At 67.1% G+C, this 57671-nt stretch carries 50 protein-coding genes, 1 tRNA gene, 1 pseudogene and 1 riboswitch (2 of these 53 cut by a window edge); of the genes and pseudogenes, 36 read left to right on the top strand and 16 right to left on the bottom strand.

The genetic code is table 11. From position 1 onward, the window contains the following. The 9 genes from J2X52_RS08665 to J2X52_RS08625 all read left to right on the top strand — a co-directional run. On the top strand, positions 1-787 hold the 3' portion of the coding sequence (locus J2X52_RS08665; RefSeq protein ID WP_310151643.1) for a TrbI/VirB10 family protein. It extends 371 nt beyond the left edge of the window; the window shows 787 of its 1158 coding nt (coding positions 372-1158); the start codon falls outside the window, past its left edge; the stop codon is at positions 785-787. A 7-nt stretch (positions 788-794) separates the two neighbouring features. Further along, positions 795-1832 (top strand): P-type DNA transfer ATPase VirB11, encoded by a 1038-nt coding sequence (gene virB11, locus J2X52_RS08660; RefSeq protein WP_310151640.1) that lies wholly within the window; start codon positions 795-797, stop codon positions 1830-1832. A gap of 67 nt (positions 1833-1899) precedes the next feature. Then, positions 1900-2724, top strand: a complete 825-nt coding sequence (locus J2X52_RS08655) for a lytic transglycosylase domain-containing protein (protein WP_310151637.1) — start codon at positions 1900-1902, stop codon at positions 2722-2724. A 48-nt stretch (positions 2725-2772) separates the two neighbouring features. Continuing rightward, a complete protein-coding gene (locus tag J2X52_RS08650) occupies positions 2773-3150 on the top strand; it encodes a TrbC/VirB2 family protein (protein ID WP_310151634.1) in 378 nt (125 codons plus the stop codon). Then, entirely contained in the window at positions 3143-3460 is a 318-nt protein-coding gene (locus J2X52_RS08645; RefSeq protein ID WP_310151631.1) for a VirB3 family type IV secretion system protein, read from the top strand. Before J2X52_RS08650 ends, J2X52_RS08645 begins: the two co-directional genes overlap by 8 nt. A 2-nt stretch (positions 3461-3462) precedes the next feature. Beyond that, positions 3463-5946, top strand: coding sequence for a VirB4 family type IV secretion/conjugal transfer ATPase (locus J2X52_RS08640; protein WP_310151628.1), 2484 nt, complete (start codon positions 3463-3465; stop codon positions 5944-5946). 34 nt (positions 5947-5980) lie between these two features. After that, positions 5981-6736 carry a hypothetical protein gene (locus J2X52_RS08635; RefSeq protein WP_310151625.1) on the top strand — a complete coding sequence of 252 codons (756 nt, stop codon included), beginning with the start codon at positions 5981-5983 and terminating at the stop codon, positions 6734-6736. Positions 6737-6753: 17 nt separating this feature from the next. After that, positions 6754-7782 (top strand): type IV secretion system protein, encoded by a 1029-nt coding sequence (locus tag J2X52_RS08630; RefSeq protein WP_310151623.1) that lies wholly within the window; start codon positions 6754-6756, stop codon positions 7780-7782. Then, positions 7751-8335 carry a DUF4189 domain-containing protein gene (locus J2X52_RS08625; RefSeq protein ID WP_310151621.1) on the top strand — a complete coding sequence of 195 codons (585 nt, stop codon included), beginning with the start codon at positions 7751-7753 and terminating at the stop codon, positions 8333-8335. Before J2X52_RS08630 ends, J2X52_RS08625 begins: the two co-directional genes overlap by 32 nt. Positions 8336-9360: 1025 nt before the next feature. Here J2X52_RS08625 and J2X52_RS08620 read toward each other — a convergent pair. Together J2X52_RS08620 and J2X52_RS08615 are read right to left on the bottom strand one after the other, a co-directional pair. Further along, entirely contained in the window at positions 9361-9540 is a 180-nt protein-coding gene (locus tag J2X52_RS08620) for a hypothetical protein (RefSeq protein ID WP_310151619.1), read from the bottom strand. 1371 nt (positions 9541-10911) lie between these two features. After that, complete coding sequence (locus J2X52_RS08615) at positions 10912-11529, bottom strand: OmpW family outer membrane protein (protein WP_310151616.1); 618 nt, start codon at positions 11527-11529, stop codon at positions 10912-10914. 217 nt (positions 11530-11746) lie between these two features. On the opposite strand from J2X52_RS08615, the gene gap reads away from it, so the two are divergent. The 10 genes from gap to J2X52_RS08565 all read left to right on the top strand — a co-directional run bounded on the left by gap (position 11747) and on the right by J2X52_RS08565 (position 23321). Beyond that, positions 11747-12751 carry a type I glyceraldehyde-3-phosphate dehydrogenase gene (gap, locus tag J2X52_RS08610; RefSeq protein ID WP_310151612.1) on the top strand — a complete coding sequence of 335 codons (1005 nt, stop codon included), beginning with the start codon at positions 11747-11749 and terminating at the stop codon, positions 12749-12751. A gap of 112 nt (positions 12752-12863) precedes the next feature. Further along, entirely contained in the window at positions 12864-15575 is a 2712-nt protein-coding gene (locus J2X52_RS08605; protein WP_310151609.1) for a DUF2339 domain-containing protein, read from the top strand. Continuing rightward, positions 15572-16936 (top strand): DUF3999 family protein, encoded by a 1365-nt coding sequence (locus tag J2X52_RS08600; RefSeq protein WP_310151606.1) that lies wholly within the window; start codon positions 15572-15574, stop codon positions 16934-16936. The genes J2X52_RS08605 and J2X52_RS08600 overlap by 4 nt, the downstream gene beginning before the upstream one ends. 213 nt (positions 16937-17149) lie before the next feature. Continuing rightward, on the top strand, positions 17150-18325 hold the full coding sequence (locus J2X52_RS08595; RefSeq protein WP_310151603.1) for a phosphoglycerate kinase: 1176 nt from the start codon (positions 17150-17152) through the stop codon (positions 18323-18325). Continuing rightward, the gene (locus J2X52_RS08590) at positions 18322-18963 is read left to right on the top strand and encodes an HAD hydrolase-like protein (protein ID WP_310151599.1); all 642 of its coding nucleotides are present in this window, start codon (positions 18322-18324) and stop codon (positions 18961-18963) included. The genes J2X52_RS08595 and J2X52_RS08590 overlap by 4 nt, the downstream gene beginning before the upstream one ends. Before the next feature lie 173 nt (positions 18964-19136). Continuing rightward, positions 19137-19310 carry a hypothetical protein gene (locus tag J2X52_RS08585; RefSeq protein ID WP_310151596.1) on the top strand — a complete coding sequence of 58 codons (174 nt, stop codon included), beginning with the start codon at positions 19137-19139 and terminating at the stop codon, positions 19308-19310. Positions 19311-19400: 90 nt separating this feature from the next. After that, positions 19401-20891: a pyruvate kinase gene (gene pyk, locus J2X52_RS08580; RefSeq protein WP_310151593.1), complete on the top strand. Its 1491-nt coding sequence runs from the start codon at positions 19401-19403 to the stop codon at positions 20889-20891. Positions 20892-21016: 125 nt separating this feature from the next. Beyond that, complete coding sequence (locus J2X52_RS08575; RefSeq protein ID WP_310151590.1) at positions 21017-22021, top strand: class I fructose-bisphosphate aldolase; 1005 nt, start codon at positions 21017-21019, stop codon at positions 22019-22021. Between the two features lie 64 nt (positions 22022-22085). Next, on the top strand, positions 22086-22757 hold the full coding sequence (locus J2X52_RS08570) for a hypothetical protein (protein WP_310151588.1): 672 nt from the start codon (positions 22086-22088) through the stop codon (positions 22755-22757). 81 nt (positions 22758-22838) lie between these two features. Then, a complete protein-coding gene (locus tag J2X52_RS08565) occupies positions 22839-23321 on the top strand; it encodes a hypothetical protein (protein ID WP_310151585.1) in 483 nt (160 codons plus the stop codon). A 121-nt stretch (positions 23322-23442) separates the two neighbouring features. Here J2X52_RS08565 and cysK read toward each other — a convergent pair whose 3' ends face one another. After that, the gene (gene cysK / locus J2X52_RS08560; RefSeq protein WP_310151582.1) at positions 23443-24402 is read right to left on the bottom strand and encodes a cysteine synthase A; all 960 of its coding nucleotides are present in this window, start codon (positions 24400-24402) and stop codon (positions 23443-23445) included. 221 nt (positions 24403-24623) lie between these two features. Between cysK and J2X52_RS08555 the strand changes: the two genes are divergently transcribed. From J2X52_RS08555 to J2X52_RS08535, 5 genes and pseudogenes are all read left to right on the top strand, one after another. Then, positions 24624-25706: an efflux RND transporter periplasmic adaptor subunit gene (locus J2X52_RS08555; RefSeq protein ID WP_310151578.1), complete on the top strand. Its 1083-nt coding sequence runs from the start codon at positions 24624-24626 to the stop codon at positions 25704-25706. Continuing rightward, positions 25703-28837, top strand: coding sequence for an efflux RND transporter permease subunit (locus tag J2X52_RS08550; RefSeq protein WP_310151575.1), 3135 nt, complete (start codon positions 25703-25705; stop codon positions 28835-28837). The genes J2X52_RS08555 and J2X52_RS08550 overlap by 4 nt, the downstream gene beginning before the upstream one ends. Next, positions 28830-29375 (top strand): GNAT family protein, encoded by a 546-nt coding sequence (locus J2X52_RS08545; RefSeq protein ID WP_310151572.1) that lies wholly within the window; start codon positions 28830-28832, stop codon positions 29373-29375. The genes J2X52_RS08550 and J2X52_RS08545 overlap by 8 nt, the downstream gene beginning before the upstream one ends. 95 nt (positions 29376-29470) lie before the next feature. Then, a complete protein-coding gene (locus J2X52_RS08540) occupies positions 29471-30940 on the top strand; it encodes an alanine/glycine:cation symporter family protein (RefSeq protein WP_310151570.1) in 1470 nt (489 codons plus the stop codon). 134 nt (positions 30941-31074) lie between these two features. After that, positions 31075-31806: pseudogene (locus J2X52_RS08535) on the top strand (TrmH family RNA methyltransferase); the annotation flags it as partial. 51 nt (positions 31807-31857) lie between these two features. Here J2X52_RS08535 and J2X52_RS08530 read toward each other — a convergent pair. From J2X52_RS08530 to J2X52_RS08515, 4 genes are all read right to left on the bottom strand, one after another. Then, positions 31858-33282: a M20/M25/M40 family metallo-hydrolase gene (locus J2X52_RS08530; protein WP_310151863.1), complete on the bottom strand. Its 1425-nt coding sequence runs from the start codon at positions 33280-33282 to the stop codon at positions 31858-31860. 117 nt (positions 33283-33399) lie between these two features. Next, entirely contained in the window at positions 33400-33828 is a 429-nt protein-coding gene (mscL, locus tag J2X52_RS08525) for a large-conductance mechanosensitive channel protein MscL (protein WP_310151567.1), read from the bottom strand. Positions 33829-33865: 37 nt separating this feature from the next. Next, a complete protein-coding gene (locus J2X52_RS08520; protein ID WP_310151565.1) occupies positions 33866-34591 on the bottom strand; it encodes a fumarylacetoacetate hydrolase family protein in 726 nt (241 codons plus the stop codon). Between the two features lie 79 nt (positions 34592-34670). Beyond that, entirely contained in the window at positions 34671-34964 is a 294-nt protein-coding gene (locus J2X52_RS08515) for a hypothetical protein (RefSeq protein WP_310151563.1), read from the bottom strand. A 77-nt stretch (positions 34965-35041) separates the two neighbouring features. On the opposite strand from J2X52_RS08515, the gene J2X52_RS08510 reads away from it, so the two are divergent. Further along, complete coding sequence (locus J2X52_RS08510) at positions 35042-35395, top strand: Rieske (2Fe-2S) protein (RefSeq protein ID WP_310151561.1); 354 nt, start codon at positions 35042-35044, stop codon at positions 35393-35395. Between the two features lie 13 nt (positions 35396-35408). On the opposite strand, the gene J2X52_RS08505 is transcribed toward J2X52_RS08510, so the two are convergent. The 4 genes from J2X52_RS08505 to thiS form a co-directional block, all read right to left on the bottom strand. Next, positions 35409-37256 carry an SLC13 family permease gene (locus J2X52_RS08505; RefSeq protein ID WP_310151557.1) on the bottom strand — a complete coding sequence of 616 codons (1848 nt, stop codon included), beginning with the start codon at positions 37254-37256 and terminating at the stop codon, positions 35409-35411. A gap of 129 nt (positions 37257-37385) precedes the next feature. Continuing rightward, positions 37386-38141: a tRNA (guanosine(46)-N7)-methyltransferase TrmB gene (gene trmB / locus J2X52_RS08500; RefSeq protein WP_310151555.1), complete on the bottom strand. Its 756-nt coding sequence runs from the start codon at positions 38139-38141 to the stop codon at positions 37386-37388. Between the two features lie 10 nt (positions 38142-38151). Further along, complete coding sequence (locus J2X52_RS08495; RefSeq protein WP_310151552.1) at positions 38152-38949, bottom strand: thiazole synthase; 798 nt, start codon at positions 38947-38949, stop codon at positions 38152-38154. Between the two features lie 282 nt (positions 38950-39231). Further along, positions 39232-39432, bottom strand: a complete 201-nt coding sequence (thiS, locus tag J2X52_RS08490; protein ID WP_310151550.1) for a sulfur carrier protein ThiS — start codon at positions 39430-39432, stop codon at positions 39232-39234. Positions 39433-39594: 162 nt separating this feature from the next. Here thiS and J2X52_RS08485 point away from each other — a divergent pair, with 162 nt between their 5' ends. From J2X52_RS08485 to J2X52_RS08465, 5 genes are all read left to right on the top strand, one after another. Continuing rightward, positions 39595-41448: an autotransporter domain-containing protein gene (locus J2X52_RS08485; RefSeq protein ID WP_310151545.1), complete on the top strand. Its 1854-nt coding sequence runs from the start codon at positions 39595-39597 to the stop codon at positions 41446-41448. A 79-nt stretch (positions 41449-41527) separates the two neighbouring features. Continuing rightward, positions 41528-41601 (top strand) — tRNA-Gly (locus J2X52_RS08480). Between the two features lie 99 nt (positions 41602-41700). After that, the gene (gene rimK, locus J2X52_RS08475) at positions 41701-42624 is read left to right on the top strand and encodes a 30S ribosomal protein S6--L-glutamate ligase (RefSeq protein ID WP_310151543.1); all 924 of its coding nucleotides are present in this window, start codon (positions 41701-41703) and stop codon (positions 42622-42624) included. Between the two features lie 328 nt (positions 42625-42952). Beyond that, the gene (locus J2X52_RS08470; protein ID WP_310151539.1) at positions 42953-43636 is read left to right on the top strand and encodes a response regulator transcription factor; all 684 of its coding nucleotides are present in this window, start codon (positions 42953-42955) and stop codon (positions 43634-43636) included. Then, positions 43623-44990 (top strand): HAMP domain-containing sensor histidine kinase, encoded by a 1368-nt coding sequence (locus J2X52_RS08465; protein ID WP_310151536.1) that lies wholly within the window; start codon positions 43623-43625, stop codon positions 44988-44990. Before J2X52_RS08470 ends, J2X52_RS08465 begins: the two co-directional genes overlap by 14 nt. 43 nt (positions 44991-45033) lie before the next feature. On the opposite strand, the gene J2X52_RS08460 is transcribed toward J2X52_RS08465, so the two are convergent. Together J2X52_RS08460 and metF are read right to left on the bottom strand one after the other, a co-directional pair. Next, the gene (locus tag J2X52_RS08460; protein WP_310151532.1) at positions 45034-45615 is read right to left on the bottom strand and encodes a hypothetical protein; all 582 of its coding nucleotides are present in this window, start codon (positions 45613-45615) and stop codon (positions 45034-45036) included. A gap of 55 nt (positions 45616-45670) precedes the next feature. Then, positions 45671-46495, bottom strand: coding sequence for a methylenetetrahydrofolate reductase [NAD(P)H] (gene metF, locus J2X52_RS08455; protein WP_310151527.1), 825 nt, complete (start codon positions 46493-46495; stop codon positions 45671-45673). A gap of 209 nt (positions 46496-46704) precedes the next feature. On the opposite strand from metF, the gene mqo reads away from it, so the two are divergent. The 3 genes from mqo (at position 46705) to J2X52_RS08440 (ending at position 50246) form a co-directional block, all read left to right on the top strand. Then, a complete protein-coding gene (mqo, locus tag J2X52_RS08450) occupies positions 46705-48408 on the top strand; it encodes a malate dehydrogenase (quinone) (protein ID WP_310151524.1) in 1704 nt (567 codons plus the stop codon). 127 nt (positions 48409-48535) lie between these two features. After that, a complete protein-coding gene (locus J2X52_RS08445) occupies positions 48536-49657 on the top strand; it encodes a GGDEF domain-containing protein (protein ID WP_310151518.1) in 1122 nt (373 codons plus the stop codon). Positions 49658-49688: 31 nt separating this feature from the next. Continuing rightward, positions 49689-50246 carry a DUF3228 family protein gene (locus J2X52_RS08440; RefSeq protein ID WP_310151514.1) on the top strand — a complete coding sequence of 186 codons (558 nt, stop codon included), beginning with the start codon at positions 49689-49691 and terminating at the stop codon, positions 50244-50246. A gap of 122 nt (positions 50247-50368) precedes the next feature. Here J2X52_RS08440 and J2X52_RS08435 read toward each other — a convergent pair whose 3' ends face one another. Together J2X52_RS08435 and J2X52_RS08430 are read right to left on the bottom strand one after the other, a co-directional pair. Then, complete coding sequence (locus J2X52_RS08435) at positions 50369-50938, bottom strand: hypothetical protein (protein ID WP_310151511.1); 570 nt, start codon at positions 50936-50938, stop codon at positions 50369-50371. Further along, positions 50935-51432, bottom strand: a complete 498-nt coding sequence (locus tag J2X52_RS08430) for an RNA polymerase sigma factor (RefSeq protein WP_310151506.1) — start codon at positions 51430-51432, stop codon at positions 50935-50937. Before J2X52_RS08430 ends, J2X52_RS08435 begins: the two co-directional genes overlap by 4 nt. Before the next feature lie 142 nt (positions 51433-51574). Here J2X52_RS08430 and J2X52_RS08425 point away from each other — a divergent pair, with 142 nt between their 5' ends. Together J2X52_RS08425 and J2X52_RS08420 are read left to right on the top strand one after the other, a co-directional pair. Continuing rightward, positions 51575-53014, top strand: coding sequence for an amidohydrolase family protein (locus tag J2X52_RS08425; protein WP_310151504.1), 1440 nt, complete (start codon positions 51575-51577; stop codon positions 53012-53014). Next, positions 53011-53271 carry a hypothetical protein gene (locus J2X52_RS08420; RefSeq protein ID WP_310151502.1) on the top strand — a complete coding sequence of 87 codons (261 nt, stop codon included), beginning with the start codon at positions 53011-53013 and terminating at the stop codon, positions 53269-53271. The genes J2X52_RS08425 and J2X52_RS08420 overlap by 4 nt, the downstream gene beginning before the upstream one ends. A 63-nt stretch (positions 53272-53334) precedes the next feature. Here J2X52_RS08420 and ahcY read toward each other — a convergent pair whose 3' ends face one another. After that, a complete protein-coding gene (gene ahcY, locus J2X52_RS08415; protein ID WP_310151499.1) occupies positions 53335-54783 on the bottom strand; it encodes an adenosylhomocysteinase in 1449 nt (482 codons plus the stop codon). A gap of 35 nt (positions 54784-54818) precedes the next feature. Further along, positions 54819-54892: riboswitch (S-adenosyl-L-homocysteine riboswitch) on the bottom strand. A 367-nt stretch (positions 54893-55259) separates the two neighbouring features. Between ahcY and J2X52_RS08410 the strand changes: the two genes are divergently transcribed. After that, positions 55260-57671, top strand: the 5' portion of a protein-coding gene (locus J2X52_RS08410; protein ID WP_310151497.1) for a prolyl oligopeptidase family serine peptidase. It continues 84 nt past the right edge of the window; the window shows 2412 of its 2496 coding nt (coding positions 1-2412); its start codon is at positions 55260-55262; the stop codon falls past the right edge of the window.

Below are 57671 nucleotides of genomic sequence, written 5' to 3'. Positions count from 1 at the left end.
CGCGTTCTCCGGCAGCCAGTTGCCGTCGCTCCTCGAACGGCGGATGCAGGATGTCGCCGGGAACACCGGGAGCGCCGGCATGTCGGCCATGGCTGGAGGGACGGAGGGCATGCCGGGCGCGCCTGGGGGCTTTGGCGGGGCGGAACCGGCGTCCGTCATGCAGGCGCCGGCCGACGGGCCCACCAGCGCGCGTCCGCTCTACAGCCCTGACACGCTGCTGCTCCGCGGCACCTACATCCGGTGCGTTCTGCAGTCACGTGTGATCAGCGATTTTCCGGGCTACACCTCCTGCGTCGTCACCGAGCCGGTGTATTCGGTCAACGGCCGGCGCCTGCTGCTTCCACGCGGTTCGAAGGTCATGGGCTTCTACAACGCGGACAGCGTGATCGGCGATCGCGCGGGCATCATCTGGGATCGGATCACGACGCCGACCGGCCTCGACGTGAACATGCGCAGCCCCGGTGTCGACGGGCTTGGCGCTGCCGGCAATGCGGGCCATTACACGGCGCACTGGGGGCAGCGGCTCGCGTCGGCCCTGCTGATCAGCACGCTCAGCGACGCCTTCAAGTACGCGGCCGCCGAACACGGCCGGCCGCAGACGACGTTCGGCAACGGCTTCGTGGTGCAGAACCCGTACGAGAGCAACACCGCCAGCACGCTCGAGCGGATGGCCAACATGGCGCTGGAACGCAATATGGCGCGCCCGCCGACGGTCACGATCAACCAGGGCACGGTCGTCAATGTCTATGTCGCCCGCGACGTCGATTTCTCGGCAGTGGTGCGCTGAGCGGCCCATGGATCTTCAGCCCGCCAACGTCGCGCAACTGTCCAGCCGCTTCCTCGAGTACCAGTACGAGGTGCTCGGAATCGGTGCGCACATGCAGTCCACGGATGTCACCGAGATCTGCATCAACCGGCCGGGCGAGCTGTATCTGGAGTCACGGGACGGGTGGCGCCGCACCGAGGTGCCCTCACTGACGTTCGAACGCGCGCGCCAGTTCTGTACCTCGATCGTCAACGAGAGCAACACCGGCCAGCGCATCACCGATGTCGATCCGATGGTGTCGCTGACGTTTCCCACCGGTCAGCGCGCGCAGTTCGTGATTCCGCCTGCGTGCGATGCCGGACGGGTGTCGATCACGATCCGCCTGCCTTCGCGCTATGCAAGAACGCTCGACGAGTACGAACGCGATGGCTTTTTCGCCGAGATTCCGGAGGCCTCCACGACGATCAGCGACCAGGACCGCGAACTGCTCGAACTGCGTCGTGCGCGCGACTACGCGCAGTTCTTCCGTCAGGCGGTGCGTTACCACAAGAACATCGTCGTCGCCGGCGCGACCGGCAGCGGCAAGACGACCTTCATGAAATCCCTGGTCGACCACATTCCCGAACAGGAAAGGCTCGTCACCATCGAGGACGCCCGCGAGCTGTTCCTGCGTCAACCCAACGTGGTGCACTTGCTGTACTCCAAGGGCGGCCAGAGCGCGAGCAACGTCACCGCCAAGAGCTGCATGGAAGCCTGCCTGCGCATGAAGCCGGACCGGATCATCCTCGCCGAGCTGCGCGGCGACGAATCGTTCTATTTCATCCGCAACTGCGCCTCGGGGCATCCGGGGTCGATCACCAGCTGCCACGCGGGCAGCACCGAGCAGACCTGGGACCAGCTCGCTCTGATGGTGAAAGCCTCCGCCGAGGGGGCCGGCCTGGAGTTCGACGTGATCAAACGCCTGTTGCGCATGACCATCGAGATCGTCGTGCACATCAAGGCGCATGCGGGCCGTCGCTTCATTACCGGGATCGACTTCGATCCCGAACGTGCGCTGGCGGCATGAGCCGGGCGCGCACATCCGCGTGCTGGGGCCGTGGCTTCTCCCGCGCGGTGACAGGGAGGGTTTGCTGATGTTGCCGGGACTGGAACTGATGGGCTGCTCCGGGTTGGCGGTGCCGGCCGAGGTGATGCATCACGTGGTGCGCGTGGAGTCTTCGTACAACCCCTACGCGATCGGCGTTGTCGGCGGGCGGCTGGCGCGCCAGCCGCGAAGCCTGGAAGAGGCGCTTTCGACCAGCCGCATGCTCGAGCGCGAGGGCTACAACTTCTCGCTGGGCCTGGCCCAGGTGAACCGCCACAACCTGCAGCACTACGGGCTCGACACCCACGAGAAGGCCTTCGATATCTGTCCCAATCTGCGAGCCGGCGCGCAGATTCTCGCCGAATGCCATACACGCGCCGGTGGCGACTGGGGCAAGGCATTCAGCTGTTACTACTCGGGCAACTTCGTCACCGGCTATCAGCACGGCTACGTCCAGAAGGTGCTCGCTTCCTGGCGCGCCGTCGCGCCTGCCCAGTCGATCCCGGTCATTCGCAACGCAACCGCGGCAGCGCCGCGCGGGCAAGACCTCGCCGCGGAATCGTCCAGGGTCGCAAGCCGCGTGCAGGAGGCCGCGCGCGGTAACCGGCCTGCGGCCACTGAACTGGGCCTCGACGCATCGAGGGCTGCAGCCGAAGCGCCTGCGGTCGAAGCGGAGATCCGGCGGATGTCCGCAATTCCGCCTGCGGCTTCGCTGCATTCGGCGTCCGGCCCGGCGCAGCGGCAGGCCGACGCCGACGCGCCCGTCACGGTGCAGCTCACATCCGCGCCGCTGCGACAGACCGCGCCCCCTGCGAGCCCGTCTGCGCAGTCCGCGTCCGCGGGCCAGGCCGGGGATACGGCCTTCGTCTTCTGAGCGCACCCCGGTTCCCGACTCCTTCTCCGCCAACGCAAGGACAGCACCATGCAGAACTTCATCCCTTCGGACCGCTCCCGTCGCACCCCTGGTGCAACGCTGTCGATACTCGCGTCGGGCTTGCTCATCCTGCTCCCGGTCGCCGCCTGGGCCCAGGACGTCGCAGGCGCGACGACCCGCGTGCAGAGCTTCTTCGGCAACATCAACGCGCTGTTGAATGTCGCATCGATTGCGGTCGTCACCATCGCCATCATCTTTGCCGGCTACCAGATTGCGTTCAACCACAAGCGGATCGGCGACGTCGCGCCCGTGCTCATCGGCGGGTTCCTGATCGGCGCCGCGGCGCAGATCGCCAAGATGCTCCTGCCCGACGATGTCACCTCGACCGCCATCGCCGTGGTCCAGCTGCTGCCGGGCTATGCGTAAGGACATCCTGTTCCGCGGCTGCACGCGCCCGCCGATGTTCATGGGTGTGCCGTACCTGCCGTTCGCGGTGGGGGCGGGGGCGTGCCTGCTGCTGACGTTCTATATCGACATGTTCTTTCTGGCCCTGCTGCCGTTCGTGATCATGGTCATGCGGCAGATGGCCCGGCGCGACGAAATGATTTTCCGGCTGCTCGGTCTTCGGTGGATGTTCCGACTTCGCGCCCGCCAGGTCAGACGCCACGCGGGGGTCTGGATCTTCACGCCCAATACGTACCGCTCCGAGATCCATGAAGGCCGAAGGATCCCCTGACCATGCGCGCGCCTGCCACGTCCATTGCCGAGTTCGTGCCGCTGTCGGCCCATGTCTCCCCGCACGTGGTCAAGACCACCGGCGGCGACTACCTGCTGACGTGGCGCCTGGGCGGTCTGCCGTTCGTCGGGCGCGAGACCTGGGAACTGGAGCACCGCCACGCGACCTTCAACCGCATGCTGCAGACGCTGCGCGCGCCCGATTTCGTCAACGTCGCCTTCTGGGTCCACGATGTCCGCAGGCGCGGCCGCATCGACATGCGTGCCGATTTCACGCAGCCGTTCAACCAGGCGTTGTCCGACCAGTACTTCGAAGCGCTCTCCGCGCAGAAGATCATGCAGAACGAGCTCTACCTGACGATGATCTTCAGGCCGGTCGTCAGCGGAAAGAAGCTCGTGGAAAAGTCGTCCGACCTGGCGCGACTGCAGGCCGAGCAGGACCAGGCGGTCGCCAAGCTGCTCGAACTGGCGGGCAATGCCGAGGCGGTGCTCAGGGACTACGCCCCCGTGCGGCTGGGCATGTATGCACGAAGCAACGGGGTTGTATTTTCCGAAACCCTGGAGCTGTTCGCATACCTGCTCAACCGCATCGATGCGCCCGTGCCGGTGCTGCAAGCGCCGGTCTGTGATTACCTGGCGGTCAGTGGACATACCTTCTCCGCGCGCACCGGGGATTTCGTGGTCACCGCCCCGGGCGGCGGCAACCACTACGGGGCGATCCTCAACATCAAGGAGTACACGGACTCGACCTGGCCGGGGATTCTCAACGCCCTCAAATACCTGGACTTCGAGTACGTCATCACGCATTCCTTCAGTCCGATGGGGCGTCAGGACGCCTTGAAGGTGCTCGACCGTACCAAGGGGATGATGATCTCCTCGGGCGACAAGGCGGTCAGCCAGATCGCGGAACTCGACCATGCGATGGACGAGATCGCGTCGGGCAATTTCGTGCTCGGCGAATACCACTTCATCATGGCGCTGTACGCCCCAGACCAGCCGGCGCTGGCGCAGCAGATCGCCACCACGCGCGCAGAGCTGTCCAACGCGGGCTTCGTGTCGGTGAAGGAGGACCTCGCGGTCTGTGCCTCCTTCTACTCACAGCTGCCGGCGAACTGGAAGTTCCGCACCCGGCTCGCCAACGTCAGTTCACTGAACTTCCTCGGCCTCTCGCCGCTACATAACTTCGCCACCGGCAAGCGCGCCGGGAACCCGTGGGGCGACGCGGTCACCGCGCTGCAGACCACCAACGGCCAGCCCTACTATTTCAATTTCCATGCCACGCATGCGGCCGAGAATTCGGCAGGGGAAAAAGCGATCGCCAATACGATGGTGATCGGCAAGTCGGGCACCGGCAAGACGGCCCTGATCAATTTCCTGCTCAGCCAGGTGCAGAAGTTCGAACCCGCGCCGACGATCTTCTTTTTCGACAAGGACCGCGGCGCCGAGATCTTCGTGCGGGCCTGCGGCGGCGCGTACCTGTCGCTGGAGAACGGCGCGCCCACCGGCTTCAATCCCTTCCAGTGCGCGCGCACCGAAGCCAACGTGCAATTCCTCGCCGGGCTGATCAAGGTGCTCGCCGGAAAATCCCATTACACCGCGCGCGAGGACGAGGACATCCATCGCGCGGTGGACAGCATCCTCGACATGCCACCGCCACTGCGGTCGATGGGGAACTTCCAGAAGAGCCTGCCCAACATGGGCGATGACGGCCTGTACGCACGGCTGCGCAAGTGGACGGCCGGCAACGCACTGGGCTGGGTGTTCGACAACCCGCTCGACGTCATCGACCTGGAGCGCGCCAGCATCATCGGCTTCGACTACACCGAGGTCATCGACAATCCAGAAGTGCGGGTGCCGGTCGTCAACTACCTGCTGCATCGGCTCGAAGCGCTCATCGACGGCCGTCGCCTGATCTACGTGATGGACGAGTTCTGGAAGATTCTCGACGGCGGTGGCGCGCTCAAGGAGTTCGCCAAGAACAAGCAGAAGACGATCCGCAAGCAGAACGGGCTCGGCATCTTCGCCACGCAAAGTCCGGAAGACGCATTGGCAAGCGACATCTCCGCGGCCCTGATCGAACAGACGGCGACGCTGATCCTGCTTCCCAACCCGAATGCATCGCGGAAGGACTACGTCGAGGGCCTGAAGCTGACCGACGCCGAGTTCGAGGTCGTCCGCTCGCTCGACGAGCGCTCGCGCAGCTTCCTGGTCAAACAGGGGCATGCATCGGCCGTCTGCCAGTTGAACCTGCGCGGCATGGACGACGCCCTGGCCGTCATTTCGGCGAGCACCGACAACATCGAGATCATGCATCGCATCGTCGCCGAACGGGCCGCGTCGCTTGATGCCGCGCCTGCGGATCTCGACCCGGCCCAGTGGCTGCCGCTGTTCTATGAGCAGCGCAAAGGGTCGGGTCGCGCATTGCCCGCGCAGGCGAGTGCCGGGACAGGGGTGCGTCACGAGGCCGCTACCGTGGCGGCACGCTAGAGATGGAAACCCGCAAGGACACAGGAGGTGCTGTATGAGATCCCCGAGCCTGCACCAGGCGCCCATGGACCGCCTCGCGAGCGGCGTGCGGCGTACGTTCGGAATCGAACTCGGCTGGCCCCGCTTGAGCCGCCGGTTCGTGATCGCCATTGCAATCGCCGCCGCGCTGGCCACTGGTGCGGCGGCCGCTGCGTGGCAGGTCCACGATCGTGAGACCTACCGGCAGGTCCATGAAATACGGGATCGAATCGGCGGCAGCAGCAGCACTACCGTCGTCGGCGAACTGCAGAAGGTGAACACGCGATTGCGGCTCGACCACAAGCCGTCGGCCGAGGCGGCCGGACTGGTCGCCGAACCAGGTGGCACCGCCAAGCTCGACCGGGACGTACCCTCAGCCGCAGCCCTGACCATCGGCAGGCTGTGCCCGTCGGGCGTGTCGAGTGGCCTCGGGCAGCGACAGCGCACATTGTGCCGCGAGATGGTGCAGACCGAACTTGCGCAATATGCATTCGCGATGCGCATGTTCGAACGCGCCGCCGAGCATCACGCGCGCCTCGAGGCGATCGAAAAACGGCGTCGCGCCCTGGGGCCCGAAGACTACGCGGATCTGCAGGCCAACTCGAACGAACTGTTGGCCCTGACCGCGTTGATGGACAACGACCGCGACCGCTATCAAACCTATATGCGCGCCTACGAGGCCCGCGTGGCACATATCCGCACCACGCAGATCGCGCTGTCGCGGAACCTGTTCAAGGGTCGGGGCGGCGTGGACCTGCCGGCTTCGCTGTAATCAATTCGGAGTTCGAGATGGACATTCTGGCCGACTTCGCACAATGGGCGTTCTTCGCGCTGATCTTCGAGTTCTTGAACACGCAGATCGCGTCCTTCCAGACCGGCCTCATCGCGCGTGGAACCCAGTTCGTCAGCGGCCTCGCGCTCACGCTGTGCACGCTCTGGGTGTTGATGCAGGGCTTCATGATCGTGACCGGACGCAGCCGGGAATCGATGATGGGCTTGGTCGTCGGGTCGCTGCGGGTGTTCCTGATCGTGTCGGCGGCCACTGCGATGTCGTTTGCCGGCACCAACCTGACCAGCTTCCTCGCCGATGGGTTGCCCAGGTCGATCAACACCATCGTCACGGGGACGGATGAAAAGCCCGAGAAGTCGATCGACAAGAATCTCAAGATCATGGGGTTGATCTTTGTGCTGGTCGACCGGATCGGCTCGGGCAACGACGACGCGGAGACCAAGGCCAGCCAGGACCGGACGATCACCTTGATGGGAATCGGCATCGCGGGACCGTCGGTGGTGGGCGGTGCGATGCTGCTGCTCTACAAGATCGCGTTGGTGCTCTTCGTCGGCTTCGGTCCGTTATTCATCCTGTGCCTGATGTTCGACCAGACGAAGGAGCTGTTCAAACGCTGGCTGCTGTATGGAATAGGCACGATGTTCAGCCTGGCGGTCCTGTCTTTCATGGTGTCGGTATCGACCAAGCTGGTCGCCATCACCGCGGCGGCATTGCTGCTGCAATACACCCTGCTGACCCAGGAGACACTCGACTTACCCGGAGTCATGCCATCGGGCGGCTTAAACGCCGCCGCGATGCAACAGGGCGGCATCGGCCTGTTGATGTCGGTGCTGATGGTGATGGCACCGCCGATGGCGGCCATGTTCTTCAGCGGGACGCTTGGCCAGTTCGCTGCGAGCTCTAGCTTTGGTACGCTCGGCCGTAATAGCAGCGGTCAGACTGCCGACACCACGATGCCTACTCAGAAAGTTGGAGCTAGGCGGAAGGACGACGAAGATGAGCACCATATTCACGATGGCCCACGTTGACAGCGGAATGTTTGGTCAAGAGAAGCGCACAGTGAAAGATAGAAATCGTCTTTCTGGTCGCTCGTTCGCGCTGGTGCTCTTGGCTTCCAGCGCCGCGATTTTTGCTCCCATAAGCGCGAGTTCGATGGAGTTGGCGCAAGCGCAGGTCCCGGAGAGTAATCCTGCATCCGCTTATTACCACTCACGCTATCTCCCTGCGCTTGGGGTAGCGAATACGCCGCAGCAAATTCTCGAAGATCGATTTGGAGCGTTCGCGATGAGTCCAAGCTCTTCTTGGTCGGGTTGGGTTTTGGGTGACAGATCAAAGGCCGGGGCTGAAAAGGCTGCTATTGATCAGTGCAGTGCCCGCGGCGGCGGGGTTAAGGACTGCGAAATTGTTCTGTCATTCCAGAATCAATGTGCAACTGTGGCATCGACCCGCAATCATTCTGGCTTTGGACGAGCAGGAACGATCGAAAGAGCTCGTGCGTTGGCGATGCGTCAGTGTGAATCGATAGGTCCGGGGTGTGAAGTTTTTCGTGAGGGGTGTAGCTATCCAGAGCCGGCCGAGTAGGTTTCTCATCCGTTAGATGATGATTAGACTTCTCGTCGCGATGGCTTGATGTCCCGCTTAAAAGTTAAATACGTAGACAGCGCCGTACACCAGCGGATCAATCCGCGCGGTCCCCAGCTTCACGCCGTCCAGTCGCACGTCGCTCTCGATATCCATCCACCGTGCATCCAGCCGCAGCTTGCCCGGTCCGGCTTTGATGTCGATGCCGGCATGCAGCGCCAGGCCCCATGAATCGCCGTGTGAGCTTCGTGCCCACCAGGGCGTCGGCGAGTCTCTTCTTCGAAGACGTAGCTGAAGTCGACGCCGATGAATGGCGCCACGTGCGCCTGAGGCATGAAGTGGTACGCCAGAATCAGCTTAGGCGATAGGTGCTTTGTGCCGCAATAGTTCGGAGCAGGCTGCTGATACAACGGTGCCGACGCGAGGAGAGGCTGAGGAAAAACCAAAAGTAATGTGCAGAAAACTTCGGGGCCGCAGTAAGGGTTGAATCCATGGCCATTGTGTCGACGAGAATACGCAAAAAATATCGGCGGATCGGTTTGCTCCTTGTGATGCTGGCGATTGGGTCAGCGCAGGGACGAACGTTCGCCCAGCAGCAACAGCTTCCTGAAAGTAATCCAAATTCTGCGCACTATCACACGCGATACCTGCCGTCGCTTGGCGCTTCGCAGGTGTCACGAGGACAGGCATATGATCGTTTTGGTGCTTTCGCAATGAGTGAGGGTTCGGGCTGGTCGGGCTGGTCCATAGATGGGGAAACTAAAGTTATTGCTGAGCAACACGCCCTGGCGCAGTGCCGAGATCGAAGTGGTGGCGCAGACGATTGCGAGGTGGTCATCTCTTTTCAAAATCAGTGTGGTTCTGTTGTCGGGAGTTCTGACCATTCTGGATTTGGTACGGCTGATACCTTAAGGCGTGCACGCCAACTTGCGAGGCAAGCCTGCGAGGAGCTGGGGCCTGGTTGCAAGGTCTTCTGGGAAGGGTGCAGCTACCCAGCGCCTGCGGAATGAGAACTCGACGCTTGCTCAGGAGTCATGGACATAGGCAGCGCTATACACCAGTGGATCAATCCGCTCGGCCCCCGACTTCACGCCGTCCAGTCGCAAGTCGCTATCGATATACATCCACCGCGCATCCGGCCGCGGCTTTCCGAGGCCGGGCTGTGCATCAGGCAGTGCCAAGGACGAGAAGTCGCCGGTTTTCATCTTTGCGCCCTTCAGGGCGCCGTGGATTTTTTCTCGACGAAAATCGTGTGGTTGCCGCTCGTGTCTCCGTCTGTCGTTCCGCCGACGGCGCCCACTCAACCTCCCCGACGGAGATTGCAAGGGCGATTCAGTAAATAATTCCACGCATGGAAAAGGGTGTGAAGTGAATTTATTTCGTTCTTTATCCGTCCCAGTTCTCGTCATTGCCAGCAGCATTTGCTGGGCTCAGCAGCCTGGAACCGTCGAATACAACACCAAATTTCTTCCCGCGCACGGCGCCGGCGATACGCGCACGCCGAATATCCAGCAGTCTTGGGGAGCTTTCTCCATAGCAACGCTTGATGAGGGCGATGTCGCAATGACGGGGTGGGCGATTAATCATGAAAGCGAGGCGAGTGCTGTCCAAGCCTCACTTGAGATGTGCTCCCGCCGCGGAGGAATTGGGTGTGAAATCAACTTGGTTTTCAGGGATCAGTGCGCGGCGGTGACGACTTCCCCCACTGGTACCTACGCATCGAGAGATCGGACATTGAAGCGCGCCCGGGATGCATCCAGCAAACCATGTCAATCGGATTGCCGGATCCTCTATGAAGGGTGCTCCCACCCGAGGTAGAGCGCATGGTCTTACGGTGCTTTGAGTGCCCGCCGGTCAAAGGCATCTGTCTCCATGTGGCATCGTCCTGTTGATTTCTGTGTTGATGGTGATGGCGCCCCCGATGGTAGCTATGTTCTTCAGCGGGACGCTTGGCCAATTCGCTGCAGATTCAAGTTTTGTTGCGCTTGGTCGGAATATATCCGGTCAACGAACCGACTACGAGCAGCGGGTCGCTGAGGAGTCTAATAAGCAAGCCACGGGTTCCGGCTGATCGTTTGTTTATCTTCTCTAAAAGGATTTGTATGAGCAGGGATCTGTTGTTCTTTGTTCTTGTATTTAATCTTTGCGCCGTTGTGGCCCAGAATGCGCGCGCGCAAGATCCGAATTCGCAGCACTACAGAGACACGGTTGTGCTCCCGGCGTTGGGTATGGGCGATACGGTTTCGGGCAATCGATCCTCTCAAGGCGGGGGCTGGGGCGCCCTTGCTATCAGTCGCCCGTACGAAATTTACGGCATTGCACTTGAGCAGTACGACGAGGCGAGTGCGGAACGTCAGGCAGTGCAGATCTGCGAAGCACGCGAAGGCCAAGGCTGTGAAGCAAGGTTGACGTTTCGGAATACCTGCTTTGCGCTGGCGAGCGGCGGTGGCCGCTGGGGAGGCGCTGCGCGAAGTCGTCAGCGGAATGCCGATCGGGCTGCCTTGAAGGGCTGCCGGAAAGTCGGCGGGGGCTCCGAATGCGCAGTGATCGAACGGACCTGTCGATAGAGCGTCGCGTCAGAAAGAAATCACATAAGCCGCGCCGTATACCAGCGGATCAATCCGCGCCGCCCCCAGCTTCACGCCGTCCAGTCGCACATCGCTCTCGATATCCATCCACCGTGCATCCAGCCGCAGCTTGCCCGGTCCGGCTTTGATGTCGATGCCGGCATGCAGCGCCAGGCCCCATGAATCGCCGAGTGCGAGCTTCGCGCCCGCCAATGCGCCGCGGGTCTCTTCTTCGAAGAAGGTCGTGTAGTTGAGGCCGGCGCCGATGAACGGCACCACGCGCGCCTGCGGCATGAAGTGGTACTGCAGGCTCAGCGTCGGCGGCAGGTGCTTGGTGCTGCCGATCTGGCCGAGGCCGGCGATGTCCAGATCGTGGCGGAACGGGGTGGCGGCGAGCAGTTCGATACCGACGCGGTCGCGCACGAAGTACTCGACTGCAATCGTGGGCCGGGTACTGCCGCCGATCGACAGCGGCAGGGTGCCGCCGGCGAGACTGCCGTTGTCGGATTTCGGATTCACGTGATGCGCGCCGAGGGCGACGGTCCAGTCGCCGGCCGACTGGGCGGCGGCGGGCAGGGCGGGTGCCAGGCAGGCGAGGGCGATCAGGGCGAGGGGCAGCGTACGCATCGGAAGATCCAGTCGTCGTGGGATGCGGACAGTGTTGGTGCCGCGCCTGCGCTGCGCCTTGATCGCAATCATTGCGCGCGGCGCGCAGGGCTGGCAGGGGTCTCGTGGCAGTGTGGCTGGTAGACTGTGCAGCGCTGTCCGGGCTGGCGCACACGCGCCGCGCGGCCACGTCTTTCCCACTTTTGCCGCGTGCGCGCGGCTGCAGGAGTCCGGATTCATGGCGATCAAGGTTGGCATCAACGGTTTCGGCCGCATCGGCCGCAACGTGCTGCGCTCGGCAGTGGAAAACTTCGACGGCGACATCGAGATCGTCGCGATCAACGATCTGCTGGAGCCCGACTACCTGGCCTACATGCTGTCGTACGACTCGGTGCACGGCCGCTTCAAGGGCACGGTGTCGGTCGAGGGCAACACGCTGCTGGTCAACGGCAAGAAGATCCGCCTGACCCAGGAACGCGACCCGGCCAATCTGAAGTGGGACGAAGTGGGCGCCGATGTCGTCATCGAATCGACCGGCCTGTTCCTGACCAAGGACACCGCGCAGAAGCATATCGATGCGGGCGCGAAGAAGGTCATCCTGTCGGCACCGTCGAAGGACGACACGCCGATGTTCGTGTTCGGCGTCAACGACAAGACCTACGCCGGCGAGGCGATCATCTCCAATGCCTCGTGCACCACCAACTGCCTGGCGCCGATCGCCAAGGTCATGCACGACAAGTGGGGCATTAAGCGTGGGCTGATGACCACCGTGCACGCGGCGACCGCCACCCAGAAGACCGTGGATGGCCCGAGCAACAAGGACTGGCGCGGCGGCCGCGGCATTCTGGAGAACATCATTCCGTCCAGCACCGGCGCGGCCAAGGCCGTCGGTGTGGTGATTCCGGAACTCAACAAGAAGCTGACCGGCATGAGCTTCCGCGTTCCGACGTCCGACGTGTCGGTGGTCGATCTGGTGGTCGAACTCGACAAGCCGGCCAGCTACGAGGAGATCTGCGCCGAAATGAAGGCGCAGAGCGAAGGCGCGCTGAAGGGCATCCTGGGCTACACCGAGGACAAGGTCGTCGCCACCGATTTCCGCGGTGAGACCTGTACCTCGGTGTTCGATGCCGAAGCCGGCATCGCGCTGGACCCGACCTTCGTCAAGCTGGTCAGCTGGTACGACAACGAGTGGGGCTACTCCAACAAGTGTCTGGAGATGGTCCGCGTGGTCGCGGCGAAGTAACTGCCGCGTCGATCATTGCGTTATCCGGAGCCCCGCACACGCGGGGCTTCTTGTTTTCGGCAGATCGCCGCGTAAGGTGGCCGGGCGCGCCCTCTGGCGCACTGGGGACTTCATGGAAGGATTCGTCGTACTGATCGGAATTGCGCTGCTGGCGGTGCCGGTCCTGCTGATCGTCTGCCTGGTCATGCTGTCCGGCCTGCGCGGGCGCGTGGCCGATCTCGAAAACCTGAGCGAACGCCTGCGCGCGGAGATCGCCCGTCGGGCGATACCGCCAGCGCCTGTCGAAACTGCGGCCCCGCGCGACGTACCCGCGGCCCCAGTGTCGACGCGCGTCGAAGAACTGTCCGCGCCAGTGCCGCCCGCCGCGACCGCGCCGCCCCCGGCGTCAGCGGCCCCGCCTGCGTCCGTGTCCGCGCCACCGCCATTGCCGCCGGCCCCACCGCGCGAGGTCCGGCACTACCCGGCGCCTGCGCGTCCCGCACAGCCCGCGGCCCCGGCTGCGCCGGCGGGCCCCGACGTGTTCGAACGCGGCCTGCGTCTGGTCCGCCATTGGTTCACCTCCGGCAACGTGCCGGTGAAGATCGGCATGCTGGTGCTGTTCGCCGGTGTTGCGGCGCTGCTCAAGTACGCCAGCGACGAGGGCCTGTTGCAGGTGCCGGTATCGGTGCGCCTGGCCGCCGTGTCGGTGGCGGCGGTGGCCGGTCTGGTGTTCGGCTGGATGCGACGGACGAGCCATCGCACGTTTGCGCTGAGCCTGCAGGGCGGCATGATCGGCATCCTGCTGCTGGTGGTGTTCGCCGCGTCGCGGATGTTCGGGCTGGTGCCGATGGAGTTCGCGTTCGCCGCGAGCGTGGCGCTGGTGTTCGGTGCCGGTGCGCTGGCGGTGCTGCAGGGCGCGATGGCGCTGGCGGTGTTCGCCGTGCTGGCCGGGTTTCTCGCGCCGATCTGGCTGTCGACCGGCGGCGGCAATCATGTCGCGCTGTTCGGTTACTACGCGGTGCTCAATGCGGCGATCGTCGCCATCGCCTGGTTCCGTGCGTGGCGGCTGCTCAATCTGCTGGGGTTCGTCTTCACCTTCGGCATCGGCGCGTTCTGGGGTGTGCTGGATTACCAGGCTGCCGACTACGCGTCCGCGCAGACGTTCCTCGCGCTGTTCTTTGCGATCTATCTGGCTGTGCCGCTGCTGCATGCGCGGCGCAGGCCAATGTGGCGCCGGGATCTGATCGACGGCTGCCTGGTGTTCGGCACGCCGCTGATCGCGTTCTCGCTGCAGTCGGGTCTGATGCGCGACGCCACGACCACGCTGGCGCTGTGCGCGCTCGGGCTCGCGGCGGTGTATGCGGGCCTGTCGTGGTGGCTGCGTCGCGGTGGTCGCTTTGAGGTGCTGCAGCAGTCGTACGCGCTGCTGGCCGCAGGCTTCGCGACGCTGGCCGTGCCGCTGGCGCTGTCGGCGCAGGCGACTGCCAGCGTGTTCGCGCTCGAAGGTGCGGCGCTGGTGTGGCTGGGCCTGCGTCAGCAGCGGCGTCTGCCGCGCTGGTCGGGCATCGCGCTGCAGGTCGCGGCGGTGGTCGCGTATGTGTTCGCTGCAGGCAATACGACGGTGGGTGATACGCCGTTCGTGCATGGCCTGTTCGTCGGCGCGTTGCTCTTCGTCGCCTCGGGGCTCGCGATCGCGTGGGCGTATTCGCGCGCAGGCGCCGTTGCGCCCGCACGCATCGCCTATCTCTGGGCGATGGCCTGGTGGCTCGGCGCGTGGACGTTTGAACTGCAGCGTGTGTTGCCGGGGCGCGACTTCCCCGATGCGCTGCTGGTGCTGGCAGCGGTCACCGGCTGGCTGGCGGCCGAGCGCAATCGACGCGTGTTCGATCCGTTACTGGCCGGCACCGCCTGCCTTGCGCTGGTAGCGGCGCTGCCGCTGGCGCTGCTGCAGACCGAAGCGCATCAGCAGCCCTTCGCCGGTAACGGCCTCTGGGCGTGGCTGGTCTTTGCAGCACTCGGCGTGCGCAGCCTGTTGTGCCTGCGTGTCGGCGACAGCGGATTCGCTCGCGCCGCGCAGTTCGTGTGGTGGCTGCTGTGGCCGTTCGCGGTATCGCTGCTGCTGGTGCAGCTGTCCGGGCGGATCGGTGGCGGCGATGGCTGGTGGCTGGTCGCGGCGGTCGCGCCGTGGCTGGCGATCACCGCGGTGGCGCTGTTGCGCTGGCCGTGGCTCACGCATCCGCTGGGCGCGAGCTTCGACCCGATGCGCGCGGCATTCCGCACTGTGTGTTGCGCGCTGCTGATCATCTGGTGGTTGCTGGCGCTGGGCAATGCGGGTGATCCCGCGCCGCTGCCGTGGATCGCCCTGGTCAATCCACTCGATCTCGCACAGATCGCGGTGCTGCTGCTGATCGCGCACTGGCTGTGGCGTGGCGAGGCGACGATCGGTGAACGTGCGCGCATACCGCTGCTGTCGGCCGGCGCGTTCCTGCTGGTCACCGTCATCACCCTGCGCGGCGCGCATCACTGGGGCGGCGTGCCGTGGAGCGACGCGCTCGCGGACAGCAGCCTGGCGCAGACCAGTCTGACCATCGTTTGGAGCGTGCTCGGCGTGCTCGGCTGGGTGATCGGGTCGCGCCGCGGCCAACGTGTGCTGTGGCTGGCGGGCGCGGCGCTGATGGCGATCGTGCTGGCCAAGCTGGTGCTGGTGGACCGCAGCCATCTCGGCAATCTGTGGGGCATCGGCTCGTTTATCGCCTATGGCCTGCTGTGCACGGTCGTCGGCTTCTTCGCGCCCGCGCCGCCGCGTGCCGCGACCCCGGAAACGGCACAGGAGGCCGACGCATGAACCGACGTCTGACATGCATGGCCGGTCTTGCCGGCGCCGCGATCTGCAGCGTGGCGATCGCTGCGGGAGGCGACGAGGCCTTCGTCGCGCAATGGCCGCTGACCTTGCCCTCACCGGATGCCGGTGCCTACCAGGTCGGGCTCGACGACGCGGTCTATGCGACCACGGTGTCGCCGGCGCTGCGCGATCTGGTGGTGGTCAATGGTGATGGACGCCAGGTGCCGGCGTTGTTGCAGGCCGCCCCCACGCCGCCGGCACGCCTTACGACGCAACCGCTGGCCTGGTTCCCGCTGCCGGCGACCGCCGCGCGCGCAGGCAGCGACATCGCTGCGATCAGCGAACTCGATCCCGACGGCCGCCTGCGTCGCATCCAGTGGCAGCCCGCGCCCGGGGATGCGCCGCCGGCCGCTTTGCTGGTGGATGCCGGCACATCCGAAGTGCCGCTGCAGGCGCTGATGCTGGACTGGGGCGTCGCCGAAGTCGCCTTCGAACGCACGATGCGGGTGGAAGGCTCGGAAGACCTGCGCGAGTGGAATCCGTTGGCCGCCGGCGGGCGTCTGCTCGATTTGCGCCGCGGCGAAGCACGCCTGGTCGAGCAGCGGATCGTGTTCGATACGCCGGTGCGCGCGCGCTACCTGCGGCTCAGCCCCGGGGCCGGTGCCGGCACGATGCCGGCAATCGTGTCGGTCACCGGCGAATCGACGGCCGTCGCCGATGCGCCCGAACTGGCGTGGCGCGCGCTGGAACCCGTCGGCCCGGCCGACGGAGAAGGCGGCTTCGTGTTCCGGCTCGATGCGCGGCTGCCGGTGACGCACGTCGACATCGGCCTGGACGGCAATGCGACCGCGCGCTGGACGCTGTCGGTGCGCGAAGACGACAGCGCGCCGTGGCGCACGATCACGAGTGACTGGCTGGTCTACCGGGTCGGCGCGGACGATGCCTCCCGCACGCCACCGCGCGCGCTCGATACGACGCTGCGCGCGCGCCAGTGGCGACTGGTGCCGGATGCGCCGTCTGCCGGCGCAGCGCCCGTGCTGCGACTCGGCTACCGCGCGGAGCGGCTGGTGTTCGTCGCCGAAGGCGCGGCGCCGTTCTCGCTGCGCGCGGGCAGTGGACGTGCCGTGCGCGTCGATGCATCGGTGGCGCCGCTGCTGGCCGATCTGCGCGCGCGCGATGGCGGGCGCTGGCAGCCGGCAGTCGCGACGCTGGGCGCGCGCACGGAACTGGCCGGCGCTGCCGCGCTGGATGACACGCCGCCGCGCGACTGGGGCACGTGGCTGCTGTGGGGTGTGCTGTTGCTGGGCGTTCTTCTGATCGGCGGTTTTGCATTGAGTCTGCTCAGGGCGCCGAAGCCCGCTTGAGATCGTCATGTAGGAGCGCGCTTGTGCGCGATCCGGCTTGCCTGGGAAAGCCAATCGCGCGCGAGCGCGCTCCTACAGGGTTGGTTTGGCGCCGGTTTGCCTGGTTGCGGGCACACCGCGGACAATGGGCGGCTGACGCAACCGCGTTCTCCATGCCACGCCATGGATCGCATGGCGCACATCATTCCGATCATTCAAGAGAGTCCAGAGCCCATGACCATTGTCCGCATGACCGATCTCGAGCTGTCCGGCAAGCGCGTGCTGATCCGGCAGGACCTCAACGTCCCCGTCGACGGCGGCAAGGTCACCTCCGACCAGCGCATCACCGCATCGCTGCCGACGTTGAAATACGCGCTGGAGAAGGGCGCGGCGGTCATGGTGACCTCGCATCTGGGCCGACCGAAGGAAGGCAGCTGGAGCGAAGCCGATTCGTTGGCGCCGGTCGCCGCGCGGCTGTCCGAGCTGCTCGGCATCGACGTGCCGCTGGTGCGCGACTGGGTCGACGGTGTCGAGGTCGCGCCGGGTCAGCTGGTGCTGCTCGAGAATTGCCGCATGAATGTCGGCGAGAAGGATGACGACGAGGCGCTGTCGAAGAAGTACGCGGCGCTCTGCGACGTGTTCGTCATGGACGCCTTCGGCACCGCGCATCGCGCCCAGGCCTCGACGCACGGCTTGATCCGCCATGCTGCGATTGCTGCCGGTGGCCCGTTGCTGATGGCTGAACTCGACGCGCTGGCCAAGGCACTTGACGCGCCCGCGCGGCCGCTGCTGGCGATCGTCGCCGGCAGCAAGGTCTCGACCAAACTCGAACTGCTGTCGTCGCTGGTCGGCAAGGTCGACCAGTTGATCGTCGGCGGCGGCATCGCCAACACCTTCATCGCCGCGCTGGGCCACGGCGTCGGCAAGTCGCTGGTCGAGACCGACTTGCTCGATACCGCGAAGCAGATCATGGCCGACGCCACGGCGCGCGGTGCCGAGATTCCGGTGCCGACCGACGTGGTCGTCGCGCCCGCGTTCGCGGCCGATGCACCGGCCACGGTCAAGGCCGTTGATGCAGTGGACGCCGACGACATGATCCTCGACATCGGCCCGGACACCGCGAAGCGCTACGCCGCGATGATCGCCGACGCCGGTACCGTGGTCTGGAACGGCCCGGTCGGCGTGTTCGAGTTCGATGCGTTCGGCAAGGGCACCGAAGCACTTGCGCGCGCGATCGCAACGTCGAAGGCGTTCTCGATCGCCGGCGGCGGCGACACGCTGGCCGCGGTCGACAAGTACGGCGTCGCCGACGACGTGTCCTACATCTCCACCGGCGGCGGCGCGTTCCTCGAATTCCTCGAAGGCAAGACGCTGCCGGCGGTCGCGGCGCTCGACGCCCGCGGCGCATGACGCAGGCGCTGTTCTTCGATCTCGACGGCACGCTGATCGATTCGGAACCGGGCATCCTCGGCGGCATCGCGCACACGCTCGACGCGATGGGGCATCCGCCGCTGTCGCGCGAGGTGCTGCTGCCGTGGATCGGCCCGCCGCTACGCGACAGCTTTGATGCGCTGTTCGAAGGCGACCGTGCGCGCGCCGAGCGGGCCGTCGCGCTGTATCGCGAGCGTTACGACGCAAGCGGGTGGCGCGAGCATTCGGTGTACGCCGACATTCCCGAGACGATCGCCACGCTGCAGGCCGCCGGTCACCGACTGGCCGTGGTGACCTCCAAGAATGAAGGCTTCGCGCGGCGCATCCTCGAGTCTCTGCCGTTCGGCGCGGCATTCGAGACGGTGGTCGGCGCCAGCGACGACGGCACGCGTCGTTACAAGCGCGAACTGATCGCCGAAGCGCTGTCACGGCTCGCGCTGACCGCGGCGGACGCCACGATGATCGGCGACCGGCGCTACGACATGGAGGGCGCATCCCAGCACGGCATGCGCGGCATCGGCGTGCTGTGGGGCTTCGGCGATGCCGACGAACTCCGCGCTGCGGGCGCGGATGTCGTCGTCGACTCGCCGGCCGCGCTCGTGGGTGCGCTGGGCTGAGCGACGGCGCCTTGCGTGTCGCGTCAGATGCGTGGTCCGACGCCGTCACGCCTGCTGTAACGCGCCGCCGATTAACCAAGGAAGGTCTGAATCACTGCCGTGAGGTTGCTGGCGATCCTCGCGCACGGAACGCAGCAGCGTCATGACGAGAAACGCCCCCGGCGGGTCTCGGGATGTTCGCCATCTGGCTGCGGGCCGGGTCGAACGGATTTCCCGCCGCCGAGATGTATGACGACGATGCCGGCGTGCAGATCGTCGAGGCGACGTTCGGCCGCGTGTCGAAGGAGGCTTCGGGCGAGATGCGCGACAACGTGGTGGTCCACGCCGACTGCGAGATTTCACAGTAAGCTCCGAACACGGCGCGCCGGCATGGAGCGCCATTTTCATGTTGCCGTGCAACGTGCGGCTGACCACCGGTGGACATTAGACTGGGCGCCATGACTACGACCGATCTGCTTCCTGTTCCGGCGCACCGTCGCCGCACCCGTATCCTCGCCACGCTGGGTCCCGCGACCGATGAGCCCGGCGTCCTCGATGCGCTCATCGCCGCCGGCGTCAACGCGGTCCGCCTCAATTTCTCCCACGGCGATCCGGACTCCCAGCGCGTACGCGCAGAGGCGGTTCGCGCCGCCGCCGATCGCGCCGGCGTCGAGATCGGCATCCTCGCCGACCTGCCAGGCCCGAAGATTCGCATCGAAAAATTCGCCGAGGGCAAGGTCCACCTCCGTGCTGGCGCGCGCTTCGATCTGGTCGCCGATCCCTCGGCCCCGCCGGGCACCGTCGATGAAGTCGGCGTCAGCTACCTGGGCCTGCCGGGCGACGTGGAAGCAGGCGATGTGCTGCTGCTCGACGACGGCCTGATGCAGCTGCAGGTCACCGCCGTCGAGGGCGCGCGCATCGTCACCACCGTGCTCAACGACGGCCCGCTGTCGAATCGCAAGGGCCTCAACAAGCAAGGCGGTGGCCTGTCGCTCGGCGCGCTGACCGATCACGACCGCCAGCTGATCAAGGTGGCCGCCGACATCGGCGTCGATTTCATCGCGGTCTCGTTTTGCCGCAATGCCGCCGACATGGAAGAGGCGCGTTCGATCGCACGCTCGCACGGCTGCGATGCTGCGCTGGTGTCGAAGATCGAGCGCACCGAGGCGATCGAGAACCTGGCCGAGATCATCGACGCCAGCGACGTGGTGATGGTCGCGCGCGGCGACCTGGGCGTGGAGATCGGCGATGCCGAACTGCCCGGTCTGCAAAAGAAGATCATCCGCGAGTCGCTGGCACGCAACAAAGTGGTGATCACCGCCACGCAGATGCTGCAGTCGATGGTCGAAAGCCCGATGCCGACGCGCGCCGAAGTGCTGGACGTGGCCAACTCGGTCATCGACGGCACCGATGCAGTGATGCTGTCGGCCGAGACCGCGGCCGGCGCGTATCCGGTACGCGCGGTCGAAGCCATGGCGCGCATCTGCGTCGGCGCCGAACGCCAGTTCGCCCACGACACCGATTTCGAGAAGGCGCAGCGCAATCTGGAACGCGCCGACCATGCGATCGCGATGGCGGCGATGTTCCTGTCCGAGCACGTGGGCGTCGGCGCGATCGTCGCGATGACCGAATCCGGCGGCACCGCGCGCTACCTGTCGCGTTTCCGCGGCGGCGCGTCGATCTATGCCTTCGCCCGCCACGACGGCGCGCGCCGGCGCATGTCGCTGATGCGCGACGTGTTTCCGTTCAACTACGACAGTCGCGGCCAGACCCCGCGCGAAGCCGCGCGCGGCAGCGTGCGCCTGCTGGTCGAAGCCGGCCTGCTCGGTCCTGGCCAGCGCGTGGTGTTCACCAGTGGCGAACACATGGAAACCCACGGCGCCACCAACACCCTGCGTTTGCTGCAGGTGGGCGCCGATGGCCGCGCCGAGGGCCTGGGCGAGCTGTAACACCTGCGCGTGCGGTCGCGGCCGGCGGAAGAAGCCCGCGTCCGCGACCTAGTGCCTCCGAAAGCCCGGCCGGTGCGCCGGGCTATAATCGCGGCCCTTTCCCGTCGCGATCCCGGAACCCCGTCATGAGCATCGAACAGCTTGCCGAAACCGCCCAGGCCATGGTGGCGAAGGGCAAGGGCATCATCGCCATCGACGAGTCGACGGGCACGATCGGCAAGCGCTTCGCGCAGGTCGGCATTCCGAACAACGAAGAGAACCGTCGCGCCTATCGCGAGCTGCTGCTGACCACGCCGAAGCTCTCGGAGTACATCAGCGGCGCGATCCTGTTCGACGAGACCCTGCGCCAGTCGACCAAGGCCGGCCTGCCGTTCGCGAAGTACCTCACCCAGAACGGGATCATTCCAGGCATCAAGGTCGACAAGGGCACGCACGCGTTGGCGGGCTTCCCTGGCGAGCTGGTGACCGAAGGCCTCGACGGCCTGCGTGCACGGCTCGAGGAGTACTACAAGCTCGGTGCGCGGTTCGCCAAGTGGCGCGCGGTCATCACCATCGGCGAGGACATGCCCTCGGGCACCTGCATCGACGTCAACGCGCATGCGCTCGCGCGCTACGCCGCGCTGTGCCAGGAACAGGGGCTCGTGCCGATGGTCGAGCCGGAAGTGCTGCTCGATGGCGACCACGACATCCAGACCTCTTACGAAGTGACCGAGGTCGTGCTGCGCGGTCTGTTCGATGCGCTCTACAGCCAGAACGTCATGCTCGAAGGCACGATCCTCAAGGCCTCGATGGTGCTGCCGGGCAAGGACAGCGACGAAGAGGCGGACGTCGAAGAAGTCGCTGAAGCGACGCTGATGTGCCTGAAGTCGTCGGTGCCGGCGATCCTGCCGGGCATCGTGTTCCTGTCGGGCGGACAGTCCGACGAACTGGCCACCGCGCATCTCGATGCGATGAACCGCCTCGGCCCGAACCCGTGGCCGCTGTCGTTCTCCTACGGCCGCGCGATGCAGCAGGCGGCCCTGGAACTGTGGTCGCAGGATCTCGTGAACAACGTCGCCAAGGCCCAGTCCACGGTCCATGCGCGTGCCAGGGCGAACGGCCTGGCGGCGCTGGGCAAGTGGGAAGGCTGAGCGTCCCGCGCGCATCGCGACGACCATGCGCGCTGCCGGCCGCGGTCAGGCTGGGACACGGCGGGTGACGCGTCTCGCGGTGATTCTGATCTGCGCTTCGCTGTCGGCCTGCACCACGCTGCGGATCGACGGGCTGGATGCGGCAACGGTGAAAGCCGCCTTCGATGCCGAACACGCGCATCCCGGCGCGACCCGTGCCGTCTGCCCACAACTCGCGGGTGACGTGGCGACCCGCGGCGTGCGCGAGGCCGCCCGCGGTGAGTGGATCGTAGACTTCGCGGATCTCGCCGCTGTGCTGCGATGGCAGGGATGGACGATTCCGCCGGCACTGGCCGACGGTGCCCCGCGCGTGCGGCTGCGCGATGTCGCGGAGGATGCCGAAGCGGCTGCCAACCCATCGCTTCATCTGCAGGCGATGTCGGCATCGGGCGCCCCGATCGGAGACGCGGTCGCGCTGGGCGAATCCTGGCCCTTGCCGGGTATGCGGGCACATGCCTGCATCGACGGCCGGCGCTTGCTGCGTACCGATCGCGACTGGTGGAACGGAGGCGAGACCCGCATGCGCGACGTCGTCACCGTGGTGATGCAGCCGGTGCCTGCAGGGCTGGTGCTCTCGGTGGATCACCGGCGGACCGTGCGCGGCGGGCTGTTGTTTCCCATCACCACTCGCAGTCGCGCCAGCGGCCGCGTCCTCTTCGAAATGGTCGGGTCGTCACCGGCGCAGTCGCTGGACTGAGATCCGGTATCGGGCTTCGGCGACCCGACCGTCACCGCGCCTCGCCTAGGCTGTCTGGCGATGTCCATTGGAGGATCGACGATGGCCGCTTCCCAGACCGGCAGCCGCTTGCACGTGCCCTTGCCGGTGCACGACGCCCTGCGCCGTGGGCGCCCGGCCGAGGCCGTGAAGGCCTTGCGCGACGCCAATCCCGGACTGGGGCAGCATGACGCGCGCGATGCGATCGCACGCCTGTCGCGAGATCCGGGGTCGACGCTTGAGGATGACGATCCGTATCGGCGGGATCCGGCGGCGGAACCAGTGGGCGCCGAAACCCTGCCCAGTGAGGTGGCGGCCAAGATCGCGACCGGCAATACCCTCGATGCCGCGCGTCGCCTGCGTGACGCCAAGCCCGGCCTCAGCGAAGAGGAAGCCCGCGACGCGGTGGCCCGCCATTGTTCGCCCCTGCTGCGCGAAGCGCGTGAGGAAACCGTGGTGTACGGCGACAGCGGCCGCTACGGCTGGCTGGGCTGGGTGCTCGCGCTGGTGATCGTCGGCGGTGGACTGGCGATCTGGCTCGGCTGAGTGCTCGGCCCGCAAGAGCGCAACCGTGTAGGAGCGCGCTTGCGCGCGAGGGGCTTCAGAGGCCATTCGCATCGCGCGCGAGCGCGCTCCTACAGGAGGGTCCACGCTGGTGGTCAGCTGGTCACGGCAGACCGGCCAACCAGTCGTCGTCGGAGCCTTCGTTGATGTCGGCGAACAGCGGCGTGGAGAAGTAACGCTCACCGGTATCGGGCAGCATCGCCAGGATCACGTCGCCGTCGCGCGCGGTCTTCGCGACTTCGAGCGCCGCGGCCACCGTGCCGCCGGCGGAAATACCCACGAAGATGCCTTCTTCAGCTGCGAGCCGGCGCGCGGTCTCTATCGAGACGGCATCGTCGATCGAGAGTACCTGTGCGGCGATCTCCCGGTTCAACACGCCGGGCACGAAGTCCGGCGTCCAGCCCTGCACCTTGTGCGGCGCCCATTCCCCGCCCTGCAGCAGCGCTGCGCCGGCCGGCTCGCAGGCGGTGATCTTCACTTCGGGGCGCGCGACCTTGAGCACCTCGCCCACGCCGGTCAGCGTGCCGCCCGTGCCCCAGCCGGTGACGAAATGGTCGAGCCGGCGTCCGGCGAAATCGCGCAGGATCTCGGCCGCCGTGGTCTGCCGGTGGTAGGCGGGATTGGCGGGGTTCTCGAACTGGCTGGCCCAGAACCAGCCGTGCTCCTCGGCCAGCGCCTTCGCGCGTTTCACCATGCCGCTGCCGCGCTCGGCCGCGGGGGTGAGGATCACCTTGGCGCCGTAGGCGCGCATCAGCTTGCGGCGTTCGATCGAGAAGGTCTCGACCATCGTGGCGACGAACTTGTAGCCGCGCGCCGCGCAGACCATCGCCAGCGCCACGCCGGTATTGCCCGAGGTCGCTTCGACGACGGTGTCGCCGGGTTTGAGCAGCCCGCGCTGTTCGGCATCTAGGATGATCGCCAGGGCCAGCCGGTCCTTGACCGAACCGCCGGGATTGAACGACTCGACCTTGGCGTAGAGCTCGACGTTGGTGGGCGCGAGCCGATGCAGGCGGACGACGGGCGTACCGCCGATGGTGTCGAGAATGCTGTCGTACAGGGCCATGGGGGAACCCTCGCAAAAGCGCTGAGCGCGGGGCTCCACCTTGGGCCATAACGCGTGACGGTGCCAGCGGTTGACACGTTGCGCGCCGGAATACGACCCACTGATGGCATGGGTCGGCGTCACGGGGCAGCGGGTACTATCGGGCGGTTTTTCGACCCTCTCCCAGGCGCTCCCTGTTCATGCATCTGCTCTCCTGTTTCCCTTCGCGCCGCGCTGTCGCCGTGCCTCTTCTCGTGTGCGTGCTGCTGATCGCGGGCTGCGGCGGCGCAGCGCAACCGTCGGCACCTGGCCCCGGCGCCGGCGGCGCAGCCGTGCCGGTGACCACGGCGCAGGTCCAGCCTCGCGAATGGAATGATTCGATCGCTGCGCTCGGCACGGTCAATGCGCGCGAGTCGGTGACGGTGACCGCCAAGGTCAGCGAAACCGTGCAGCGTGTGCATTTCGACAGCGGTGACCGGGTCACGGCTGGCCAGGTGCTGGTCACGCTGTCGGGCAACCAGCAGCAGGCGGCGCTGCGCGCGGCGGAGGCGGCGGCCACCGAAGCCGAACAGCAGTACGTCCGGGGCACCGAGCTGGTCGGCCAGCAACTGATCGCGCGGGCGTCGATCGATACGCTGCGCGCCACCCGCGACAGCGCCCGTGCCAACGTCGCCGAAATGCGCGCCGACATCGGCGACCGCACCATCCGCGCCCCGTTCGCCGGTGTGCTGGGCCTGCGCCAGGTCAGCCCGGGCGCGCTGGTCACGCCGGGCACGGCGATCGCGACGCTCGACGACATCTCCACCGTCTACGTGGATTTCCCGGTGCCCGAAGTGCGTCTGGCCGCGATCAGCGCGGGGCAGCGCGTGTTCGGCAGCAGCGCTGCCTACCCCGGCGAAACCGTGGAAGGCGTGGTGCAGATCGTCGATTCGCGCGTCGACCCCAATACGCGCGCGATCGCGGTGCGCGCCGCGTTCGACAATCCCGGCGACCGGCTGCGTCCCGGCATGCTGATCCAGGTCCAGCTGGAACAGCGTCAGCGCCAGGCGCTGATGGTCCCGGAGATCGCGGTCATCCAGGTCGGCCGCGACACCTTCGTCTATCGCGTGCGCGAGGATGAAACCGTCGAGCAGGCTCCGGTGACGCTGGGCGTGCGCGGTCAGGGTCTGGCCGAGATCGTCGAAGGCATCGAGCCGGGCACCCGCATCGTCGTCGATGGCACGGGCAAGCTGCGGCCGGGCATGAAGATCGTCGAGGGCACCGTGCAGGAAGCGAAGTCGCAACCGGCTGACGAACCAGCCGCGGCAGAGGGCGACGCTCCATGAAGATGTCCGATGTCGCCATCAAGCGGCCGGTGTTTGCGGTCGTCATCAGCCTGCTGCTGGTGGTGCTCGGCATCATGTCCTTCAGCAGGCTGACGCTGCGCGAGATGCCCAACATCGACCCACCGATCGTCTCGGTCGACGTGCGCTACCCGGGCGCCTCGGCGGCGGTGGTCGAAACCCGCATCACCCAGATCCTCGAAGACGCGCTGGCGGGCATCGAGGGCATCCGCACGATCGAATCGCGCAGCCGCAACGGCCGCGCCGACGTCACCATCGAATTCAACCTCACGCGCGACATCGAGGCCGCCGCCAACGACGTGCGCGACGCCATCAGCCGGGTCGTGGACCGGCTGCCGGTCGAGGCGGATTCGCCGGAGATCTCCAAGGTCGAAGCCGACGCCGACGCCATCATGTGGCTCAACCTGCGTTCGAGCACGATGAACACGCTCGAGCTCACCGACTACACCGATCGCTACGTGCTCGACCGGCTGTCGTCGCTCGACGGCGTGGCGCGCGTGCAGCTCAGCGGCAGCCAGCGCTATGCGATGCGGATCTGGCTCGACCGCGACGCGATGACCGCGCGCGACGTCGCGGCCTCCGATGTCGAGGCCGCGCTGCGCAACGAGAACGTCGAACTGCCGGCCGGCAACATCGAATCGGAGACGCGCGACTTCACCCTGCGCGTCGAACGTGGTTACCGCGAACCTGCGCAGTTCGCGCAGATCCCCGTGCGCCGCGGCGACGACGGCTACGTCGTGCGCATGGGCGATGTCGCGCGCATCGAGCTGGGCACCGCCGAGCGGCGCTCCTACATGCGCAGCAACTCGGTGCCGAACGTCGGTCTCGGCATCGTGCGCACCTCGACCGCGAACGCACTCGATGTCGCCCGCGCGGCGCGCGAGGAAGCCGAGCGGATCCAGGCCACGCTGCCCGAAGGCACGGAGATCTTTGTCGCCGCCGACAACACCGTCTTCATCGACTCGGCGATCACCCGCGTCTACTGGACGCTGTTCGAGGCGATGGCCCTGGTGTTCGTCGTGATCTGGCTGTTTCTCGGCAGCCTGCGCGCGGCGATCATTCCCGCGGTCACCGCGCCGGTCTGCCTGATCGCCGCGTTCACCGCGCTGTACGTGTTCGGGTTCTCGATCAATCTGCTGACCCTGCTCGCCCTGGTGCTGTGCATCGGCCTGGTCGTCGACGACGCGATCATCGTGCTGGAGAACGTGCAGCGCCGCGCCGATCTGGGCGAACCCCCACTGGTCGCCGCGCGACGCGGCACCGCGCAGGTTGCGTTCGCGGTCATCGCGACGACGGCCGTGCTGGTGGCGGTATTTCTGCCGGTCGGCTTCATGGAGGGCAATTCCGGACGCCTGTTCCGCGAACTGTCGGTGACACTGGCGGGCGCAGTGGCGCTGTCGGCCTTCATCGCGCTGACGCTCACCCCGATGATGTGCTCGAAGCTGGTCCGCAAACACGGCAAGCCGACCGGCTTCAACGCCTGGACCAACCGGCATCTCAACCGGCTCAGCGCCGGCTACGGCCGCCGGGTGGAGTCGCTGGTCAGCTTGCGCGGACCGAAGTTGATCCTGCTGCTGGCGCTGGCGATCGGCGCATGTCTGGTCGCCGCCTTGCTGCTGTTCTGGCGGGTGCCGAGCGAGCTGTCGCCAGCGGAGGATCGTGGCCGCTTCTTCGTCGCGGTCGACGGGCCGGAGGGCGCGGGCTTCGACTACACCGTCGGACAGATGCAGCAGGTGGAATCGATCTTCGCCGGGCTGGTCGGACCGGACAAGCCGATCGAACGTGCCAACTCGCGCGTGCCGCGCGGCTGGGGCGGCAGCGAGGAAATGCACAACGGTCAGGTCATCGTGTTCCTGCACGACTGGCGCCAGCGCGACGTGTCGACGCGTGAGGTCGTCGAGGACCTGCGCGCCCAGTTCGCCGATCTGCCCGGCGTGCAGGTGCGCGCCAACGTGCCGGGCGGCCTGATCAGCAGCCGCGGCCAGCGGTACCAGCTGGTGCTCGGCGGTCCGGACTATGCCGAGATCGCGCAATGGCGCGACCGGATGCTCGCGCGCATGCGCGAAAATCCCGGCATCCAGGATCCCGACTCCGACTACAAGGAAACGCGTCCACAGATGCGCGTCGACATCGACCGCGCGCGTGCCGCCGACCTCGGCGTGTCGGTGCAGGAGATCGGCCGCACGCTGGAGACGATGATGGGCTCGCGCCAGGTCACGACCTTCGTCGACAACGGCGAGGAGTACGACGTGCTGCTGCAGGCCGACCGCGAACGTCGCATGACGCCGTCCGACCTGTCGGACACGTTCGTGCGGGGCCGCGACAATGCGCTGGTGCCGCTGTCGAACCTGGTGACGCTGAGCGAGATCGCCGAGCCCGGCAGCTTCAACCGCTTCAACCGCCTGCGCGCGATCACCATCGCAGGTGGCCTGGCGCCCGGTTACACGATGGGCGAGGCGATCGAATGGACCCGCCAGGTCGCGGCCGAGGAACTGCCTGACTATGCGCAGATCGACTGGAAGGGCGAGAGCCGCGAATTCCAAGAGGCCGGCGGCGCGGTGCTGCTCACCTTCGCGATGGCGCTGCTGATCGTCTATCTGGTGCTGGCCGCGCAGTTCGAGAGCTTCATCCATCCGCTGTCGATCATGCTGACCGTGCCGCTGGCGGTCCTGGGCGCGCTGCTCGGCCTGTGGGCGACCGGCGGCACGCTGAATCTCTTCAGCCAGATCGGCATCGTCATGCTGATCGGTCTGGCGGCGAAGAACGGCATTCTGATTGTCGAGTTCGCCAACCAGCTGCGCGACGATGGGCGCAGCGTGCGCGACGCGATCACCGAAGCGTCCGCGGTGCGTTTGCGCCCGATCCTGATGACGGCGGCGGCGACCATCGTCGGCGCGGTGCCGTTGGTGGTCGCGGGCGGGCCGGGGTCGGCGAGCCGGGCGACGATCGGCGTGGTGATCATCTTCGGCGTCGCGTTCTCCACCTTGCTGTCGCTGTTCGTTGTGCCGGCCTTCTATGCGCTGCTCGCGCCGTTCACGCGTTCGCCCGATGCGCTGGCGCAGGAACTCGAGCGCCTGGAAGCCGAGACCCCGGCGGTCAGTGGCCATGCCTGATGCCGGGCGCTGGAACGCGGTGCGCCTGGGCGGCGAGGGCTTCGTGCTCCGCCGCTGGCGCAGCGATGATCTTGAGGCGCTGCTGCGGCATGCCGATGATCCGGCGATCAACCGCGGCCTGAGCGAGCGCTTCCCGCATCCGTATACACGCGCCGACGGCGAGGCGTTTCTCGCCGGACGGATCGTGGACTTCGAGCAGCCGGTGCTGGCGATCGAGATCGAGGGCGAGGCCTGCGGCAGTGTCGGCGTGCGCCACACCGCCGGCGGCGAACGCACGCACATGGCGGAGCTCGGCTACTGGCTGGGCCGCGCGCACTGGAACCGGGGCGTGATGCGACGCGTGCTCGCGGTCTACGTGCCCTGGGTGATGGACGCGCTCGCACTGCATCGGCTGCAGGCCAGCGTGCTCGACAGCAATCCCGCGTCGGCCCGGGTACTGCTCGCCAGTGGCTTCGTCGAGGAAGGTCGCCTGCGGCATGCGATCCGCAAGCCAGATGGCTTCCGCGACCTGCGCATGTTCGGCCTGCTGCGCGACTGAGCACGCGCATCACCGCGCCGGTTTCGTGTTTACCGGCGATTGGTGGAGAATCGGGGCGACGTCCACGTGGGGGCGGCCGCAACGGGGAGCAGCGCGTGGAATCGATCGTCGAGAGACTCAACAGCATCATCTGGAGCCCGCCGCTGGTGTGGCTGTGTCTGGGCGCGGGTCTGTACTTCTCGATCCGCACCCGCTTCGTACAGGTCCGGCAGGTGCGTGAAATGGTGCGGCTGATGCTGGCCGGTGGAAAGTCGGACGCCGGCGTGTCCTCGTTCCAGGCGCTGGCGATGTCGCTGTCGGGGCGCGTCGGCATCGGCAACATCGCGGGCGTCGCCACGGCCATCGCCTTCGGCGGCCCGGGTGCGCTGTTCTGGATGTGGGTGATGGCCTTTCTCGGCGCGTCCACCGCGTTCGTCGAATCCACGCTCGCGCAGATCTACAAGGAGAAGGACGACAACGGCCGCTACCGCGGCGGTCCGGCCTACTTCATCGAAAAGGCGATGGGCCAGCGCTGGTATGCGTGGATCTTCGCCATCGTGACCATCGTCGCGGCGGGCTTCCTGCTGCCGGGCGTGCAGGCCAACGGCATCGCGTCGGCGGCCAATACCGCCTGGGGCACCGCGCCTGCGGTCGCGGCGGCGATCATCGTCGTCGGCTTGGGCTTCATCATCTTCGGCGGGGTCAAGCGCATCGCCCGGTTCGCGGAACTGGTCGTGCCGTTCATGGCACTGGCCTATATCCTCATCGCGCTGGTGATCATGTTCATCAATGCCGCCGCGCTGCCGGAGATGTTCGGCCTGGTGTTCCGCAGCGCCTTCGGCCTGGAAGCCGGCATGGGCGCGGTGCTGGGTCTGGCCGTGGAATGGGGCGTCAAGCGCGGCATCTATTCGAACGAGGCGGGACAGGGCACCGGTCCGCACCACGCGGCCGCGGCCGAGGTGTCGCATCCGGCCAAGCAGGGTCTGGTGCAAGCCTTCTCGGTCTACGTGGACACGCTGCTGGTGTGCTCGGCGACGGCCTTCATGATCCTCTCGACGGGCATGTACAACGTCGTGGCGCCGGGCGGTGAGGGCGCCATGCTCTACGAAGCCTTGCCGGGCGTTGCGGTGGGGCCGTCGTTCGCCCAGGCCGCGGTGGAATCGGTGCTGCCCGGCTGGGGCGCAAGCTTCGTCGCGCTGGCGCTGTTCTTCTTCGCGTTCACGACCATCATCGCCTACTACTACATGGCCGAAACCAATATCGCGTACATCAATCGGCGCATGCACCGCCCCTGGATGATCTTCGCCTTGCGCCTGGGTCTGCTGGCCGCGGTGACCTTCGGTTGCCTGCGCACGGCCGAGATGGCATGGACGCTGGGTGACATCGGCGTCGGGCTGATGGCCTGGCTCAACATCATCGCGATCCTGATCCTGCAACGGCCGGCCCTGCGCGCGCTGCGCGACTACGAAGCGCAGCAGACACTGGGCGTCGATCCAGTCTTCGATCCCGACGCGCTCGGCATTCGCAACGCCGAGCTTTGGCACGACATCCGCGCCACCCACCGCATCGAATCGGAACGCACATGACCCGCGAGAATCCCTGGGCCCGCCATAGCGGCGGTGCCCGGAACGTAGACCCCCGCAACCCAGAGCTCCGCAAGGCGGACGTCCGTCGGGAGCCCCCCGCGCAGCCGGCGGTATCACCGGCAACTGAAGAGGCGGCTCGCGAGCTTCGGCTCTACGGCCGGAACGCGATCGAAGCGGTGTTCGCGCGTCGGCCCGAGGCGATCCGCAAGCTCTATCTGCTCGAAGCCCGCATTCCGCAGCTGCAGCCGCTGCTGAAATGGTGCGCGTCGAACCGGGTCGGCTATCGCGTCGTCGCCGAAGACGACCTGCGCAAGCTCGCCGCCAGCTCGCATCACGAAGGCGTCGTCGCCGACGTCCTGCGCGAGGCGCCGCAGTCGCTCGGCAACTGGCTGCAGACACTGCCGGCTGGTCCGGTCTGCGCGCTATGGCTCGATGGCGTGGGCAATCCGCACAACCTCGGCGCGATCCTGCGCTCGGCGGCGCATTTCGGCGTCGGCGCGATCCTGTTGCCGAAGACCTCGCCGCTGGCGCTGTCCGGCGCGGCGGCACGTGTGGCGGAGGGCGGCGCTGAATCAGTGCCGTTCGTGCGCCTGGGCCGCGAGGACAACGCGCTCGCCCAACTGCGCAGCGTGGGCTTTTCGATGGCGGCAACCGTCGTGCGCGGCGGCGAAAGCGTGTTCGCACGCCCGCTGCCCGAGCGGGTGGTGTTCGTGATCGGCTCCGAAGGCGAGGGCATGGATCCCGAACTCGCCAAGGCCTGCGACCTGCGACTGGGCATTCCCGGCAGCGGCAAGGTCGAAAGCCTCAACGTCGCATCGGCGACGGCCGTGCTGCTCGCGCAATGGATTCAACACAGCCGCGCTTAAACGCCCCGTGTTAAATCGCACCGCGCGCATGCACGGTGCGACGACGCGGTTTCAGTGTTCCGGTGTCTCTTGCGACTTCGGCGCGCTGCCGAAGCCGGCTTGCGATTCCGCTGCCAGCCACGCGAACACGGCGTAGGCGGCGGTGTTCTGCGCGACCGCGTCGGGGTCCACCTTATCGAAGGTGTCGTTGGCGTTGTGGTGCAGGTCGAAATAATCGGTGCCGTCCTGGCCCAGCCAGCCCCAGGCGCCGCCTTTCGCGGCCAGCGGAGAGATGTCGGGACCGGGGCTGCCCTTGTCCTGCAGGTAGTCGATGCCGAGCGGGCGCAGGACCTCGGCGATCGCGTCACTGGTCGCGCGCTGGCCGGCCGGGGCGCTGGTGTTGAAGCCGTAGATGCGGCCGGCGCCGAAGTCGCTCTCCGCGCCGATGATGTGCTTGGCGATGACCTCGGCGCCGCCATGTGCCTCTGCATAGGCGCGTGCGCCGAGCAGGCCCTGCTCCTCGTTCGCGAATGCGACCACGCGCACCGTACGCCGCGGACGCTGTGGCAGCTGCGCGATCAGGTGCCCGGCGGCCATTGTGATGCCGACGCCGGAGGCGTCGTCGACCGCGCCGGTGCCCAGGTCCCAGGAATCCAGATGCCCCGCGATCAGCACGATCTCGTCAGGCGCTTCGCGGCCCGTGAGCTCGCCGATGACGTTCTGTGAGGTGTACTCGCCGTTCCAGCCGACATCCAGCGCCAGGTGCACCTGCACCGGGCCGCGCGTGAGCAGGCGTGCGAGCTGGTCGGCATCGGGCAGCGACAGTGCGGCCGAGGGAATCGGGGTGACGTCGGCATCGAAACGGGTGATGCCGGTGTTGGCGACACGATGCGGGCTGGTGCTGATGGAGCGCATCAGGTAACCGGCCGCGCCCTTGCGCGCGGCGATTGACGGACCGCGGCCGCGGACCGGGCCGGCAGCGCCATAGCCGCTGCCGTCGCGCGAGCGCGCCATTGGCACGTCGACGAAGGCGAGCTTGCCGCGCAGGCTTGCGGGCTCCGCCGCTTCCAGCGCGGCCATGCTGTCGAAGCGGACGAGCTCGGCAGTGACGTCGCCGGCCGGGCTGCCACCCAGCGCGGTGATCACCAGGGGCTGCGCATGCGCACCGACAACCGATGCACGTTCGCTGCGACGCTCCCACTTCGGGAACGTCACCGGCTCGGTCCACACCTTGTCGTAGCCCAGCGCCTCGAAGCGCGCCTTGGCCCAGGCGACGGCGCGCGCATCCGCTTCGCTGCCGGGCAGGCGCGGACCGATTTCGGTGGTCAGCGATTCGATCAGCGCATAGGCGGTGCCGTCCTGCGCGGCGCGTTCGCGCAGTTGCGCAGCCTCTTCGAGCGCGGCCGGCGAGAGCGGCGCGGCCTCACGCGATTGCGCGAACGCGGGAGACCCTGCGAGCAGTGCGGTCGACAACAGGGCAATGGCCAGTGGCCTGATGGACGGGACGCGCATACGGACGACTCCAGCAATAAAAGGATCGGCGAAATAGAAACGGGCCGCGGCATTGTCGCGCGCGGCCCGTCGGATTGCGAAAGCATGATCTGGAGCGCTGCGTCAGGGTTGCGGACGCAGGGAGTCGCGGATCTCGCGCAGCAGCTTCACTTCTTCGCTCGGCTCGGCCGGCTTAGCCGGTTGCGGCGCCTCGGCCTGCTTGCGCTTGAGGCGATTGATGAACTTCACCGCGAGGAAGATCGCGAACGCGACGATGACGAACTGGATGAGGGTGTTGATGAAGATGCCGTAGCCGATCGTCACGGCGGGAATCTCCTCGCCCGTGGCGGCATCGAGCGTCGCCTCGCGCAGGGTGATGGCCAGTTCGGTGAAATCGACATTGCCGATCAGCCAGCCGATCGGCGGCATGATGATCTGGTCGACCAGGGCGGTGACGATCTTGCCGAACGAGGCGCCGATCACGACACCGACCGCGAGATCGATGACGTTGCCGCGGACTGCAAACTCCTTGAACTCGGCAAGTATGCCCATGGATCACTCCTGCACTGTGCGTGGAAAACGCCGGCGACTATAGCCGCTGCGGAGTGATCTCCAGATACAGCTCGATCACATCGTCGAGCCGGGCCACGCAGCGGTCGCCGGGCTGCAGTGCGGCCACGCCGGCGGGCGTGCCCATGAAGACTAGGTCGCCGGCGCGCAACGCGAAGAGCTTCGACATTTCGTGCAGGATCTCGGGCACATCCCAGATCAGCTGGTCGAGCGTCGAGACTTGCCGGCGCTCGCCGTTGACGTCCAGCGACAGGGTGCGCGATGCGAGCGCACCGACATCGGCGGCGGGAACGAGTTCACCGACCGGTGCGGAGGCATCGAAGCCCTTCGCGATATCCCAGGGCAGGCCCTTGGCCTTGGCCGCGGCCTGCAGGTCGCGGCGGGTGAGATCGAGGCCGATGGTGTAGCCGAAGACCAGCGCCTGCGCGGCGTCGACCGGCAGTTCGCCGGGTGGGGCATCGGCGCCGAGCGCGACGACGAGCTCCACTTCATGGTGCAGGTCCTGCGTCGCGGACGGATAGGGCACCTCCGCCGTCAGCACCACCGCATCGGCCGGCTTGGCGAAGAACACCGGTGTACCGCGCGCGGCCTTCGACGCCGGTGCTTCCGCGCCCATCTCCTTGGCGTGATCGGCGAAGTTGCGGCCCACGCAATACACGCGACGCACGGGATAGGTGCCGCCGCCGCGGACGGACAGGCGGACGGGTTCGATGGCGGGCACGACATCGCGCGCGGATGCAGTCATCGCGGGTCCTTTCGCGCCATGCGGCGCACTCGGTTGATGGGAAAACAGAACGGGCGCGGCGCTCGGCGGCGCGCGGGATTCAACGCAGTGCGTGATGGTCGCGGTTGCGGACCACGCGGTACTCGGCGTCGACAATGCGCGTATCGCGGCGCGGCGCCGGCTGGCGGACCAGCAGGCGTCGGGCGATGCCGAACAGGATCATCGCCGCGCCGACGAACACACCGACCACCAGCAGCACGGCGAGCATCGCGACGCCGACGAGGCCGAGCGCAATCCGCAGCAGCGGATGGCGCGGCTTGCGCGGCGCGAACATCGCGCGGACACCGGAGGCGTCGAACCGGGCGTGCAGATCGCGGAAGAAGGGCTTGGACATGGGTTCCAGAATCGTCGTGACACAATGCGGCCGATTGGCCGGTGCCCAGTATCGGTCGAGGCCGCTCTGGAGTTGTAATGCGTTCGTTAAATCCGTGTGATAGGGCCGCGCCGCTGGCGGCATTCGACACCATCGCCGACGGTGGATTCGCCGAAATCGAAGTGATGCTCGAGGGGGTGCCGGAATCGTTGGTGCTCTTCCGCGAGGGCGAGCGCGTGCGCGCGTGGTTGAACATCTGTCCGCATGCCGGGCGCCGGCTGGACTGGGCGCCCGGACAGTTCCTGCGCTCGAAGGCCGGCGATCTGGTGTGCGCGGCGCACGGCGCGAGCTTCTCGCTCGACGATGGCCTCTGCGTGGCAGGCCCCTGCAAGGGCGAATCGCTGCGCGGCGTCGATGTCGCAGTGGTCGACGGCCACGTCGTGCTCGCCTGAGCATTGAAGCCGGTCAGAACAGCAGGTTGACCATCAGCACGATGATCGCGGTGTAGATCAGCGAGATCGGCAAACCGATCTTCCACAACTCGCGCGCCTTGTAGCCGGCCGGGCCGATGATCATCGACATCACCGGGTTGGACTGGGTCACGAAGTTGTTCGATGCCGACAACGCGACGATCAGCGCGAACGCAGTCGGATTGCCGCCCACTGCCAGCGCCAGGTTGATCGCCAGCGGCACCACGACGATGGTCGCGCCGACGTGGCTGATCACCATCGAGAACGCCGCCGTCAGCAACGCGACCGCAATTTCCAGCACCCAGATCGGCAGTCCCACGGGCAAGCGTTCGATGGTGTGGCCGGCGACCCAGGCCGCGGCGCCGCTGGAGTCCATCGCCCAGCCCAGCGGAATCAGGCAGGCCATCAGGAAGACCGTCTTCCAGTTGATGGCGCTGTAGGCCTCATCCATCTTCAGCACGCCGAACACCAGCATGCCGGCAACGCCCGCCATCAGCGCCACCGAGGTGGGCACGCGCGAGGACAACGCGATCAGCAGCGTCACTGCGAAGATCGCCATCGCGATCTTGAACTTGTGCGGCCGCTGTTCGCCCTTGGGGTAGTCGGTGACGATGATGAAGTCGAGCGACTTGGCGGTCTTGGCGAGATCCTGCCAGATGCTGTGCAGCACCAGCATGTCGCCGGCGCGCAACGGCATGTTGCGGACATTCTCGCGAATCACCTCCTTGTCGCGGTTGATCGCCAGCAGACGCACGCCGTATTCCTTGCGCAGGCTCAGCTCGGACGCGGATTTGCCGATGAACTTCGAGGTCGGCGGCACCACTGCTTCGGCGATGCCGGCGCGACTCGGATTGAACAGGTCGCCGAAGTTGCGCAGTCGCGTACTCAGGCGCAGGAACTGGTTCTGGGCGAAATCGGCCACCTGCTGGCGCTGGCCCATCGCGCCGATCACGCTGCCGACCCAGATGCGCGCATCGGCCGGCGGCGCCAACCGCGATTCGTTGTCGGACTTGAGCGCCAGCAGCACCGGCGCATCGTGGATCGCTTCGGCCTCGCCGAAGGTCATGCCCACCATCGGGCTTTCGGCGGTCACCACGAGTTCGTAGATGTCGCCGTCGATGCCGTAGGCGCTGGCGAAATAGCTCTGCGTGCGCGCCGGCGTGACATTGCCGTCGCTGCCGTCCTCGAGCGCGCGCAGTTCGCCATTGCCGCGGAAGTGGAAATAGGCGAGCCCAGCGGCCAGCAGCGCCAGGCCGATCGGCAGCGGCGCGAACATGTTCAGCGATTCGAGCGTCGCGGCGCCCGACGGCAGGTTGGCGTTGGCCGCGGTCAGCAGGTCGTTGAGCAGGATCAGCGGCGAGGAACCGACCATCGTCAGCGTGCCGCCCATGATGACCGCCACGCAGATCGGCAGCAGCATCTGTGCCAGCCGCAGGCCTGAGCGCGAGGCCAGGCGCGCGGCGACCGGCATGTACAGCGCCATCACCGCCGGATTCTGCATGACCGACGAATTGAGGCCGGCTGTGGCGGCGGTCAGCATCAGAAGCCGATCTTCACGCCCCTTGGCGCGCCGCAGCAGCCAGCCTGCGAGGCGGTTCAGCGCACCCGTGCGGTCGAGCCCCATGCCGAGAATCATCGTGGCGATGACGCTGATCGTCGCGTTCGAGGAGAAGCCGTTGAATACGTCTTCCGGGGCGACCAGCCCGGTCAGGCCCAGCAGCACCAGCACCACCAGCGCGACGAGATCGGCGCGCACGCGCTGGAACACGAACAACACCATCGTCAGGCCCACGAGGGCCAGGACGATCTTCATGTCGGTGGTGAGGGCGAGCGCGGTATCCATCAGCGTCGCAGGCCGTCCAGGCAATCGGTGACGCGTGGATCGGAGTGAACGCGGGCCATCGCCCACAGACTGCGCGGCGCCGCGTGCAGCGGATGTCGAACCCGGCGTCCTGGGGCCCGTATCACTGCACTAGCGTCCGGCGGCGTCTTCAGCGACGCGGTCATACAGCAGGTCCCAGACGCCGTGGCCGAGCTTCTGGCCGCGGGTTTCGAAATGGGTCTGCGGCCGCCACGGCGGTCGTGGCACATGGCCGCGCGGACCGGCGCGGTTGCGAAGCCCGGGAGTCGCGTCGAGCACATCCCACATCTGCTCGGCGTAGTCGGCCCAGTCCGTCGCCAGGTGCAGACGACCTTCGGGGCTGAGCTTGCGCACCAGCAGCGCGGCGAACTCGGGCTTCACCAGTCGGCGCTTGTTGTGGCGCTTCTTGTGCCAGGGGTCCGGAAAATAGATGCGGATCTCGTCGAGCGCGCCGTCGGCGATCTCGTGTTCCAGCACTTCGACCGCGTCGTGGTGGTACACGCGCACGTTGTCGTTGCCGTCCTCGGCCAGCGCATTGAGTACACGTCCGACGCCTGGCGCATGCACTTCGATGCCGATGTGGTCGCGTGCGGGATCCAGTTGCACCGAGTGCCGCAGCGCCGCGCCGTTGCCGAAGCCGATCTCGACGATGCGCGGCGCGCTGCGGCCGAAGGTGGTGTCGAAATCGCGCGGCGTGCCCTGGTAGTCCAACCCGAATTTCGGCCACGCGTCATCGAACGCGCGCTGCTGGGCCGGCGTGAACCGGCCCTGGCGCAGCACGAAGCTGCGGATTTCGCGACGGCCTTCGGTCGCCGTGAACGGCTTGGGCGGGGCCTTGGCACCTTCGCTGGAAAACGGGTTGGTCATCGCGCGCCGATCAGCCCAGCAAACCGTCGACCGGCGAAGACGCGCTGGCGAAGCGCTTGCGCGGAATGCGGCCGGCAAGAAACGCCTCGCGACCGGCCTCGACCGCCTTGCGCATCGCGCTGGCCATCAGCACCGGATGGCGCGCGCCGGCGATCGCGGTGTTCATCAGCACGCCGTCGCAGCCGAGTTCCATCGCGATTGCCGCATCGGACGCGGTGCCGACGCCGGCGTCGACGATGATCGGCACCTTGGCGTTCTCGATGATCTCGATGAGGTTGTACTTGTTCTGGATGCCGAGGCCCGAACCGATCGGCGCGGCCAGCGGCATCACCGCGGCGCAGCCGATCTCTTCCAGACGCTTGGCCAGGATCGGATCGTCGGAGGTGTAGACCATGACATCGAAGCCGTCCTTGACCAGTTGCTCGGCGGCCTTGAGCGTCTGCACGACGTCGGGGAACAGCGTGCGCGCATCGCCCAGCACTTCGAGCTTGGTCAGGTTGTGACCGTCGAGCAGCTCACGCGCCAGGCGGCAGGTGCGCACCGCATCTTCGGCGGTGTAGCAGCCGGCGGTGTTGGGCAGGATCGTGTAGCGGTCCGGCGGCAGGACATCGAGCAGGTTGGGCTCACCCGGGTTCTGGCCGATATTGGTGCGGCGGATCGCCACGGTGACGATCTGCGCGCCTGCGGCCTCGGTGGCCAGGCGGGTCTCGTCGAGATCCTTGAACTTGCCGGTACCGGTCAGCAGGCGGGAGGAATAGGTCTTGCCGGCGATGATCAGGCCGGCATCAGCGGGGGAGGCAGTGGTCATCGGGGGATTATCGCCGATGCGGCAGGGGCATGTGGGCGTTCACGATCAGCGCATCGACGCCAGGCGTCATGTCGTGCGCCGCCCAAGACGCTTCATCAGGCCGGCTCGCTGTTCATGGAGCATCGCCCGGCTTCGGATTGTCGGTCCGATGAGCAGCATTGCGCAGTCCGCAGGACCCTCGGCTCAGGCGCAAAGCGGTGCTTCGCACGCGGTCGGCCTCGCCGTGTGGACATTCGCCCCTGCGGCCGACGCCGGATGGCACCGCCGGCCGCACGCGACAGGTCACCCACCGCCCAGCGCGTGCACGATCTCGACCTGATCGTTCTCGTGGATCGTGTGCTCGGCGTGGCGACCGCGCGGCACGATCTCGCCGTTGACCTCGACCGCGACGCGGCGGTCGGCCAATCCCTGTTGTGCGAGCAGTGCGGCGATGGTGCTGCCGGTATCGATGGCGAGATCCTCGCCGTTGAGTCGGATGTGCATGGCGGAATTGTCGCCGCATCGGGCAGCCGACGCACGCGTGCCGCACTGCGGCGTGCCGGCGCCGGAAACGGCATGGGATGATCCCGCGCTTCGGCGCCATGCGCTGCCGGATGGACCGGCGGAAACACGCCGGCCAATGCCAATTCCCAGGAGAACCCCCAGATGTCGTCCAGGCCCATCCGCGCCGCCCTCGCCGTCGCACTTGCTGCCGCAGCCACTGTTCCCGCATTCGCCGCCGAGCCGTTTTCCCGCACGGTGTTCTTCGGCGACAGCCTCACCGATGCGGGCTATTTCCGGCCGGTCATCGTGGCCTCCCCGGTCGGCGCCTCGGGCGCCATCCTGGGCCGCTTCACCACCAACCCGGGTCTGACCTGGGCCGAACACGTCGCCGACCGCTACGGCACCCGCGCGGACGCGAATGGCAATGGTCAGAGCGGCGATAACTATGCCGCCGGTGGCGCGCGCGTGTCGGCCACCGCCGCGACAGCGCTGGGTCAGGCGCCCTCGCTGGCCGCGCAGGTCAACACCTATCTGACCGCCAACGGCGGCCGCGCCGATGCGAACGCGCTGTACACCGTGTGGGGCGGCGCCAACGACCTGTTCGCGGTCGCCGCCAATCCAGCGCAGGCGCAGCAGATCATCGGCTCGGCGGTCACCGCCCAGGTCGGCCTCGTCGGCACGCTGCAGGGCGCGGGTGCCCGCTATGTGCTGGTGCCGTCGATCCCCGACATCGGTCTCACCCCGCAGTCGCGCGCCGGCGGCGCCGTGGGCATGGCCACCGGCACCGCGCTCGCCAACACCTACAACACCGCGCTCTATGGCGGCCTGGCGAGCCAGGGGCTGCGTGTGATTCCAGTCGATACCTTCCACTTCCTGCAGGAAGTGTCCGCCAGTCCGGCGCTGTACGGCTTCGCCAACGTGACCTCGGCCGCGTGCCGGGCGCAGCCGGGGATTGGCGACTCGTCGGTGTTCTGCAATCCGACCTCGCTCGCTACGCCGTCCGCGGCTGACACCTACCTGTTCGCCGATGGCGTGCACCCGGCCAGCCGTGCGCACGAGATGATCGCCGACCTCGCGATCGCGATGATCGACGGTCCGCAGCAGATCGCGGTGCTGCCGCAGTCCGCGACCGTGACCGGCCGCGCCCGCGCCGACCGCATCAACAATCGTTTGAGCCTGGCGCCGGCCCGCAGCGAGGGCCGCAGCTGGTGGGCCGACGTGCGCGCCGACATGCAACGCTACGACCATGGCGATGCCTACGACGGCGTCGGCCCGGCGCTGACCGCGGGTCTCGACTGGACCTCGGGTAACACGACCTTCGGCAGCTTCGTCGGCTACGGCAAGCAGGGCAACGACTGGGGTCTGCGCCGGGGTAGCTGGGACCAGACCGAAGCGACGGTCGGTGGCTTCGTCGGCTGGCGCGCCGACAGCGGCGCCTGGGTCAACGGCCAGCTCAGCTACTCCTGGCTCGACTTCGACACCGACCGCACCGTGCAGATCGGCCCGGTGACCCGCGTGCATTCCGGCCAGGCCGACGGCAGCAATGTCACCGCGGCAATCGGCGCCGGCTGGAATTTCGGCGCCGGCGCGCTGCAGCACGGTCCGGTGCTGTCGCTGGTCGCGCAGCGCATCGAGGTCGACGGTTTCGCCGAAAGCGATCCGACCGTGTCGAGCTCGCTGGCGTACCCGTCGCAGGACATCGACTCGCTGATCGGCAGCGCCGGCTGGCAGTTCGCCTACGCCGCCAGCGACAGCTTCCGTCCGTATGCGCGCCTCACCATCGACCGCGAGTTCGAAGACGCACCGGCCGAGGCTTTCGCCCAGTCGCAGTCGCTGCCGTCGACGCTGCCCTACGCGGTGCCCGCGCGCGGCTACGACAACAGCTACGCCACCGCCACGCTGGGCACGCAGACCACGCTGTTCGGTCTTGAAGCCAACATTGGCGCCAGCCTGACGGTCGGTCAGAAGGGCGGCAGCCACACGACCGCATTCGCGACCATCGGCGCCGGCTTCTGAGGCCTGCGTCAGCAGGCAACGGCGCCCGACCGGCGCCGTTGCCAATGCGCGCAGGCCCGGCATAGACTGCCCACCTCGCGCGGGTGTAGCTCAATGGTAGAGCTGTTGCTTCCCAAGCAACTGACGAGGGTTCGATTCCCTTCACCCGCTCCAACAGATTTTTTGTGACATCCGGACGGCGACACCATCGAAGTGGTGTCGCCGTTTTCACTGGTGGTCCGTCTCTGCGGTGTGCGCCTGTCCGGTGATTCGATGAAGCTCGCAATCCTCTCCCGCAATACCAAACTCTATTCGACCCGTCGGCTGGTCGAAGCTGCGCGCGTGCGCGGCCACACCGTGCGCGTGCTAGACCCGCTGCGTTGTTACATGCGCATCAGCAGCGAAGGGTTCTCGATGCGCTACAAGGGCAAGCCGATCGTCGGCTACGACGCGGTGATTCCGCGCTTCGCAGCGTCGGTGACGCGTTATGGCAATGCGGTGCTGCGCCAGTTCGAACTGATGGGCACGTTCGCGCCCAATCCATCGGCGGCGTTCGCGCGCGCGCGTGACAAGTTGCTGTGCCAGCAGTTGCTGGCCGCCGAAGGCCTCGGCCTGCCGGTCACGGTATTCGGTGACAACCCCGACGACACTGACGACCTGCTGGCGATACTCGGCCCGCCGCCGCATGTCATCAAGCTCAACGAGGGCAGCCAGGGCGCTGGCGTGATGCTGACCGAGAAACCATCGGCATCGCGCGGCGTCGTCGAGGCGCTGCGCGGCCTGTATGCGAGCTTCGTCATGCAGGAGTTCATCGCCGAGGCACAGGGGGCGGACCTGCGCTGCTTCGTTGTCGGCGACCGGGTCATCGGCGCGATGCAGCGGCAGGCGCCGCCTGGAGATTTCCGCTCCAACCTGCACCGGGGCGGCACCGCGAGCCCGGTCGAGACGACGCCGGAAGAGCGCGCGGCTGCCGTGCATGCCGCGCAGGTCATCGGCCTGGGCATCGCAGGCGTGGACCTCATCCGCTCGGCGCGCGGTCCGCTGGTGCTGGAGGTCAACGCGTCGCCGGGCCTGGAGGGCATCGAGGAGGCGACCGAGGACGACATTGCCGGGGGCATCATCGAGTACCTCGCGCGCCACGTGGCGGCAAAACCAACGCCTCGACGAGCAAGACGGCCCGTTTCGAACGGAACTTGAACGTTTTTTTTCCGGATTTCGACGTTGGCGTCATTAATCTGCACGTCCGGAATGCACTGCGCTCTCTCTCCGCCCCGGGTCACCGGGGCCGCAGCGGATGACGGCAATCGGGGCAATACTCTTCGACCCGGGCGGTTTCCGTCCGGGTCTTTTTATGTGGCGCCCCGCAGGCCGTATTCAACAGCGCGCGTGCGCCCATCGCGCCGGACGATCTTGTATGCGCGATGACGACGGTCGTCGTGGAAGCATTGCAACGCTGTGCCATCATCCGGCCCAGACCCGTATTCACCGTAACGCGCCCCTGCGGGCGCGACGCCAAGGACACTCCATGCACATCCTCGTCATCGAAGACAACCAGGACATCGCCGCCAACCTCGGCGACTATCTTGAAGACCGCGGGCATACCGTCGATTTCGCCGCCGACGGCGTCACCGGCCTGCATCTGGCCGTGGTCCACGACTTCGACGCGATCGTGCTCGATCTCAACCTGCCGGGGATGGACGGCCTGGAGGTCTGCCGCAAGTTGCGCAACGACGCGCGCAAGCAGACCCCGGTGCTGATGCTCACCGCACGCGACAGTCTCGACAACAAGCTCGCCGGTTTCGACTCGGGCGCCGACGACTATCTGGTCAAACCCTTTGCGCTGCAGGAAGTGGAAGTCCGCCTCAATGCACTGTCGCGTCGCGGCAAGGGCACGCATACGCGCGTCCTCGATGTCGGCGATGTCGAATACAACCTCGATACGCTGGAAGTGCGTCGCGGCGGCAAGCTGCTGCAGCTCAATCCGACCGCACTGAAGATTCTGCAATCGTTGATGGAGGCCTCGCCGGCAGTGGTCACGCGACAGGAACTGGAAACCCGCGTCTGGGGCGAGGAGCTGCCGGATTCGGATTCGCTGCGCGTGCACATCCATGGCCTGCGCGCGGTGATCGACAAGCCGTTCGACGTTCCGTACATCCAGACCCGTCACGGCATCGGCTACCGCATCGCGGTTCCCGATGCGGCCACCTGAGTCCATCCAGGGCCGGCCGGCCCGGACGCGTAGCCGCCGCCGTTACCGGCGGCGCCTGCGCAGTCGCATCATCCTGTCGTTCGTGCTGCTCGGTCTCGGGCTCACGACGCTGTTCGCGTTCCTGACCCAGGAAGCGCGTGACCGCGTGGAGAACACGCTGGTCGAAGACCTGATGAACCGCAATATCGACGAGTACGCACGGCGCTACTACGTCGATCCGGTGCGCAATCCGGCGGTGCCGCTGGAACAGATCCGCGCGCGAGTGATCAAGCGTGACCGCTTCGAGGAGCTGCGCCGCGAGCAGCCGGACTGGTACGAACTCGGCGACGGCATCCACAACCTCAGTGGCGTCGACGAGGACGGCACACCCTTCATGTACAAACTCGCGGTGCGCAAGACGCCCGACGAATGGTTCTTCCTCGCCTACGACATGAGCGAGACGATGCGCGGCGCGACGCAGTTCCAGCGGGCGATCTTCGGCTCCGTGGTGCTGGTGTCGTTGCTGTCGCTGCTGATCGGCTGGTGGTCGGCGGCGCGGGTCATGAGCCCGGTGTCGGCGCTGGCAAACCGGTTGCGCAGTTCCGGCGACACGTCGACACCCGAAGCGCTGGCGCCGCATTTCCCGGACGACGAAGTCGGTCAGCTGGCGAGTGCGCTCGACGACTACGCATTCCGTCTGACCGAAGTCGTGCAGCGCGACCGCGAGTTCAACGCCGACGTCAGCCACGAACTGCGCACACCGCTCGCGGTGATCAAAGGCGCGGTGGAATTGCTGCTGTCACGGCCGGAACTCGACGACAAGACGCGTGCACGCCTTGCGCGGATTCAGCGTGCCGAGCAGCAGTGCACCGATCTGATCAGCGCGTTGTTGCTGCTGTCGCGCAATGAGCGTGGACATGGGGCGACCGACGTCGGCCGCGTGGTTGAGCAACTCTTCGATGCGCACCGCGGCCAGCTTGCCGGCAAACCGCTGACGCTGCGACTGGAGGCCGGCGCGCAGCCCCTGGTAGTCGATGCGCCCGAGTCGGCGGTCACCGTCGCGCTGGGCAATCTTGTCGGCAACGCGATCAAGTACACGCTGGAAGGCGAGGTGGTCGTGCGTCTGGGCGAGGCCACGGTCGAGGTGGCCGACTCGGGTCCCGGCCTCAGCGCCGAGGATGCAGCGCGGCTGTTCGAACGCGGCTATCGCGGCACGCACGCCGAACATTCCCAGGGTGGCGGCATCGGTCTGTCGATCGTGCGCCGTCTGTGCGCGCTGTACGGCTGGCAGGTGCGCGTGGTGCCGGGTGCCGTTCGCGGTGTTGTGGCGACCCTGTCGTTCCGGCCCGAGCGGCCGTCGATGCCGGCGGACTGATACCGGCGTCGCGGAGCGGCATCGCGCGCCGCTCTGCGACGGATTAGAGACTCACCCACCAGCAGCCGAGATGCCGACGCAGGCCGAACACGGTCGTCACGGTGCCGCCGCCGCTCGCGCCGGTCTGGTCGATGCGCAGCGATGTCGGCGGGCGTTCGGGCGCTGCGGTCGGGAGGTCGCGCGCGCTGACCCAGCCGGTAAACCCCCCGCGGTCCTGGGCGACCACAGTCTGCGCCGGCCGCTGCGCGGTGATGTTGACCAGCGGCCGCTGCGCGATGGCGTCCAGCCTGTCCAGGATCTGGTAACCGCCGGTCTGGCTCAGGCCCTGCCAGTGGTAGAGACCGGCCAGCCGGTTGGTGTCGCGCTGGTCGATCGCGAAGCTCAGTTCCTGGATCAGTCCGCGCAGCTGGCGCTGGCAGCTGATCCTGGGCAAGGCCGGGCGCGCCGACCCCGCCCGAGGCACGCTCGCGGTTGCGCCCACGGCCGAACAGGCGCGATCGGTGTAGATGGTGCCGCCGTCAGGGCCGGTGCAGCGCCGGACCTGCGCCGACGCGCCAGCCGGCACGCACACGGCCGCGATCGCCGAGGCGGTCAGCAGCAGGGCGGGGTAGGGGCGACGGGGCATCGGCGCAGCCTAGCGGCTGGCCGGTGATGGCGACAGTGGCGTCCGGGGCGATGCTTCAGGACAAGCGCGCGAGCACGGCCTGGGTGGGCTTGGACAGGTTGAGCGTGTAGAAGTGCAGCGCGGGTGCGCCGCCGGCGATCAGGCGTTCGCACAGACTGGTCACCACGTCGGCGGCCAGCTCGCGGATCGCGTCGGCATCGTCGCCGTGCGCGGTCATCTGCCGCTGCATCCAGCGCGGGATCTCGGCGCCGCAAGCCTCGGAGAAGCGGCGCAGCTGGCTGAAGTTCGAGATCGGCATGATGCCGGGAATGATCGGGATATCCACGCCCGCGCGCCGCACGGTGTCGACGAAATGGAAATAGGCGTCGGCGTTGTAGAAGTACTGGGTGATCGCCGCGTCCGCGCCGGCGTCGACCTTCGCCTTGAAATGGCGCAGGTCCGCGCGGGCATCGTCCGCCTGCGGGTGGATCTCCGGATAGCAGCCCACCTCGATGCGGAACCGGTCGCCGAACTCGGCACGGATGAAGGCGACCAGATCGGACGCATAGCGCAGGTCGCCCGGATGGCCCATGCCGGAGGGCAGATCGCCACGCAGCGCGACGATGCGGTTGCAGCCGATCGCGCGGTAGAGCTTGAGCAACTCCCGGATCTCTTCCCGGCTGCCGCCCACGCAGGACAAATGCGGCGCGGCATCCAGGCCGTGCTGCTGCTTGAGCCGGCGCACGGTCTCGGGCGTATGGCTGAGCGTCGAACCGCCGGCGCCGAACGTGCACGACACGTACTCGGGCGCGTGCACGGCGAGTTTCTTCGCGGTCCGGTCCAGCTGGCTGCGCTGGTCGTCGGTCTTGGGCGGGTAGAACTCGAAGCTGAGCGGAAGCATGCGCGGCCTGCGGCGACGGTGTGGGCCGAATTGTATCTCTTGATCGCGATGAATGCGAAGAGATTCCGGCGGCCTCCTGCATGGAACACGCCTTCCCGCGGGCTCCACGCACGCCGGCTTTATAATTGCCGGGTCGCCCGGCATTGGCCGGGCCGTGCCCCTCGACGGTCCTGGTGCCGCCGACCGGCGTCCTCCCCAAGGATCCCGTCATGAAGAAATTCCTCAAGGCCCTCGTCGGCCTCGTCGTGCTGGTGGCGATCGCCGCCGGTCTGTTCCTCTATTGGCCGCTGTTCGAGCGTTCGCCGCCCGAGCCGGAGAACGCCGAACCTGTCGACGTGGTGTTGATCGGCGCCGGTGTCATGAGCGTCACGCTGGCGACCTACCTGCAGGAACTCGAGCCCGACTGGCGCATCGAGATGTACGAGCGCCTCGACGGCGTCTCGCTGGAGAGTTCCGATGGCTGGAACAATGCAGGCACCGGGCATTCGGGTTTTGCCGAACTCAACTACACCCCCGAGCGCGAGGACGGCAGCATCGAGACCGCGCGCGCGGTCGACATCGCCGAGCAGTTCGAGATCTCGCGCCAGTTCTGGTCGCACCAGGTCGAAGCCGGCCGTCTCGGCACGCCGGGCGAGTTCATCAACGCCACGCCGCACATGAGCTTCGTCTGGGGCGATGCGAACATCGATTATCTGCGCCGTCGCCACGCGGCGCTGGCGAAGGAGCCGCTGTTCAACGGCATGGTGTACTCGGAAGACCCGGCGCAGATCGCCGCGTGGGCGCCCTTGATGATGCAAGGCCGCGATCCTGCGCAGAAGATTGCCGCGACCTGGATGCCGCTCGGTACCGACGTCAATTTCGGCGTGATCACCCGCCAGCTGACCCAGGCGCTCGAGCGCAGTCCGAACTTCGGCCTGCACCTGCGGCATGAAGTGCGCAAGCTGCAGCGCGAGGACGACGGCACCTGGATTGTCGCCGTGCATGACCTCGCCACCGACACGACCCGTTCGATCCGCACGAAGTTCGTGTTCGTCGGCGCGGGCGGCGCCGCGCTGACGATGCTGCAGCATTCGGGCATTCCGGAAGCCGCGAACTACGGTGGCTTCCCGGTCGGTGGCCAGTTCCTTGCCGCCGACAACCCAGCCGTGACTGCACGCCATGAAGTGAAGGCCTATGGCAAGGCGGAGGACGGCTCGCCGCCGATGTCGGTGCCGCATCTCGACGCGCGCATGCTCGACGGCAAGCCGGTGCTGCTGTTCGGCCCGTTCGCCTTGCAGAGCACGCGCTTCCTCAAGCACGGTTCGTGGTTCGACCTGTTCTCCTCGGTCAACAACCACAACGTCGCCGGCATGATGCGCGTCGGCGCCGAGAACCGTGATCTGGTCGGCTACCTGATCAGCCAGGCACGCCTGTCGGACGCCGACCGCATGGCGGAACTGCAGAAGTACTACCCGGGTGCGCAGCCCGCCGACTGGCGTCTGGTGACCGCCGGGCAACGCGTGCAGGTGATCAAGCGCGATCCGGAGCAGGGCGCGATCCTGCAGTTCGGCACCGAGATCGTCACCGATGCCGACGGCAGCATCGCCGCGCTACTGGGCGCGTCGCCGGGTGCGTCGACGTCGCCGAAGATCATGCTCGACGTGATGCGCAAGGTGTATCCGGCGCAGATGGATGGCCCGTGGCGCGAGCGTATCGAGCAGATCGTCCCGTCATTCGGGCAGACGCTCAACACCGACGTCGCGCTGACCAACCGCATTCGCGGCATGACCAGCCGCGTGCTGCAGCTGCCGTACCACGAAGTGCCGGGCGCAGCCGTCGGCGACGGTCAGCCCCCCGCGGCGAACGATGAACTGCACGGATCGGACGAAGGTCCCGACGAGGCCGATCTCGACCGGCGCACGCAGGCGCTTTGATCAAAACGAAGAGGCGGGCCTTCGGGCCCGCCTTTTTTCTTGCACGATGTGGGCGCGTGACGCTTTAGCGCCATCGCATGCGCCCGGCGCGATGTCCTGGCGACCCGGTTCGCCGTACTCTCCGAAGATGCCGACCACGCCTGCCAGCTACGACCGCAGCGCCCAGCGCGCCCGCAATCTGTTGATCCAGGAAGTGCTGGAAACACGCCAGCGCGCCCGGCTCGGCGGCTGGTTCTACGGCGTCGCCGCGGCGCTTGCGTTCGCGGTCACCGGGTTTTCGACCGGTTACCGGATGTCGGCGTTGCTGGTCATCGGCACGCTGCTGGCACTCGCCGTCGTGCGCGTGCTGATCCCCGTTCCCGCTGCGCCGGACGAACGCGAGGCGCGCCGTTATCTACGCACGCTGTGGGGCGTCGTGCTTGCGACGACGATCGTCTGGGGCAGCTTCAGCGCATGGAGCCAGTCCGCGCTGCCCGAGCCCGCGCCGCTGATCGCGCTGTTGTTCTCCGGTGCGTTCGGCATGGCGCTCGCACATACGCTGTGCATGCGTCGGCTGCCATCAGCGCTGGCGATTCTCGGGGTCATGGTGCCCCCGCTGGTCGTGCTGTGGCGCGAGGTCGCGCTCAGTGTCGGCGCCATGTGGATCGTCTACATGGCCTACATGCTGCTGGTGATGCGGCGTAGCCATCGCGAATACCGCGCGCGGCTGGAACTCGAAGAAGACCTGCGCCAGCAGCGCGATCTGTTCGCGACCCAGAGCCGCGTCGATGGTCTGACGCTGCTGCCCAACCGCCGCGAGTTTTCCGAGTCGCTGGAACATGCGATCGTGCTGGCTGGCGAAGGCCGCCCACTGTCGCTGCTGATCCTCGACATCGACCATTTCAAGCGCATCAACGACAGCTACGGCCACGTGGCCGGCGACGCATGCCTGGTCGAATTCTCGCGCCGGTTGCACGCGTCTTTCGACGGCCCGGGCGAGTTGTGCGCGCGTCTCGGCGGCGAGGAGTTCGGCGTGCTGCTGCCTGCCGACTGCACCGTGGCCCATGCGCGCGCCGAACGCTTCCGCGAGGCGCTCGCGCAAAGTCCATTGGCCTTCGACGGCGTGCAGGATGTCGTGACGACGAGCGTGGGCTGCAGCCGCTTTGACGCGTCCCGCCACGCCGATGCCGGTGCGCTGTACCGCGAAGCCGATGCCGCGCTGTATCGCGCCAAGATGGGTGGCCGCAACCGCACCGAGCGCGCGCTGTAAGGCGTCCCTTCTTTTTGATCCCAGGACCCGCATGTCCATCGTTCTCACGCCCTTCGCCCGCCCGCGCCTGTTTCCCCGCACACCGCGCGGCAACACCATCCAGGACATCACGCCCGAGCAATTCGAGGCGCACCTCAACCGCGAAACGCCGCACGCCGTGCTCGATGGCTACGCGCCGTTCTGCAAGTTGCACGTGCACCGCAACTGGACCTCGACGCGCTGCCTGACCGTCCCGATCACCGACGCCAACCGGCACCTGCTGCGCTCGGGCTACGAAGCCCGCAACAGCGCGGAACTGCCGGTGCTGGTGCGCTGGTTCGAAGGCGTGGAAGCGCCGCGCGCGGAGTACCTCGTGGTGATTCTCTACAGCGCCGAACAGCTCGCGAAGGAAGGTTCACCGATCGACGCGGACTGGGGCATCGTCGGCTGCATCTACACCGCCGAACCCGAAGAGATTCCGATGGCGCCGATCACGATGCTGCGCAATGCGTTGGGCGTGGAGGAGGGGGGCTCCGGCGTGCCGCTCGACCGCGCGGCCTACCGGCGCAGCGTGGACTTCTGGGAGCACAACGCGAACTGGCGGCCGTAGCGCGCGACCGCGCGCGTGCCGGCGATTCCGGTCAGGAGCGGTGACCGCATCGCCGGCGTGCCCTGAGTCGCGCGAGACGATCCCGCGCCGCCGGGTTGTCGGGCCGCAACGGTCGGGCAGGCTCAGCGTGGGCCTGCGAGACGACGCATCCCACGGTACTCGGCACGATAGCGTCGGCGCCGCGTGTACGAAATGCCGTAGGTGAGCACGGCGCAGGCGCCGGCATAGAGCAGCAGATCGCCGGCGGCGGGCTGCCAGGCGGTCGCGCCGACCGCGATCGAGATCGCCATCGCCGACAGGGCGTAGACGAGCAGTACGACGGCGGTGACACGCGCGATGCGCAGTTCCCGCAGGCCTGCGCGAAGCTGCGATAGGCGTACCTGCGCATAGGTCGCGACATCGAGCGTCGCCGCATCACGCCGCGGCTGCGGCGCACGCAACAGCAGCCACCACGCCGCCGGCATGTAGACCACGAAGAACGGCATGACCAGCCAGTACGCCGGGGTGACGGCGGCGCCGGCCAGCGGCCGGAGCAACATCGCGATCGCGCCCAGCGTGATTGCGATCTCGAGCGCTCGCCGCAGCCGTAGCCGCAGCCGATGGCGTCGCACGCGCCTGATCAGCGCTGCGCTGTCTGTCGACGGCTGCGTCGCCTGCCATGCGTTCTGCAGCAGATCATCGAAATCGTTCACGACGTGGTCTCCTCGCGGGCTTGCAGGGTTTTGAGCTGGTGGCGGGCGCGGTGCAGGCGTACGCCGACGTTCTCCATCGAGATTCCCAGCAGCTCGGCGATCTCGCCGTAGTCGAAGCCTTCGAGTTGCAGCATCAGCGGCTGGCGCAGCGTCAGGGGGAGGGTGGTCAGGGCTTCGAACAGCCACTCGCTGCGTGCGCGCTCGGCATCCGCGACGGAGTTCGGGTCCGGCACATCGTGGGTGTCGGGATCCAGCGGCAGCGGCGCCGGCGTGCGGATGGCCGAGCGCACATGGCTCGCCCCCAGGTTGTGCGCGACCCGCAGCGCGAACGGCAGCAGACGGTCGTGCGCACGCAGCTTCGGCAACGCCTGCCAGACCGCCAGCAGCACGTCCTGCATCAGTTCGTCGCGCAGCGCCGGGTTGAGTTCATAGCCGCAGACCGCGCGCCAGAGTTGCGGGTGGAGCGCTTGGACCTGGGACCACGAAGGGGGCATGGCATCGAACAAATCGGGCGGTGTCCACAGAGCAGTCGTCGCGAGGCGTGGATTTCTTACACGGACATCGTCTTGCATCGGCGGCGTAAGAAATACGGCGCTGCCGGCGACTGATCCGGGTACACCCACCTTGGAGTTGCCGATGCATCCTCTCATCCCATGGTCCGTCGCCGGTCTGCTGAGCTGCGCGCCGTTGCTGTCCGCGCAGGCTTCGCCGACGACGCTGGCGCTCGATGGCGTCCGCATCATCGATGTCGAGCGCAGCCGCAGCAGCGCGCCGCGCTGCGTGCGCATCGAAGACGGCCGGATCGCCCGCATCACCCACCCCGGCAGCCGCGCCTGCCAGCGCGATGCCACCGTCGTGTCACTTGCGGATCGCTATCTGATGCCCGGCCTGATCGACATGCATGCGCATCTGTCCCTGGGGCCGATGGTGGTGCGGCAGGATGGCGACGCGATCGTCATGGAAGCGCTGCCTGACGACGCCATCGCCGAACACAACGCTGCGCGCCTGGTCGGCTTCGGGGTGACCACGATCCGCAACCCGGCCGGTGATCTCGCCGCCGCGGCACGTTACAAGGCGCGCCTCGCCGACGCCGCGCTGACCGGCCCGGAAAGTTTCGATGCCGGACACGTACTCAATGACGCCGGTCTGCCCGGGCTCGCGACCGGCGTGACCACGACTGACGATGTGCGTCGCGTCGTGGCCGAACAGGTCGATGCCGGCGCCGACTGGATCAAGCTCTATACCGGCCTGTCGCCGGAACTGCTGCAGGCAGGCATCGCGGCCGCGCATGCGCATGGCCGCCCGGCGGTCGCGCATCTCGAAGAGATCGCATGGACCGACGCGCTGCCGATGGGGCTGGATGGACTCGTGCATCTGATGCCGGTGAGCCCGGACCTGCTGGCGCCCGCCGACGCGGAGGGGTATGTCGCGTCGCGTCGCCCGGCGACGTTCGCGTTCTTCGAGTGGTGGGAGCATTTCGATCCCGATGGCGCGGAGGCGGATCGCCTCGTCGCGGCGTTCGACCAATACCGTCCGGTGTTCGATGCCACCCTCGTCGCCTTCCATGCGGCCTTCGTCCAGGACCGGGACGACAGCCCGTACCGTCGCGATGCCGAACGCTATGCGCATCCGCGGCTGCTGGCGAACTGGACCGATTTCTTCACCTTCGCTATCGGCTGGGAACCCGCGGATTTCGAACGTGCCCGCGCGATCTGGCCGAAGGTGCAGCGCATGGCCGCGCGCCTCTACGCGACGGGCGCGCGGATGACGCTGGGCACCGACATGAGCAATCCCTGGATCGCACCGGGCGTCAGCCTGCACCACGAGATGGCGCTGCTGGCCGAGGCCGGTGTGCCGAACGCCCATATCCTGCGCGCCGGTACGGCGAGCGCGGCCGATGCACTCGGCGCCGGCGATCGGCTGGGCCGCGTTGCGGTCGGGCACGAGGCGGATCTGCTCGTGCTCGATGGCGATCCGCTCGCGGATCTGGCGCATGTGCGCGATGCGCGCGCAGTGGTGCTCGATGGCCGCTATCTCGATCGCGCGGCGCTGTCCGCGCTGCGAGGTGAAGAATGAGCGCGCGTCGTGAGGCGGGCGTGCGACGCCCGTGGCGCTGGATCGCGCTCGGCGGCGTGGTCTGTCTGCTGGCATGGATCGCGATGGCGGTCGGGCTCGCGCTTGGCGTCGACCGGGCCACGCGGATCGTGCTGGTCACCGTGGCCGCGTTTGCGACCGAAGGGCTGGTGTGGCTGAGCGCGTTCCTGCTGGGGCTGCGCGTATTCGAGGCGCGGCAGCGGCTGTGGCAGGCGCTGCGGGCGCGTTTCGCCCGCTGACGGCAACAAAAAACGGGCGCCTCGCGGCGCCCGTTCCTTTGCACACGATGATCGATCAACCGATCAGTAGCGGTAGTGGTCCGGCTTGAACGGGCCTTCGACCGGCACGCCGATGTAGTCGGCCTGTTCCTTCGTCAACGTGGTCAGCTTCACGCCGATCTTTTCCAGATGCAGGCGCGCGACTTCCTCGTCGAGTTGCTTGGGCAGCAGGTACACCTTGTTCTCGTAGGTGTCCTTGTTCGCCCACAGGTCGATCTGCGCGAGGGTCTGGTTGGCGAACGAGTTCGACATCACGAAACTCGGGTGGCCGGTGGCGCAGCCCAGGTTCACCAGACGGCCGTCGGCCAGCAGGAAGATCGCGTTGCCGTTGTCGAAGATGTACTTATCGACCTGCGGCTTGATGTTGATCTTCTCCACGCCCTTCAGCGCGTTCAACGCATCCACCTGGATCTCGTTGTCGAAGTGGCCGATGTTGCAGACGATCGCCTGGTCCTTCATCGCCTTCATGTGTTCGACGGTGATGATGTCCTTGTTGCCGGTGGTGGTGACATAGATGTCACCGCGGCCCAGCGTGGACTCGATCGTGTTGACCTCGTAGCCTTCCATCGCCGCCTGCAGGGCGCAGATCGGATCGATCTCGGTGACCACAACGCGCGCGCCGTAGTTGCGCAGCGACGCCGCCGAGCCCTTGCCGACATCGCCGTAGCCGCAGACCACGGCAACCTTACCGGCCAGCATCACGTCCATCGCGCGCTTGAGGCCGTCGGCCAGCGACTCGCGGCAGCCGTAGAGGTTGTCGAACTTCGACTTGGTGACCGAGTCGTTGACGTTGATCGCGGGCACCAGCAGCGTGCCGGCCTGGGCCAGCTGGTACAGGCGATGGACGCCGGTGGTGGTTTCTTCAGACACGCCCTTCCACTCGGCGACCGTACGCGTCCAGAAGTCCGGACGCTCGCTGCGCACGCGCTTGAGCAGCGCCTTGATGACCTGCTCCTCGTGGCTGCCGCCGGTGCTGTTGACCCAGCTGTCGTCGCCCTTCTCGAGTTCAAAGCCCTTGTGGATCAGCAGGGTCACGTCGCCGCCGTCGTCGACGACCAGCTCGGGACCGATCAGGCCGCCCTTGCCGTCGGGGAAGCTCAGCGCTTCGAGCGTGCAGTCCCAGTATTCCTCCAGCGTCTCGCCCTTCCAGGCGAACACCGGCGTGCCGGTCGCGGCGATCGCGGCGGCCGCATGGTCCTGGGTCGAGAAGATGTTGCACGACGCCCAGCGCACGTCGGCGCCGATGTCCTTGAGGGTCTCGATCAGCACCGCGGTCTGGATCGTCATATGCAGCGAACCGGTCACGCGCACGCCCTTGAGCGGCAGCGTGGCGGCGTGCTTCTTGCGGATCGACATCAGGCCCGGCATCTCGTGCTCGGCGATGTCGAGTTCCTTGCGGCCCCAGTCGGCGAGCGAAATGTCGGCGACCTTGTAATCGCCTTCGGTCGAGAAGGTCTTGAGTTGTGCGTTCATGGCAGCTCCGTAGTGGAATGCGTCGTGCGCATTCGCGAGTACGGGCGCCGTTCGCAGGACACCGCGCCGAGCCTGGCCGTGCAGCACGGTCGCAGCGCCCCTCGGCGAGGCGACGGCCATTCTATCCCAGCCCCGGGCGGGGCCGTGGGCCCTGCGCATTCACCCTGAACCCCGCTTCATCCGCGACCCGACCCCTAGGGTCAACCCCAGTGCGCGCAGATGCCGCGTGCGTCAGCATGCCGCCCTTGTCGCGATCGGCCTCACCGCCATTGATCGATGACGTATCCGCCGGTGCAGGACGCGCCGGATTGGGGGCCGCGCGATGCGGCCCGTTTTTCTTCCGGGGTCCGTATCGCGCCTGCCCTTGCGCAGGCCGCGCCGACGCGCAAGTACCGACAGTCCCGGTCCACGGAAGCAGGTGACGGTGGGGCGCGCGGTTATGCTCGACGGCCCGAGTGCTTCCGGATCGCCTGCCGATGTCTTCAACGAGTCCCCGCTGCCGTCTCTCCGTCGTCGTCTCCGCCACGCTGCTTGCCGCGACGCTGTCGTGGGGGGCGCCGCTGTTCGCGCAGAGCGCGCCCGCGTCTGCCGGCACCGGCTACCAGGTGCCACCCGAAGCGCTGCAGGCGATTGTCGATGCGCCGCGTCCGCCACGCTTGCTGCTGAGCCCGCAGCGCGATCTCGTCGCGTTCCTGCAGACGCCGGCGCTGCCGAGCATCGCCGAGGTGGCGCAGCCCGAGCTCAAGCTCGGCGGCATCCGCATCAATCCGAAGACGTACTCGACCAGCCGCGCCTCGTTCGTGACCGACGTCTGGCTCAAGCCGGTCGATGGCGGCGACGAGCAGCGCATCGCCGGCCTGCCGGAACCGTTGTCCCTGGCCTCGCTGCTGTGGTCGCCCGACCAGCGCCACATCGCCTTCAGCCAGGTCGATGTGGACGCCGGCGAAGTGCAGCTGTGGGTGGTCGATGTGGGCACGCGTCAGGCGCGGCGCCTGCTCGCGCAGCCGCTCAACGCGGTGGTCGGCAACGGCTTCGAATGGATGCCCGACAGTTCGGGTCTGCTGGTGCGCCTGCGCCCCGAAGGGCAGGGCAGCGTGCCGCAGGATGCGGGCATTCCCGCGGGCCCGAACGTGCAGGAAACCGGCGCCGGCGGCACGGTGCAGCAGCTGCGCACCTATCAGGACCTGCTGCGCAGCGAGCAGGACGCGCGCGTGTTCGCGCACTACATGACCAGCCAGCTCGCACGTGTGGCGCTCGACGGTGTGGTATCGCCGATCGGTGCGCCGGGCCTGACCACCAGCGCGACGATGTCGCCCGACGGCCGCCACATCCTGCGCCAGCAGATCGATCGTCCGTTCTCGTATCTCGTGCCCTACACGCGCTTCCCGCGGCGCATTGAAGTCGTCGGCCTGGACGGACAGGTCCAGCACACCGTCGCGACACTGCCGCTGGTTGAAGGCCTGCCGGTCGGCAACGACGCGGTGCCCACCGGCAAGCGGTCCGTGTCCTGGCGCAGTGATGCGCCGGCCACGCTCGCATGGGTGGAAGCGCAGGACGGCGGCGACCCCGCGCGCGAGGTCGCGGTGCGTGACATCGTCTATATGCAGGCGGCGCCGTTCCGTGGACAGCCGCAGGTACTGGCCGAACTGTCGATGCGCTATGCCGGTACGCAGTGGGGCAGCGGCGATCTCGCGCTGCTGACCGAGTACTGGTGGAGGACGCGGCGCATCCGCGAGTGGCGCCTGCAGCCCGACGGCGGCGAACCGGTCATGGTGCGCGACGGTTCCTATGAGGACCGCTACGCCGATCCGGGCATGGCGGTGACACTGCCCGACGCGACCGGCAACAGCCGCCTGCTGATCGCGTCCGATGGCGACAGCATCTACCGCATCGGCGATGGCGCCTCGGAGGAGGGCGACCGCCCCTTCCTCGATCGCCAGAACCTCGCCGACGGCAGCACCACGCGTCTGTTCCATTCGCAGGCGCCGTACTACGAATCGCCCAGCGCGGTACTCGATGCCGACGCGACGCGTCTGCTGACATCGCGCGAGACCCAGACCGAGCCGTCGAACTACGTCGTGCGTCGCCTCGACGCACCCGATGCCGCGCCAGTGCCGCTGACGGCGTTCGCGCACCCGACGCCGCAGTTACGCGACGTGCAGAAGGAGCTCGTGCGGTTCAAGCGCAAGGACGGCGTGGACCTCACCGGCACGCTGTATCTGCCCGCCGGTTACGACGCAAAGCGCGACGGTCCGCTGCCGATGCTGATGTGGGCGTATCCGGGCGAGTTCAAATCCGCAGACGCCGCCAGCCAGGTCACCGATTCGCCGTACCGTTTCAATGCGGTCGGCTATTGGGGGCCGCAGGCGTTCCTGGCGATGGGCTACGCGGTGTTCGCCGACGTGTCGATGCCGATCATCGGCGAGGGCGATGCGGAACCGAACGACACCTACATCGAGCAGCTGGTGGCCAGCGCCGAGGCGGCGATCGACGAAGCGGTGCGCCGCGGTGTCGCCGACCGTCGCCGGGTCGCGATCGGCGGCCATTCCTACGGCGCCTTCATGACCGGCAACCTGCTCGCGCATTCGCGCCTGTTCGCTGCCGGCATCGCCCGCAGCGGCGCGTACAACCGCACGCTGACGCCGTTCGGATTCCAGGCCGAGGAGCGCAACTACTGGCAAGCGCAGCAGACCTATCTGCAGATGTCGCCGTTCAACTACGCCGGCGACATCAAGGATCCGATCCTGCTGATCCACGGCGAGGAGGACAACAACTCCGGCACGTTCCCGATGCAGAGCGAGCGCATGTTCGCCGCGATCAAGGGCCTGGGCGGCAACGCGCGCCTGGTGATGCTGCCCAAGGAATCGCACGGCTACCGCGCGCGCGAA

It is taken from the genome of Luteimonas sp. 3794 (genome assembly GCF_031456825.1).
Classification (GTDB): Bacteria; Pseudomonadota; Gammaproteobacteria; order Xanthomonadales; family Xanthomonadaceae; genus Luteimonas.
This window is presented reverse-complemented; position numbering and strand designations above follow the sequence as displayed.

Coding starts and splice junctions, on each gene's coding strand:
- virB11 (WP_310151640.1), top strand. CDS start 795: ATGGATCTTCAGCCCGCCAACGTCGCGCAACTGTCCAGCCGCTTCCTC.
- J2X52_RS08655 (WP_310151637.1), top strand. CDS start 1,900: ATGTTGCCGGGACTGGAACTGATGGGCTGCTCCGGGTTGGCGGTGCCG.
- J2X52_RS08650 (WP_310151634.1), top strand. CDS start 2,773: ATGCAGAACTTCATCCCTTCGGACCGCTCCCGTCGCACCCCTGGTGCA.
- J2X52_RS08645 (WP_310151631.1), top strand. CDS start 3,143: ATGCGTAAGGACATCCTGTTCCGCGGCTGCACGCGCCCGCCGATGTTC.
- J2X52_RS08640 (WP_310151628.1), top strand. CDS start 3,463: ATGCGCGCGCCTGCCACGTCCATTGCCGAGTTCGTGCCGCTGTCGGCC.
- J2X52_RS08635 (WP_310151625.1), top strand. CDS start 5,981: ATGAGATCCCCGAGCCTGCACCAGGCGCCCATGGACCGCCTCGCGAGC.
- J2X52_RS08630 (WP_310151623.1), top strand. CDS start 6,754: ATGGACATTCTGGCCGACTTCGCACAATGGGCGTTCTTCGCGCTGATC.
- J2X52_RS08625 (WP_310151621.1), top strand. CDS start 7,751: ATGAGCACCATATTCACGATGGCCCACGTTGACAGCGGAATGTTTGGT.
- J2X52_RS08620 (WP_310151619.1), bottom strand. CDS start 9,540: ATGAAAACCGGCGACTTCTCGTCCTTGGCACTGCCTGATGCACAGCCC.
- J2X52_RS08615 (WP_310151616.1), bottom strand. CDS start 11,529: ATGCGTACGCTGCCCCTCGCCCTGATCGCCCTCGCCTGCCTGGCACCC.
- gap (WP_310151612.1), top strand. CDS start 11,747: ATGGCGATCAAGGTTGGCATCAACGGTTTCGGCCGCATCGGCCGCAAC.
- J2X52_RS08605 (WP_310151609.1), top strand. CDS start 12,864: ATGGAAGGATTCGTCGTACTGATCGGAATTGCGCTGCTGGCGGTGCCG.
- J2X52_RS08600 (WP_310151606.1), top strand. CDS start 15,572: ATGAACCGACGTCTGACATGCATGGCCGGTCTTGCCGGCGCCGCGATC.
- J2X52_RS08595 (WP_310151603.1), top strand. CDS start 17,150: ATGACCATTGTCCGCATGACCGATCTCGAGCTGTCCGGCAAGCGCGTG.
- J2X52_RS08590 (WP_310151599.1), top strand. CDS start 18,322: ATGACGCAGGCGCTGTTCTTCGATCTCGACGGCACGCTGATCGATTCG.
- J2X52_RS08585 (WP_310151596.1), top strand. CDS start 19,137: ATGTTCGCCATCTGGCTGCGGGCCGGGTCGAACGGATTTCCCGCCGCC.
- pyk (WP_310151593.1), top strand. CDS start 19,401: ATGACTACGACCGATCTGCTTCCTGTTCCGGCGCACCGTCGCCGCACC.
- J2X52_RS08575 (WP_310151590.1), top strand. CDS start 21,017: ATGAGCATCGAACAGCTTGCCGAAACCGCCCAGGCCATGGTGGCGAAG.
- J2X52_RS08565 (WP_310151585.1), top strand. CDS start 22,839: ATGGCCGCTTCCCAGACCGGCAGCCGCTTGCACGTGCCCTTGCCGGTG.
- cysK (WP_310151582.1), bottom strand. CDS start 24,402: ATGGCCCTGTACGACAGCATTCTCGACACCATCGGCGGTACGCCCGTC.
- J2X52_RS08550 (WP_310151575.1), top strand. CDS start 25,703: ATGAAGATGTCCGATGTCGCCATCAAGCGGCCGGTGTTTGCGGTCGTC.
- J2X52_RS08545 (WP_310151572.1), top strand. CDS start 28,830: ATGCCTGATGCCGGGCGCTGGAACGCGGTGCGCCTGGGCGGCGAGGGC.
- mscL (WP_310151567.1), bottom strand. CDS start 33,828: ATGGGCATACTTGCCGAGTTCAAGGAGTTTGCAGTCCGCGGCAACGTC.
- J2X52_RS08520 (WP_310151565.1), bottom strand. CDS start 34,591: ATGACTGCATCCGCGCGCGATGTCGTGCCCGCCATCGAACCCGTCCGC.
- J2X52_RS08515 (WP_310151563.1), bottom strand. CDS start 34,964: ATGTCCAAGCCCTTCTTCCGCGATCTGCACGCCCGGTTCGACGCCTCC.
- J2X52_RS08510 (WP_310151561.1), top strand. CDS start 35,042: ATGCGTTCGTTAAATCCGTGTGATAGGGCCGCGCCGCTGGCGGCATTC.
- J2X52_RS08505 (WP_310151557.1), bottom strand. CDS start 37,256: ATGGATACCGCGCTCGCCCTCACCACCGACATGAAGATCGTCCTGGCC.
- trmB (WP_310151555.1), bottom strand. CDS start 38,141: ATGACCAACCCGTTTTCCAGCGAAGGTGCCAAGGCCCCGCCCAAGCCG.
- J2X52_RS08495 (WP_310151552.1), bottom strand. CDS start 38,949: ATGACCACTGCCTCCCCCGCTGATGCCGGCCTGATCATCGCCGGCAAG.
- thiS (WP_310151550.1), bottom strand. CDS start 39,432: ATGCACATCCGACTCAACGGCGAGGATCTCGCCATCGATACCGGCAGC.
- J2X52_RS08485 (WP_310151545.1), top strand. CDS start 39,595: ATGTCGTCCAGGCCCATCCGCGCCGCCCTCGCCGTCGCACTTGCTGCC.
- rimK (WP_310151543.1), top strand. CDS start 41,701: ATGAAGCTCGCAATCCTCTCCCGCAATACCAAACTCTATTCGACCCGT.
- J2X52_RS08470 (WP_310151539.1), top strand. CDS start 42,953: ATGCACATCCTCGTCATCGAAGACAACCAGGACATCGCCGCCAACCTC.
- J2X52_RS08465 (WP_310151536.1), top strand. CDS start 43,623: ATGCGGCCACCTGAGTCCATCCAGGGCCGGCCGGCCCGGACGCGTAGC.
- J2X52_RS08460 (WP_310151532.1), bottom strand. CDS start 45,615: ATGCCCCGTCGCCCCTACCCCGCCCTGCTGCTGACCGCCTCGGCGATC.
- metF (WP_310151527.1), bottom strand. CDS start 46,495: ATGCTTCCGCTCAGCTTCGAGTTCTACCCGCCCAAGACCGACGACCAG.
- mqo (WP_310151524.1), top strand. CDS start 46,705: ATGAAGAAATTCCTCAAGGCCCTCGTCGGCCTCGTCGTGCTGGTGGCG.
- J2X52_RS08445 (WP_310151518.1), top strand. CDS start 48,536: ATGCCGACCACGCCTGCCAGCTACGACCGCAGCGCCCAGCGCGCCCGC.
- J2X52_RS08440 (WP_310151514.1), top strand. CDS start 49,689: ATGTCCATCGTTCTCACGCCCTTCGCCCGCCCGCGCCTGTTTCCCCGC.
- J2X52_RS08430 (WP_310151506.1), bottom strand. CDS start 51,432: ATGCCCCCTTCGTGGTCCCAGGTCCAAGCGCTCCACCCGCAACTCTGG.
- J2X52_RS08425 (WP_310151504.1), top strand. CDS start 51,575: ATGCATCCTCTCATCCCATGGTCCGTCGCCGGTCTGCTGAGCTGCGCG.
- J2X52_RS08420 (WP_310151502.1), top strand. CDS start 53,011: ATGAGCGCGCGTCGTGAGGCGGGCGTGCGACGCCCGTGGCGCTGGATC.
- ahcY (WP_310151499.1), bottom strand. CDS start 54,783: ATGAACGCACAACTCAAGACCTTCTCGACCGAAGGCGATTACAAGGTC.